This window comes from Escherichia sp. KTE114 (genome assembly GCF_000407765.1).
Taxonomy (GTDB): domain Bacteria; phylum Pseudomonadota; class Gammaproteobacteria; order Enterobacterales; family Enterobacteriaceae; genus Escherichia; species Escherichia ruysiae.
This window is the reverse complement of record NZ_KE136622.1, coordinates 29,248-73,815: the sequence shown is the minus strand read 5'-3', so window position 1 is coordinate 73,815 and position 44,568 is coordinate 29,248. Positions and strand designations below refer to the sequence as shown.

Below are 44,568 nucleotides of genomic sequence, written 5' to 3'. Positions count from 1 at the left end.
CAAGAGTCGAATTCTTTACTCCACTTTTCTGACATCGGATTTTCTCTCTGTATTTATGGGTAGTTATCGAACTGAATGTGCCAGTTTTTTCAGGAGACGGCAAAGTTGAGATGGTTGGTTCTGATTCAAAGCATGAGTTTCCCCGGTGTGACGGGCATGGCGGGAGGATTTTGAGAAACAACAGACGTAAAAAAACCGACTGGTGAGGTCGGCTTTTTTACTGTTCCGCTACAGAGTTGGTGGCTCTGGTCGGAAAAGAACTGTCTATAACTGACCTGTAGATAGTACGTCTGGAATTATATTTCTGCAAGTACTGGATAAGTGTATACTCGGCATGTCAGCTCTGAGGCATGTTCTGTCCGGCATATTGTTCAGCGGGAAGAACAGGTTACAAGTCCTGGCCAAAACATCAGGTGGTGCTGGTTTTGGTGCTCTGGTCGGAGAAGAACTGTCTATAACTGACACTATAGAAACCGTTGTGACAGGCAGTGTAAGAGCGAACAACGGGGTTCTTTCTCCAGTGATGGAGAAGCGGATGATTAATCTGTTAATCATCGTTCTCAGGGCAGTAGTTGCCGTTGCAAACGCGCTGATTGCTGTTCTGGAACTGATCCGGGAACTTATCGACTGATAAGCCTGGAAACGTAACTAAGGGCAGGGAGTTACCGCTTCCTGCCCTTTAACAAAAAGAGATCTCACGTTAAAAATTTGTACCCTTCTTTAACTTCCAGTGCCTGCTCCTTTGACTCAAACATCAGTCTTGTTTTCCCGGGAACGCCCCATGAAATGTATTCGACATCTATCCACCATTTTCCATATTCTTCATATGGCCCGGATATTACTTTTTTGACAAAGGCGTCTACCAGATTCATTATTTTTTCCTTTTTGTGTTGAAAATAATTAATGCCAGAGCACAGCGAAAATAATGAATGCGCTGGCTGTGATAATTGCGATTTTCTCCCATATGATATTTTTCTCATGGGGGATTCTACGGAGATTATTTCTTCGCATTGAGATACCGGTATTCATGTTTTATCTTGGACTTTTGTTTTGTTGTCTGTCTGGCAGGCTGTTCTGCGCCCGTTTGTGACAAGGTTAGCTTATGGGGTTAAATGGTCACGGACATCATGCGGACGGTTCCCTGTCACATGCCATCTGGTTTTTTCATTCAAGTTGAGAGATATTGCTAAGTTGAGTCGCTTGCGATAGTGGACTCCTGTTTGTAAGTGAGTGCCATTGTTTATTTCATGAAGAGGATTGATTATGAGCATGCCTCCTGCGATAGCTAATACTTTCTTGTTTGAAATGATGAAGAGTAAATCAAAAGACGTTACACTTGCTGCGATCTATGCATTAGGTGAAGGCCGGTGTCAGGCGGAGAACATTACTCGTGAATTACATAGATTGAGTCAAAGTGATGATATGGAAATAAAAATTGCTGCGATTAAAGCACTTGGTCGAATTTATCGGTAACGGCATAAGTTATCTGTTGTAATGAACAAAAGCCGGCTCATTTGAACCGGCTGTTATGGAGGGAGCTTATCTTAAAATACTTCGGCTACAGGCATGCCTGCAATCTGCTCCCACTCCTTACGCTTCTCCTGAATTAGGCGAGGAAAGTCGACAGGGTAATCATATCCTCTTTCTGCCATTGCATGCATTGTATCCGCCATCATTTTGGGATGGATGCATCCTGACGGAATTGAGACCATTGGTATATTTATGTATTTTGTATAAATCTCTAGTGTCTTGGCGTCGGTCACAGTGCGTGTGAAGTTGTCAATGTCAAAGCCGATAATATCCATTATATTTCCAGGGTAAGCACGAGCATACAGCATAGTGCCTTTTTTGGTATCCACGCCAAAATAGACGCCCTGAGTAAAAGACAGTCCCTCATATTCTTTGTCAGGTGAATAAAAACCGGTGTTTTTTATCTCCGCGACAATTTTTTTTATTTTGTCTTTTCTTGAGCTTGCTCGGGAATACATCAATATTGCAGGGGCAATTAGTAAAAACAGACAGACGCAAGTATAAATATAATCTTCTTGCGTCACATATCTTGAAGATGTAATGGAGAGCACTCCGAAAAGAATAAAAATGGATAACACTGGTATGCTTATGAAATATATAAATCTAAGGGCGTAATATAATGTCCACCAAGCAGGATATCTATTGATTGTTTTTACCATTTGCATAATAAACCCTCCATAAACACTCATCGATATTTTAATGCGATTGAGTGTTTATGGCAAGGTTGTTTTATTAAAATTATCCTTTTATTCCATCTTTATTATCATCCTTTGTGACATTTTTTAGTCTGTCCTCTCTAACTCCAGGGCTGTGTCTAATATTTCTATTAGAACCTGCAAAAATATCTTTTACTGATGAGGTGAGGTTGCCAAGAGTATTTACACCATCTCTACCACCCAAGAAATTGATAACATGGTCAGGAAGATATGCTTGTAAAGCAAATATTGCAGCTACAGACGTTGTACACATACGGGCGTAAATTAGCAGGAACCCGGCAAGGCTGAATATCCCTGTTAATGATTTTACCTGTACGTTAACTAGTGCTGCGCCAAACAGTGAGTTTAATATTGTGCCGACGGCAATGATGGCGACAGAGGCAAAAAAGAAACCGAATACCATGAGAGGTGGTCTTATCATGCTGTCAATTAAGTATATATATCCGTAAGCTGCTCGACTTCCTCTGTCCTCTGATGTTCCTAGATGTGTTGCTGCCCACAGAGGCCCGGCGGTGCATCCTATTAATACGCTTACTATCCAGTTCCCAATGCCTGTCATCCAGAAAATGAATGGTATAAATGGTAGGTAAATTGATAAGGAAAAACCCGCACAAAACAACAGGAACAACAAGAAATATATTGGGGGAGCTGCAGCATCCAGCAGAGCAACAAATCCTTTAGGTAATCCAGAGAACAAATTAACAGCCTTTCCGAAAATAGAGTTATCACCCATTGTCGCGAGAACTCTGACAGTTGTATATCCTGTCCAGAGAATTTCTGTTGTACCCAATGTATAATCGCCGATGTTTTTCATCTTAATTAATGGGTTAACTTGGTTGCTGGTTGTTCCTGTTCCTGACCATTCAGTAGCAGCTTGGTTTGTCCATTTTAATATGGTTGGCGCTATACTTTTCATGACCACACTTTGTGGGTCTGTGCTATTAGCTGCATTACTTTCATCTTGAGTTGTTATCGTTCCTATCGTTGGAGTATATGTGGAGTTCTGCAATTGAGTCTTGTATGCCCCCATAACAGCACTAAATAAATCAGTATCGCCAACTTCCCCAAGTGATGACATTGAAGTTACAGCTGGAGCTCGGTCTGCCAGCTCTGCCAGACGTTGGTTAGCAGTGGCAAAGGTCTGATACCACGCGCCAAGCGTCACCCATCCATAGGTTGTGAGATAAGACTTGAGAGCTTCTTTCCTGGATTGTTCTCCGTTATCAATAGGTAATGATTTTTGTACAGCACGTTCATACTCGTCGGCTGCTCTCTGAATCCGTGTCTCGATATCCGGCAATGTTCCGTTGCCAGAATTTCTTTTTTCCAGAAATGTTGTCACAAACTCACTGGCAGCGTTGTCCATGTCGCTAATCATATTATCCATGGCTGCACGTTGTGCTGAGATAACACCGCTGTATTCGTTTTTACTGAAGGGATTAAAGAATTTTCCAATCGTCGATTGATCTGTTGTTCCGTTTCCTTCTACTGACAGGCTGGCTGAACCACAGATACCGCTGCCATTGGATACCGTGACAGTGTAATTACCACTGGCGGTTTTAGCTGATTCTGTCATCAGTGAAGTCGAGGATTTGACCGTCTGATTAAAATCATTTAGTCCTGCGTTAACCGCATACTTACACAGTTCCATTTCAAAAATGCCACGCGCTGCTGTTCGTGTGGATGCCTGAACTGGCTGTACAGTCATTGAATAACCATTTGCGATATTATCAGCGGCAAGTTGCACCATCACATTGGCGGACCCAACCCCCATTATCGATGCGCCCCATAACATAATGAGCTGAGCGATACTCCAGCCATTTCCGGTTGGAACGATCATCAGAAAACCTGCAACGACACTCAGTGTGCCGACGATATCGCGTCCGGTGCTGAATACCTGTCCCTGATGCCCCGAACGCACAACATGACGGATACCAATGAACATAAACCAGACAACGGCAAGTACGGCGATGATACTGTTGAACGCCCCGAACATGCTTCCGATCAGAGTGGGGGCGCTGGTTGACAGTGGATTGGTGACTACATCACCGAATATCGTGACCAGCGCCTGACGGGACAGATCGTCAGGATTGGTTGCGGCAGACACAATATCCTGATAGGTCACTGAAGCCATTGCCGGCAGTGAGGATATAGCAAGGCCTGCACAGAGTGCGCGAAGTAAAATTTTCACAGTAACTCCGGAATAGAATTGCGTATGGGCAAAGGCCACACAGGATTTAATTAAGGGGGATGGCGACATGCCAGTGGTACTGGCATCTGGACGTGATCAGTATTGTTTACTGGTTACGGCAATTAATGTGGCATTGCGCCAGCCATTGCGGTCGTTCAGAAAATCACGGAAAGTCCCCTGCTCGGGTTCGCTGACTTTTCGTTCATGCAACTGCCAGAGGCGGTATGTAACAATCAGTGCTCTGGAAGCACAAAGAGCGACGCCTGACAGTATCAACACAAGAGTGCTGATGGCGCGTACCAGAGTCGTAAGAGGTAATGAAGAGGCGGCAAAGAGCATACCACTGAGAAACAAAGCGATGGCCAGCAGACTCCAGCAACAGAATCGCCATACTGTTCTGCGCCGGCGGAAACGACGATCCAGATCGTCTACTGACATATGGCTGGCCTGCAGAGCTTCTTCCCACGTGAGGTGGAGTTGCGCCTTTTTATTATTTACCTGACGAAATCTGTCCAGCCTGCGTTTTTGTTGTTCCAGCATATGCTGTACAGAATTCGTTATCAGGCGAGTCTCCATCAGAGGAACAAAAATGTTAATAATCCCCCGGGTGGCTATGCGGGTTATGGATGGTGATTTTTTGACGTTTTTCGTCTGGTCTGAATTTTCCGGTAACTTATTCATTTTTTCAGTCCTGTTCTGACGTCAGCTTTCAACGTGCGTTTGCCTGATTGATTGTTTTCTCAAGGCTACCGAGTTGTTTTTCATAATACTGGCGGGCGGTCAGAGCCAGTTGCTGTCCAGAGATGACATTACCCTGGCGGATCTGTTCTTTCAGGTCGTTCAGTTGCCAGTTCATTTGCGCAGTGATTCTTACCAGTTCACGGAGCAGGTTATCTCCCTGCATTTCCTGTAAATCCACCAGGTATGCTGTGTTGGCGTAGCGCCGGCCAGCCTCAAAAGCTTCAAACTCACGGGTACTCATATATCCCCGTGCTTTTGCTTCTGGTGAAGCCACCTGGTCGAAGTAAGCGGCCGCTGAGTCTGACTGCAGTGTTTCAGCCAGTGCTTTACGTGTGCTTTCATTAGGCGTGCTGTCAGCAATCAGCGTCAGTTGGGGATTCGACGCAGAATCAATGATGCCGTTGTATTCGTTCTGGAGTCCGACGTAGGTTCGCCCACTCTGGGTATTCACTTCTCCTTTACCCAGAGCACGACCGGCAGAGGGGCGGGAAGTGTTTTTCATGTAAGCCGTCGCTGCATCTATTTGCTTCTGATCCCATGTCAGTGCTGCAGGTGTGTCCGCTGTACCTGCGCCGTGGTAAATCGAGCGTACCTGACTGTCTCCACCTGGTATTTCGCCCACAGAAGGACAAACGGCGGTTCCTCCAAAACGTGCATATTCTGCTTCTGTACAGTAACTGGCGTGTATGGCCGCGCCATCATAAGCTTCCCGCACGGGAGAGTTTGCTGCGCTGGCCAGACGGTCGCGGATGCTACGGTTGCTCACACCGCCACCTTTACTGAGTTTTGAGGCTGCGGATGCTGAGGCACTTTTGCTTTCTGTTGCAATCCCTGATGCGGATTCACTGCAGATGGAGTCTGGCACGGTGAAGCTTTTCCGTGCCTCCTCGAGGCGCTGAGTTTCATTACTGAAAATCATCTGCTGACGTGTCGCCTGTCCGTTCTGGGCAATGACACTTGCCAGCTTTTCAGAGTTCTGATTGATAGCGGTACCCGTGGCTGTCTGGGTACTCAGTATGTTGCCAAGGACATCTTTGATGGCTTCCATTCTGGGGATGACCTGCTCTTCAACAGGCCGGCTGGCGACGACGGTGACTGAATAAGCATGAGCCTGGCATGCCGTTCCACTCAGGGTGGCTATAAGGGCTGCGAGTAATGTTTTTCTTTGCATTTTATTGTCTCCTGCTCGGGATGGAGCACAAGGTCAGGAAGGCTGTCGTATTTTCTGTTTTCAGGTAGTGGGGCCAGTGGGAAACACTGAAATCGCCTGGTGATATAACCTTTCCTGTTCCGGTTATCGATGATGCTGAAAGAACGACGTCTGACGCGCCGTAAGGTGGAAGGGTCAGTATCCATAACAGGCCAGTCACCGGCACTCAGTGCCGGCGTTCCGGGAACGGATGGCCATAACCAGGTATCATCGGACATCAGCGAAGCCAGCGGTGAAGGGAGTATCCACTGGATGACATGCTGAACGTCGAATGGTGCTTCATCCGGGACAGAAACCTGCCATATTGCCGTTGTTATCAGCTCATCTGTGCTGGACGGCAACAACAACCGCATGCCTGTAACCTTTCCCTGTGTTCTGGCATCCGAGGCGTATATCACTCTGGGATTGGGGGCCGGATGTAATCTGAAGACACGTGACGGCAGAGTGAATGAGAAACTGTCACCTTTTACCTCAAGTTTTTTAAGAAATACCTGCCCTCTGGCAGGTCTCCGGCAGCGTGGGGTGATATGAATTGTACACATCAGAGATTGTATCCCTGTTTTCGGATGAGCTCCGAGGCCAGTTCTTCAATAACATTGTCACTGTTATGTTGGCCCGCCCGGTGCTCAATTAATGACGTTGCAGAACCTCTGGGGAAGTTTTCGGCCAGAATCTTACGTGCCCGAACTGAACCTAACTTATTTGTCAGTGTTTTACGCAGGGCACTGTCTTTTGGCGATGAGTTCAGCGCCCATAGCTCCAGTGGACCGACGGTAAATTTGAGTATTCTCGCAAGCGTGCCACTTTTTACCCTGAATACTCCCAGAACAGGAACACCACTACCATCTGGTGCCGGGCCTTCCGGCATTTTCAGGAAGCGTTTCAGCATAAATTCAGGAACGTTGAAGTTATCCCTCAGTACGGGGATATCTTCGGGTTTGTAGCGCAGTAACCAGAGAGTATTTGCTGACTTAAGAACGCTTTCCGGGTAGTCCCTCAGATACTGCGTACTCAGAACAGTGCGGATAGCAAACTTGCGTTGCTCACGCTCCTGGGTATCCAGATTTTCCCAGATGAAGTCAATGCCCCGGGCGTTATGCAGTTCATCATAAACTTTTGTCTTAACCTCCTGATCAAGTTGGTTAATACGTTTAAGAGCGATTTCATGGTATTCCCGTGGAAGCTGCTTTAACACTTCATCCCTGTATTGTGGCAGGGTGAAGTCACCACCGGCGATCTGACCTGCAAGCAGGTACATGATGCCGGTTTTAAGCCTGCCTGCAGGCGTTTTGTCACCGGCAACATTATTCAGATCGACAGCGATGACCCGGGTTTCCGGGTTGATCATAAACCGGGTATACCCGGATATCATGGGGTAGTCGTTATGTCCCTGCTCCAGGGCGCGGCGGATGTAGTCCAGCAGAAGCTCGTTTGAACCATCACGCTGAACAGTACCGAAAACATCCCTGAGACTGGTATGGCCCAGCATCGAGGACACTTCGGGAAGCTGGGGCATTGCCTGATAATGTGCCCGCTGAGCCGCCATGATATACCCGGCATTGTGGAGCATATCCCGGACTTCAAACCAGGTTGATCTGGCCCACCAGGCTGCATCATGTTTTTCATACAGTCCCGAGTCCTGCAGTGCTGAATCCACCAGTTCTTCCGTTGAGGCGCGATAAAGTCGCGGATTATTTTCACCGTACTCTTTAAAAGCCAGCTCGATAAGCTGGTTGATAATTTGTCGGGTGTCTCCGGGGTTACAGGGTTGACCGGTACCGGTATCGACACAGAGAGCACACAGCACCGATGACATGAAATTCTTTTCCGGCGTAATAGGCTTTTTAGCGCCGTACATCACGTCAAAAAGGTTACGGGTGTAGTCCGGATCATTGCTCAGAATAATACCGACAGCTTCGTCTTTTCTTTCCTGAGGAAGACTGTCGCGAATAAGCTGAACCAGTCCCTGAGCACTGTATCCCTTATCGATATAGGCAATGAAGGGCAGGTTTTTCTGAGCAGATGATATCTGTATTTCCGACAACGTATTAATCAGAACTGATTTACCCAGTCCCGGATCGCCTGGTGCCAGTTCTGTATGTTTATTTTGTTGGGATGACGCCAGACCAACCTCAAATGCGGAACCGTCTTCTGTATGTAACATCAGATTCCCTTTGCCTCGCCAGACAGATCCTGCCCTGTTAAGCGGGAAAAGCGAGATGGCATGTGACAACGGGGGATACAGGGGAACCGGGCCGGAGCCTCCGGATGCCGCGAGAATGGTATTCACCCAGGCGCGTCGGGGATCGCCAAATGTTGTCGTGGTGCCACATACGCCCCAGCCTTCAATGGCCGATTTCAGAATGGCCTGGTTTCGTGTGCATATTTCACGTGTTTTTCCCCACGTGGAGGCCATGATGGTCATTATGCAGACAGGTTCTTTTTCATCCGTTGCCGCCAGGGTCATAACGGATTCATACATTGGACGAACGGCAGAAATGAAGCTGCTGTAAGTCAGAAGCGTTTTCTTCAGATTAAGAGCCTTCATCCCGCCGGGCATCAGATCCATTCTGATGCGCCAGGGGACTGCGCGGGGGACGGCACGGACCAGTTCGTTAAACGTCTGCAGATTTTGCGGAGGTAAAGTAATCGATACCATTCCGTGCCAGAGTCCACCCGCCTGAACCAGGTTGCCCTGTGTGGTCACCTGAGTGTTGAATAACTGCAAATGCAATGAAGGAGCATGTAGTACGGATTCATCGTCAGTCCAGCGATATCCCGCTGGCTGGGCATCTTCAGGCAGGTGGGGTTGCCAGTTACGCGGTGTGCTGTGCCGTTCTGTCTGACGACGTATTTCACGCCCGACCTCGTGTATATCCAGTAGCCGGAGAATCAGGCCATCAGATGAATGTCTCAGTGCCTGTTCCACATTATCAAGAAAAGCTTCGTGGCGGATTTTCAGTGCAGATAAGGTCCACTGCCAGGGGGACTGGGCAAAGCGTGCTTTCGGTACCCGTTCAGCCAGTCTTCTGACAAGCTCATCATGGGCGGTGCGATCGCTGTTGCTGATAAGGTCGGGTCCACTCCAGATCGCCAGCCAGCAACGCTCCCGGACCAGCCATGGGGACAGTGTTGTGACTTTCTCATCGACCACATCCTGTAACTGGATACCTGTATTAGCCAGTGAGCGCTTTTGTGGGGCGACCATGTCTTCGATTTCTTCTTTCCCCATGTCAGGATCACGCTCAAAAACGAAGCTGATTTTATGACCGCTGTTTTTATATGCCGTATTCAGGCTGTCACTCATGCTGGTGATCAGCGATTCCAGTGAACCTGGGCCAGTCTGGTCGGATGCTTCATCCATTTCCCTGAAAGCACCGCTGACTTCAAAGACAGAGAGATATTCTCCACGCTTTGTGGCTGCAATATAGGGCGAATTCAGCCATGGGCGACGTTCACGATCCTGTCTGTCCAGACCTATTACAGTACGTAAATCGCAATACTCAACAAAACTGCTTGCGACAGAGAAACGGGATAGCGTGTTCAGACAGTCTTCGATAGTGAAGATTAAACGGTTTATGTTCATAGGTGAGGGAACTCCGGACTTACAGGAGGGAGGTTTGTGCAGTTTGATTTTTTTAATGCCACCCCGCGCTGGAGTGGCATGAAGAAAAATCAATCAACGTATTCTTTTTTGATGAATGAATCTGGTGTCAGAATCAGGGCAATCCCGTTCATTTTTTCACGCAGGGGCGAACGACCGGAAGGTGGATAGCGACGAAAAACGTCAGCGAAATCGGCCGGGCGGAAACTGCGGAATTTATCCTCAACCGCCAGTCTGTTTTGCATCAGTGCAGAGAGCGCTTCCCGTCCCCGCCGGACCCGGAACTTATCATTACTGAAAACTTCCTGTAATGAACGACGGTTAAGGGCCACGACCGTGGATGGATGAAGGTCGGGTAGCCACACCATAACGCCCTGTGCTGCGGCATAACCATTCAGTGAATGCCAGGCGTGGCAGAAAGCACATAAGCTGTAAGGCGGGCCGTCTTCATGAAACAGTTCCTGCTCTTTCTCTGACAACGACTCTGTACTGGTGATTTCAGCTTTCTGTACATGGCGGAGTGAAAGACGTCTGGCAGACAGACGGGCCTGCTCAAGCGCCCGTTCAGCGGCTTTTACTGCCGTGTTGTACTTTTCCTTTTCGCCGGTTGCGACTGGTTCACCACGCTTTTTTAACTTATCCAGATGTTCTGTGGCCTTATTAAGACGAACTCGTGTGTCATTGATTGTGTCGGTAAGCTGTCTGAGTGGCCATGAGTCATCCAGTCTGAAACGGTGCCTGACGTTTTGCCGGCAGCAGATACATCGACCGGGCGTTGTTAATTCCGGTTCCGGTAACAGTGGCTCCTGTGTATGAACCACATCAATTTCTGGAAAGGGATACAACCACAAGTCTTTAATGCTGTGTTGCATGAGCAGGCTCCGTACTGGTGTAACGTTTCACGGCTTCCAGAATGATGTTTGCGATTTCATCGGAACAGCATTCTGCAAAAATGAATTCCTGATCGTCCCGACTGTCGTGGGCAATCACATTGCCGTTTTCTGTTCGTCGTAACGTTATGTGCTCCGGGCTCCAGGCAGACATATGTGCCTCCTTGTATTGCCGAACAGGAAGGGCACCGGATAAATGCCAGTGCCCTGGACAAGATTAGCCAATGGAAATTGTGGAAATCCCCAGCTGTTTCTGGCTGCGACTCATCATTTCAGGTCCGGCGACAAGTAGCGCCCCAATGACGATAGATACAATGCAACCAGCCAGTCCCATCCCCCCTTGTTTCCCAACTTTTTTCAGGCCAATCAGGCCCCCGAGAAACAGAATTACGCCGATGAACTGCGCAATAGTCAGTGATGATGACTGTGCTGTTTTGGCACCTTGTTCGACATTGCGAACCATATCGGCAAGATCTCCATCGGCAAGAACGGCTTTGGGCAGCAACATCATGGGAATGAGCAGCAGGAACTTAGTCAGTTTGCTCCGGCATGACATTACAAACAGTTGTGCGTGGATAAATGCGGCGTACAGACGGGCCGCTACGACACGAATACGTGACATAGTTTCTCCTTAAATGGATATATCAGTGGTTTATATGAAGGTGAAAAAAATCAGAAGACGATTCCAATGCTTGCCAGCAGGGCATTGAGGACACGATCGATAAAGACCAGCAGGACGCCGGCAATAAATTTGACGTTTCCCTTACTGACGGATTCACTGGCACTCAGTGCGGTATGTCCATCGAGTCCGGCCTTGCGCCAGATGGATATCCCGTTCATTACAAATCCAACACCGGCCAGCTTGGCCAGCGACAGAACTGCATTTGCTGCGCCAGCAGCAGCGCCAAACGTCTGAGGTTGTACATATGCAATCGGGCCAAATGAGTCAGCCCTGAATCCCATTTGTACGCCTCCGGCGTTAATCATTGCCGGGAGTGATACGAGCATGCAGCTGGTTAACATCCCCGCAATAAATTTTCCGGGAGACATTTTTACCGGACCGGCTGAACGGGCGCGGGCAAACAGGGTAATCATGCTGATCACCCCGATGAATTCTCCCCAGGTAAACAGGAAATCCATTCCGGCACTGAAAATACTGCTGGCAAAGTTCTCAATGGCGGTCAGGGCATCCATGTTCATCAGCGTAACGTCCCTGCACTGGTGATGATGGTCCGGGTCGTCGGATCAATCCGCTGGATCACCACATTGCCCAGAGTCTGACCTTCTCTGACAGCCCAGGTACTACCCTGCCAGCGAATCCAGGCCATGCCAGTTTCCATCGACATGATTTTCATTCCGTTAAGTACAGACGACGTTTTTTTCTTTGCTGGATGCGGTGTGGAAGAGGATTCGGTGACGCTTTTCTGTGTCATCATTCCGTTCAGGTGGCTCCGGATATCATCCAGCTGACGGCGCGTTTCCTGTGCGTATTCTTCATCCTTTTTTATAGCTTCGCCCAGCTTGTTAATGCTGTCGTGAAGCATATTCAGTGTTGCCTGAATTTTTTCATCGCGGTTATCCAGCTCTGTTTTTACATCCCGGGCAAGCTGGCTCATATCTTCTCCTGTCCGGACAGTCATGGTCTCAGTGGACTGAACGGAAGGTGATGATTCTTGTGTGGTTTGCCAGGTCTGTACGCCAGCATCCGCATCATTAAACGGAGGCATGCCTGTTTCCGATGGTGCTCTCAGGAACAGATACCATATGGCTGCGAGCAATACGACTGCACATAGCCCCCATGTTGCTACAGATATCCCCCAGACGGAACGTTTCCAGAAAGGGGCGGGTTTCTCTTCGGGTTCACCGAAGCTGCCGGTTTCATCTATTTCTGTTTCAGGTTTCATTATGGTGTCTCCGGTTGTTCATCATACCGACGTTGCATCACAGCTTTTCTTTGCTCCATGGCTGTCTGCATTCGTGCCTGCGAGCGTTGTTCCGTCTGTGATGTACGATTAACTGAAGGGGAAATGCCACTGGAAAGGGAAGATGACCTGGCGTCGTTTGTCATTACCGGGTCAACAAACAGAATTGATACGACTTCATGCTGATACACTTCTACCTGTTTATAGGGCTCACTTTCTGCCTGGCGGGTTAATATCTGACTTCCTCTTTCCGCCATACCACCGGCAATAACGCCCGCAACAGCTTCACCACTGGGCATTCCCACGCGTCCGGTAACCGTGCCATAGTTACCCTGAATAACCTGCGTGTTGGCATCTTTATAAAGTGTGCCAATACTGCCCACACCTCCTAACACTGACGGCAGAATGATATGTTTAAACCAGCGTGTATTCACATTGCTGGCCACGGATGACATCAGGTTGTCTTCCCGTTGAGCATATGCATTGACCTTAAGGTCCATGCCGTTCCAGCTCATCCGGTCGAAATGGATCTCCACGCCGTTACCCACCAGTTTGACTCCCGGACTGAACAGCGTTGCCCCTGCCCAGGGGCCAGCGGGAATGGTTGCGATAACCTTGGATGACGGGTTATCAGAATCCACTGCCGTATCAATATATGCTGGTATACGGGTCAGAGCAGGTATCAGTTGTATCCCTTTTTCTGCTACCGGCGTGGACAGGCTGGCATTCTGTAATGCGAATTGCTGCGTACCATTCTGCCCTGTTGTTTCTGCCGGAGATTTATTCCACATAGCCGTTGCTATGGTTGGTGTACTACCGGCAGGATGCTGATCTTTTATTCTTACAATCAGCTTTTGCAGCCGCTCCATACGTTTTTCACTGGCTGCTCGATCCTCCTGTGGTGTGCCGGAAGCCTGGCGATGAGCATAGTTTTCCGGTTTTGCTGCAGGCTGTTGTTGCTTTTCTGGAGTGTCCGGAATATCAAGCCCCTGTGGAAGACTGGCAATGAACGTCTGATTATTGCGGGCTGCAGCTGCGGCCCCTCGTTCATTATCAGCTCTTAACAGTTCACGATAGTGAGGCGTTTCGGTAACGCTGCGCGTTCCGCCGCTTGCTGCACTGTTAATGTTCACGGCTGACTGCATATCGCTGTTACTCCCTGATATTTTGGAAAACGCGATATAGCCGACGCCAAATAAGATGATGCTGCCCAGTCCAAGCAGGGCAGCCAGTTTCTTTCCGGATTTACCGGCATCCTGTTCAGCACTCATGATTACTCCAGTTCTGGTGTCACGTGAACGGACTGGCCATTCACAGAGAAAGTCAGTAGTGGGGTGACGGGAAGTTTCCAGAGATGAGTTCCGTCGGCAGAGGACAAGGTCTGTTCAAATTCATCGCGCAACATCGCCCGGGAACGAACCAGTAGGTCATCGCCGTGTTGCCAGATCGTTGTATCCGGGACATTACCTGTGAATTTCAGCCTCTTAACTGAAGGGTCCCGGGGAGGAATACCATCCAGAAATGCCTGTAATGTTGCATCATGCAGGGCGATTTTATCCGTCGGGATGGAGACAACCGGGCTGGTTGGTCCCTGCCGTGGTATTCGCAGATCCAGACGACTGTCCATTTCCTGACTGGATGACGGCGTATCTGTTTCGCCACTGGTTACGTTCAGGATGACCGGTACCGACAGATCTTTCAGGTAGACAGAAATGTTTCCGGATGCCCATGGCCGCAATGGTGTGATTGTCACCATGTTCTCGTTGTACTGCACATCAAAGAGTTTTGGTGCCGCGTTATAAGGAGGATCGGATTGTGGCCATGGTGAACCGTTGATATCGGTAAATGTCACTACGCTCAGGTTGTTCATGGCTGTGCGAACAAGAGGAAGGCTGGCACCGGGGGACAGATTAACTGTCAGAGAGCTGATACGGGGTACAACACTGGTGATGGGCGCATTGATGGCCCGCTCGTTATCCGCCATGAGACTGCGTAGTGAGCGAATCTCATCGGCGGAGAGCTCAGAATCAAGTCTTGCCGCATCCTGTACCAGCGGGCTGGCCTGCCCGGGGGCAGGCAGCTCACCTTTTACCAGTGTTGCCGGAACACCTCCGGTGTTTTGGGAGGCGTTCTGAACGTGATCGCTGGCAGAATTTGTCGTTTGTGGTGTGCGTGCGTTCTGCCATCCTGCGTTATCTGCAGACGTGGCGGCGCTGCACACCAGGAGCAGTGTGCTCAGTAAATAACGTGATTGCATATTACTTATCTCAGGAGTTCGGTCCGGCGTTACGGGAGATCATCTGCCGGATTTCCATACCGGATGGTTTCAGTCTGGGGTCAACACGCTGGATGGTGATTTCGAAAACAAAAGACTGTTCTGGCTTGCTGGTTGTCTGGCCGACCAGACGCATACGGACAGGATACTGAAATGTCCAGAACCATACGCCGTCGGACATTTGTCCCTGTCGTACCAGAACGCCAGCGCCTGTCGTGGCGGTCAGATTCATCTTCTCTTTCTTGATCGTCTCCAGAATGTTAGATGCCTGTAATGCATTCACATATCCGGCAAAACCTTCGTCAGAAAAACGCGGAGACAGAGAGGAAATCTGTGAACGATAGTGCACAAAATCCAGGTTGAATGCGGTCGCCAGTGCCTGGCTGCCAAAGGCCATTGCGTCATTCTGACTCCATGCTGGCTGATTTGTTGGTGCCAGCCTGACCAGACGACCATTGTCTGTAGCGAAATATTCGCGCTCCACATTCGTTGAGTGCCAGTACTGAATGGCGTTACCAGTAATACTGATAAGAAGACATGTGCCCGTACATAAAAGCGCTTTTATCAGCGCAGGGACATTATTTGCCCGCTGTTCTGACTGCTTCATAGCCCTGATTGTGCTCTTCAGTATTTCCGGGTCAGGTGCCGGATGTGATGGCGAGGATGGCTCGGTATTTTCGGTCATAGGTTGTAGTCCTTCCAGGGATCAATATTCCCCGGCAGCTTTTCATTCACCTTGTCCACGACCGCGTCGCAGACCTGGTTTTCCAGCTGCGACAGAATGTCGTCAAGGCTGGGGAACTGGGGGAGGTTTATGCTGATTTTTTTGATTCGTGACAGACAGGACTGCAGGGATGAGGAAACATCGTTTTCACGTTGTGACCATGCATCCGCAGCTGCACGTGCTCGCTCATATCCTGTATTACTACCGGCCTGTGCCGCGCTACCCGCACGACAGGTTGCAGCACTTGCCGTGGATGAAATCAGGATAAGGCCGAGCACGGCAACCAGAGACTTATGCATGTTCATATGGCTTCCTTACCGGCTCATCGGCCGGGGCTGTGGGAGAGATCCTGATGCAGAGTTTTTTCCTGCCTGTCCTCCGGCTTTTGGCTGTTGGACCACTGCTGCCATGACTGCTCGAAGCCCAGGTTCCGGTACAACGCATCAGGTTGTTTTTCCGGCGTGTAGACAGCAGCAAAAAGCGGTTCTTCCCGGGTTTTCAGATGAAACTGCATAAGCTCCGGTGCGGGGCGATTCGTGCTGTCAGCATCGTGGTTTACCGCTTCACCATAACCTGCAAAGCGTAAACCTTTGTCGGTCAGCGCATTGATAACCAGCTGACTGTTGTCGGCTGATGGGGTGGCCAGTGCCGGATACAATGTGCCGTTCAGCCGGACCACACCCTGCAGATGTTCATCGGCACTCTGGACAAGTAGCAGGTTGAGTTCACGCGTATCCTTATCCACTGATCCCAGAACAGGTGTCAGCTTGTCAGGGGCTGCGCTGGTTATTTCTGTTACCTGATTTGCGTTCTGTGGCGCGGAGACCGGATGTCGGTCTTCACCGATAAACAGATGTGAGCCGACGTTTTCTGGCATACGTAACGTTTTCATCTCTTCGGGCCACCCCTGGCTGATTTGCGCAGCCACTTTCATAAAGGTTTCGACCGGAATCGCCTGAATACGCTGACCTTTATCCGGATTATCATGTGATACCGAGATCCCGTTGGTAACTGACTCCATGGACCACTTATTCCGGAAACGTGCTTTTTGCTCTCCCGGGAGGATGAATTGTTCGCGGTTCTGAAGTGTCAGTGTCACCACGTCACCTTTCTGATGGTTTTTGACCAGACTTTCCAGTTGCTCCCCCCAGTAGAGTTTGCTGCCACTGCGGTTTTTAAGCTCAACAAAGAAACTCTCTCCTTTGCCGGGTGCATATTCAGCACGACCAAAATTGTGCAGTACGGCAGTCACGCTCTCTCCCGGGCGAAGTTTTCCTGGTGGTTCTTCACCTTGTGCCGCATCTGCCGTTTTGCCAGGTTCAGCCGGTGATGATGCAGGGACGGTGCTGACGGTTGATGCTTCAGGGGCTATTGGGGACGCCGGGGATTGTGTGGCTTCTTTTTCCTGAACAGGGTCTGGGACTGCTGGTTGTTCAGGGGTATTCCGGTTAAGTTCCGGTGTTGGCTTATGGGTGACAACAGCATCCTTACTGACAGCCATTTCCTTGCGTAATTTTTCTAGTTCAGCCCGTTGATCTGGCAATTTCATCCGGACATCGATGTTGTGCTCGATAATCAACTGCATTGCTTTTTGCTTAAAGGCATCACTGCCCGTCAGCTCTATGACGCCCCCATAAAATTTGGTGGCCACAGCAAGTGCGGCCAGAACGCTGCGATCGTCATTGCTGGCACCGTTGACCATTTCCAGCCGGTTTACCCGGTCAATGAAGGCAGGTTTGCCATCCAGTTTGTACAGGACGGTTCTGTCTGCTCGTTTTTCCCAGTCGAGCTCTTTAAGAATTTCGTCCATGTTGAGCGATATCGGTGCATCAGAACGTTCCGGGGCGTAGACAATACTGTCAGGTATCGGTGGAGTCGTCGTGGTTTCCGCTGAGGGCGTGGGATCACTGTTCTCATGTGCCTGTGAATCCGTTTTTTTACGCGTAAAAAAGCCACGCGCTTTGTCGAGAAACGATGAAGTATTATCAGAAGGTGATGTGCTCTGAACAGGTTGCTGTGGAGTGGGTTCATCCCGGACAGCCGGTTCTGCAGTATCTGTTGTGGCCTGAAGTTTTGACTCATCTGCCTGAACGTGGTCTGTGTCCGGTTGCGACGGCATATCACTGTTTTCCTGCAGATGCTCAGGATTTTCATTGTTCATCAGCTCCTGATATGCGCTGTAGTTTTCGTATTCTTCGGGGCCATCTGACTCAGGAAGGAACGGCTCTGGCTGAAGGGGAATGTCTTCAGTTACATGGTTGACCGCCTCTTCCCGGGGAGTATCCGGGGATATTCCGGTGCTTTGTTTGTCATCAGGCTCCGTCATCACGGTCATTTCCTCTTTGACTGCATCAGGGGAAGGTGATGGCTCGGCTGATTCATTCATGGTTTCAGATGAGGGACTGTCTTCAGGGGATGCGGGGGCGGCAGCAGGGGCCGGTATTTCAGGTGAAGTGCCGGATTCCTGTTGTGACTCGTTTTTTTCCGGTTGTGACAGTTCGGCTTCAAATTCACGCCAGTCTTTATCTGTGGCCACCGAGACAACTTTTTCCGGAGGTTCCGCCGGATGAGCGGGTTCATCAGGGGCAGATGCCGTTGTACTTTCCGGGGACGCCGGTGATTCTGCAGGGGAGTCCTGAACTACAGAGCTTTCCGTTTGCGCCTGAACGTTATCAGCGTGCCGCTCATCTTTGCCGTTATTTTCAGTGGCGTGACTGGTAAATGACTGTGTTTCATCAGCAATGTTACTGCTGGAAGCAGCTGGTTGTTCCTGCTGCGTGGCGGACGGCAGAGAAGGTCCCTGGTCATGGCTGTGCCCTGTATCGGGTGATGTTTCAGGATATTCTGTCGGAGTCATGGTTTTTTCCTCAGTGTGGACCGGTGTAAAAACGAGGTTGCCGATCACCAGTGCCTCGCGGATTTCCGGGGTGTTACTGTTGGGGGTGGAAACCCCGATGTGTTCTAACTGGGCGTTGATGACATGCTGAAAAGCGGCCCGTCCCCGGCTTGCGTCCAGGTCATTGAAATCGGTCAGCCCCTGCGCTTTTTCGGCATCGGTGAACGCAGGAAAGATGACCGTTCCTCCTGTCAGTTCTGCGGCTTTTGTTGCACTGACGATACCTTTGTTAACCCGGATTGCATGATCGTTGTCGGCACAGAAGATAAAGGGGCTTTGCGTCCACTTTTGCCGGGCATTTTCGGCAACGGCAATCATGTTGCCTCCATCCACCGTCATCAGTACCGGAAGGCCCGTGGCTTCGTGCAGGGAGGCCGCAGTGGCATAGCCCTCGGCAAACAGTACCGGCTGACCGTTGCGCGGTGTGCCCAGCGCAAACCAGTTACCGGTTTTCTCTGAATCTTTCAGGATGCGGGCATCCTTCCCCCCGGTGACCGGAATACGCTGGTAAGAGCGTATCGCGCCGTTACGGTTACTGAAGGGAATAACCAGTTCATTTTTGTTGTTTACCCGCACCCCCGGTGCAGCCTGAATGCCTTTCCGGGTCAGGTATTCATGTGCTGTGGCCTGCGGCCATTTGTTGACATAGCGGCGGGCATACGCGGCCTGTCGGTTGTACTGTGCTTTCAGTTCCCGCTCCGCGTCCTCCCTGCGTTGCATTGAATGCGCTTTCAGGTGGAGTCTTGCGCGGGGATCTGTCTGTTCTCCGCCGGAGAAGGTCCAGGTGATCGGCGAATCATCCGCGCTGCGATAATCCCTGTACCAGCCGGCAGGTCTGCCGTCCAGGAATCCGCGATATGCGCCACTTTTTTGTCCTTTTTTGTCATCGGCGGTCGGGACACGGTGGATTTTCCCGTCCATGACCGGCAGTTCTTTCAGAACCAGTCCGGCATTCTCCAGAACCTGGGCAAACTCGGTGACCGGATCACTGCCGTTCATGGAGACGTCCTGTGGCCGGGGCAGCCAGCGGTCCAGCCTGGACAGGTCCGCCCCCGGGCGGGCGAACCAGAGTTTGTGCTCCTTGTCCCAGATGACGGGCGTGTGCCCGTTCATCGGGGGATGTGCTTTTTTGAGATCTTCTATTTCATCTGCAGGCACGGCAAGCCAGGTGCGGTAGCGGGATACAGACGGCATGAGTGCTTCTCCTGAAAAAAGACGGAAAAAAACCACCGCCGGAAGCCGGGGGTGGCTGGGGGGATAGAAAATCGGGGGAGAAATGTTTGTCAGGGTTTCCAGTCTGTACCCTTATTCCAGCGATCCTGCCAGTGTTCAAGATATTGTGCGGCTACATCCGGCATATTCTTGAGCACAACGACATTCTCTGAATTCTTGCGTGCAGCAGCACGAGAGAAGTTATAGGAGCCAGTTTCAACCGTGTTTCCGTCAACAATGATGACTTTGTCGTGATGGATGGGGAAGGCATCTACAGTCCGGAGAGGAATGTCCAGCAGGTTGATATATTTCATCGCTTCCTGACTTGCCCGGTTCGTATTCCCCTTGTCATCAACAACAATACGGACGTCCACTCCGCGTTTTTTCGCTTTTGCCAGCGCATGCATTACATCCGGGTCGGTGAAGGAATATGCCATCATCCTGATGGAGCTTTCCGCACTGTTGATTGTGTCAAGCACCAGAGCGGATGCGCTTCCTTCAGGAGAAAAGCCGACCTTCACGGATGGCGTGTCGATCATTGCAAACGATGGTGTCGTGAACAGTAACGGGCATGCCAGTAGCGATACCCGGAGCAGAGTAACGATAGTTTTTTTACCTGACATAAAGACTCCAGAATTTAATCGAGGCCAGTCCAGTCTCGTGGTGATTCCGTATGGTGGCGATACCACCATGGACGACCGGAGGCGATGGCCCCTCTCAGAATGCTGAAAATGCGTGTACAGATAGTCCTGACAGTCCAGCCTGAACGGTCGAGAATAACGAAAAATAAAATGATGCCGGTGCAAATCCAGAAGGTTGTTTTGGAGGGAAAGGGGCATATAAACAGATAAATCATGGTGAACGGCAGAGGTACGCCCTGGATGTTGACTGGCGGTGTTGCATATCGCCAGAAACCTTCTCTTTTCATGACCGTAACTCCCCTGGCGGGATAAAAAGAATCGCTTCTCTTCGGTCAACTTCATTCCGGATATACATTTCCAGAATCTGGTCCCGGATACGGCGCTTCTCCTGCCGGATTATGGCATCAATGTGATGCCCCCACTCTGCATGCGGCATTCCGGAAAGATTGTCGCGAAGCTCATCGTTAATGACGATATATTCCCGGACGGCTTTACGACCACCGTCATTTGTTCTGACCAGAACCTGAACCAGAATGAACTGCAACAGTGACAGGACAGCCCAGGCCATCGAATCCCTGATGACAGGGGGAAACAGCCCAAGAAGACGTGCCAGCGTTTCACCAGGAGATTTCGTATGCATGGTGCTCAGGCAGTAATGCCCGGTGTTGCCTGCCTGTACCGCTGCGTCGGCGGTTTCGTTATCCCTGATCTCACCAACACCGATAATTTCGGGATTACGTCGTACAGCAGAACGCAGTCCGGCAGCAAAACTGACCACATCACGCCCGATTTCTGCCTGATGCGGTGGGAGCAGATCGTTTTCATTTCCCAGGATATATTCCACCGGGTCTTCATATGTCACGATTTTGGCGTCGGGGAAATTGTCCATAATGTAACGGTACAGTGCTGAACACAGCGTTGATTTTCCTGACCCGGTTTCACCACATACAAATCCCAGACCGCTTTTGCAGACCATTGCTTCAAGCAGGTCTGGTTCAATGTTCATGGAGAGAATGTCCGGTATTTCTGTCGGGATGACACGCATGGTTATTGAGATTGCTTTCTCCTCCGCACCAGATGTGCCCTGAATGAGGTGAGAGCGTAACCGGATGCGTTCTCCGCGTTTAAGACCATAGCGCCCGGATGCATCCCCGTTAATCTGTATCGTCCTGTCAACCGGATTGCCTGCCAGAACGCGGGGAATGACTTCCCGACCGAACAGTTCATCAATCAGGGAGGACATGAGTGTGGTTGGTAACGTTGCACTGGAACAACGCACCCGTCGGCCAAAGCGACTGACAGATACAGGTGACCCGCCGGTCAGATCCACATCACTGACTTTATGTGCGGCACACCAGACAAAGAAATGCCGTAGTTCATCTGCAGTGAAACGCTGAAACGGAAAAAGACCAAACTCATCAGGAATATTCATCGGGAGCCTCCTTCAGTGCCTATAAGCGGACGCCAGTGAGATTTCTGAAGATTGAATTCCGCATGATTTTTAAGGCGACGAACACGATCTCCAGTAACCAGTTTTTTCCCGTCACCTGTAACGGTTTGCATTTGATCAGAAACATCCGGACGGGTGATCATGCCCTGACGCCAGAGAAGTGAGTACAGCATCATGCCCCGGTAATCACGGGTGAGGGTTTTCTGGTTGGCTTCAAGCGTCAGGTCGGCGTTTTGTCTTCCTTCCTGCCATCCCTGCCGTAATGCGGTTTCCCACACTTTTCGTTGCACGCTGTCTTCTGGAACGACGCTGCCTTCTGTACCCGGAGTGGCTGTTGTTGAAAGCCCCCGGAGAAGCCAGTCACGCCAGCCCGGTGGATTGCTGACAAAGCGTTCAGGGCGAATGATGGTCCAGACCCGGGAAGAGGTCCGGATTTGATCTGGCGTGATATGAGCTACGTCCTGTGCTTCATCAATAACCGGTGGTAGCCAGCCTTCCGGGCTAATCAGTGGCCGGAAATCGTATAAGGCATTAAGTGTGCTTTCCCGGGCGTTGAGTGCCTGAATTAGCTCCCATGAACGCTGAGCCTTGCCACCACGAAATCCAAGCGTTTTACCTGCGTCGGTCAGCATTTTCCAGCGTGTTTCTGACAGACTATCCGGCTTTTCACTTCGTGGTTTAAGCCATGCATTAATGTCAGGTGGTGGCGTATTGACACCACCTGGCGAGATGGTAGGGGAAGAAGAACAACCAGTAAGCAGTATTACTGGCAAAATGAGAGAGGTGAGTGCTTTCATTTTTTCCGGTTCTCCGGCTGCATGAAGCTGACCTGTAACAAGCCCGGATATTGATGGATTGTTGCTCTCCAGGCTGTCTGGGCTTCAATAAGTCTCAACGTATTGGAAAACGTCATATCCCGGACGTGAAGGTTGACTGGTAACGGCAGGCGGACACCATTGTAGTTAAACTGCATCCCCCTGACTCTGGCCAGTTCGTTCAGTAATTCAATTGCATCACCTTCCCAGTCAAAGGAAAGGCGATCGCTGTTAGCTGTCAGAAGATGAGACCCCGTTGAAACCGGAAGTTGGCCGGAAAACACACCTTTGTCCCATAATGTGTACTGAGTGTGCCGGGTAACCGCCACATCAGAGGCAGCACCGTAGTTACGCGGAACAGGAGTATGCTGAGAAGGGGAGTTGCAGCCAGCCAGAAAAAGGGCGGCAAGACACCCCGCAGGTATAATACGGTTCATAATAATTCCTGAGCAGTTAAATCAGAATGGTATATACCGGTGCTCCGGTACAGACAGGATGATGTTTGTTTCCGGCTATACTTGCGTTACCGGAAATAAATGCCAGTGTGGCCAGGTAAATAGCCTCATAGTTTACTGAAGATGATTATTCCTGATACTGGCTGGTTGATGTGTCGTCAGACATAAAACGAATATGAGCGTAATCTTTAACGCTCCGCGCCGAATCGATCCATGATGGATGACTCGACGATTTATGAATCGAACGTACCGGCGCTTGTCCCTGAAACAGTTCCCGGCCCTCGTCCGGATAACCTGCAATTCAGACAGGCACATGTGCCCGTACACTCTTGTATCTTACTGAGTATATCAGAATTTATGTAAATTCAAATATCCTCTATGCCTCTTTGTTGTATTTTCCGTCAAGTATGAGCCGGGTACCATCGTAATGCATGATCAGGGCATCAAGGTACGCCGGTTTGAATTTCTTGCCGAGCCTATCTCTGGCCAGAAATGATAAACAATGATTATGTGTCATTATTACTATGTTCCTTTTATGAGATTCTCTTGCGATTGATTCAAGCGTCTTATAAAAATCATTATTGCAGTCTGATAAACTGTCCATAACGACGGGTTCTTTACCGGAGAAGAATTTTGCAGTTTGTATGGTTCTTACCGCATTGCTGGAGTAAATATCATATTCACTGAAGATTGTTGCGAACTTAATACCTTCCTGCTGTGCTTTCTCTGTACCGGTAATAGTGATTCCGCTTTTATCCGAATAGCATGGCATATCTGAACGGTCGCAACGTTCTCCATGGCGGAAAAGGAAAATAACGGTGTTATCAGCATTAATTTCTTTTGCCTGTTCCAGGGTGATATCGGGAAGCGAGCTTTTTGCTTTTGTCACTGCCGCTACCAGGAAAACAGAAAATAAAAGAATGAATGCTGTTTTTGAATAAGAAGAACGTGGTTTCATCATGTTATTTAAACTGAATATAAAAATACCCCCGGGTTTAGTGCCGGGGGCGGGGACAGTAATCAGAAAGTGAACTGAAGTTGTGCCATTGCACCGTAATCGTGGTCAGTTCCTACCAGGCCGGAAACATCGATATGTACGACGTCAAATGGAGAGATACCAACGCCAGCGGTGAAGGCGCTTCCGGAGTTTGATGCCATGTTCTGACGATAACCGGCACGCAATTGCGCCCATTTCCATGCGTTAAATTCAGCACCAACACTTGCAAACTGACGTTTGCTGTCAGAAGTGAAGCCACTGGCAGGAGTCAGATCAACGTCAAGAGCAGTGGTAAACAGGTCATTATGCCAGGATACACCGGCGGTTGCCTGCGGACGAACTTTGAAGGTTTCTTTAAAGCCATTGACGACTTTAGTATCAATACTGCGTGGAATGATGTTCTGGGCAACAAGACCGACAGTCCAGTTGTCATTCAGGTCTGTATAAGCACCAATATCGGCGTTGAATCCGTTTTTCGTGTTGTGGTACTTGTCACCGTCAAAATCGTCTTTGTCGTAATCACGAACCGTTACGTTGTAGTTAAACAGGTCCACACGCTGATATTTTGGTGTGACGCCAAGAGACCATTTTTGTCCGGCCGTTTCCAGTTCTTTGGCAAATGAAATTCCGACGTCGGTAATTACAGCTGCACGCCCGAATGCGCGTGAGGTCAGGGCATTCTTATCGACGTCGGTAATTGTTCCATTGGCAACTTTGTCCAGATAATCCAGGTCTGCATCGTTTACTTTTCCGTTTACGCTGACAGTTCCGTAAGACTTGACCATAAGGGCAAACGGCAGAGTGTCATTTGCCATGGCTGCTACAGCTGATACACCTACCTGAGCATCTGCATTGATATTGCGGAATTCCTGCAGACGATGTTTAAGATTTGCCGCTGCCTGTTGTACGCCATGCTGGTTATCTACAGCACTGTCAAACAAATCCCAGTCATCTTTAACATCATCAGCTTTATTTGATACATCATCAGGATCAGCAACTTGTGCCCCAACAGACGGCAGAAGAAGGCTGAAATCATCATTGCTGTTGTGCTTTGTCAGTAAAGCCGGGTTTGCCAGAGGTGCCACACCATAATGGGAAGATGCTACCCCGGTACCACCCATTGCATCGTTACGCGCTTCAAAATATGACGTCGCTGCTGCAGCGTTAAAGGAAAATAATACAGCAGATGCAATGATGGTGCGGGTAATATGATTTTTCTTCATCATTTAATTTCCTGTTTATCAGAATTTAGACAAAACAACGCTATGACACGGATGTGCCGTAATTTTTACTTTGGTACTATCTGGTATTTACCAGGGTAATAAAGACGTATTAAATAAGCTAACAGGTAGTATTTGCCCTGTAATAAGGTTCCCGGCAAGGCCAGGTCTCAACGTGACGCGTCGCAAAGACATTGTTGTATTCTGCCTGGTTGTATATTCAGTTAACCATTTTCTTTTTTCATCGTTCAGAAGTGTTGGTGATAATGATAGTGCCGGATATATTATAGAGCCATTTATTTCTTTTTTCTGTCTCAATATTACCCCGCAATATTCTCTTTTCGTGTTTCCTGCGAAGGGGAAACTATGCCAGAAAATAACTTCAGTGTTGCTGCTATCACTAATAAGCATTCTGAAATTATCAGCAGTATCTGGCCATTCACCGGACAACGCTATCGGATAGTTTTCATGGCCATTCAGCCAGTCCGGATTGAGATTAAAACATTCAGCAAGATGTTCGAGAGCGTCAGCTGAAAGATAGTCTGCAAGTCTGGCCGGGTCCTGTATAACCGTGGAGCGGATATTCCATGGCGACAGCAATGTTGCCAGTAATGGCGCATTTATATCATGCGACAGCATGATGTATTCAATTCTGCTTATTATGTTTCCTGTGGTGTTATCCGCAGGCATAAACATATTATGAAGAGCATCCTCAAGCAGGATTCGGGTTAAATCAGCGGTGGATATGGCTAATTGTTCGCTCATTATCCCCAGAACTTCTCTTACCCCTTGGGGGTAACGGACCTGCAGAGGTGTCGGGTTTATCTGACGACCGTTGATGAGTTTTTCGCCGATTGCTTTTTTGTCCAGCGAGAGCATCATTCGGGCCGCAATACCGGTCGTATTCAGTCTCATTGTTCCTCCGACTGAAAAAGTCTTTTCAGCTCATGTGGTTATTGTATCTTCGGTGTTTTTTCTGGTGAAACGAATAATTTCGATCATGCAGATCGAATGTGTTTGGCGAGTTGTTGCAACTCGCCTTTCTGTATGTGTTTTGAATGATGTTTACAGCGGGGTGCTGCCCGGGTTCAGAGGGCAAATCATAATGTAGTCAGGGTCGTTAACAGGTAACGCTCCGGGAGATGGGACACGTTCGCCTTTCTGTGCTGCAATGGCCAGTGTACGCAACAAAACCTCACTGGCGCGGTGAACTGCTTCCTCTTTCGTTGTGGCAGTGACGTGAAGGTTATCAAAATCACCGATCTCAATACGATGCGCTTTCTGCCCATTTTCTTCATTGATGGTCGTGATATGGGCAGGATACGGCACAAACCATGCTGCCACTTTTTGTGTCTGCCGCCGGCGGGCATCAAGTTTACTGACCAGTTGCCATGCACGAAGATGAGTATACCGTTTCAGCATATTCATGGAACGATGTCCTGATATTGCAGCAATCTCCATTACATTCAGGCTACCCAGTTCGAAGAAGCGGCTTATTGCTTCATGCCGTAGATCGTGAAAATGCAGGTCCTCGATGCGAAGTCGTTGTGTGGCTATTCTCCAGGCATTTTTAAAGCCGGATGCGGTGTAATCAAAAACATTGCCGTGGAGATTAACGGGCATCATCTGAAGAAAGTTACGGGCACGTCTGGACAGAGGAACATCCCGTGAGTGACCGTTTTTGGTTTCAGGTAAATGAGCCACACCGTGGCGCAAATCAATGTGCTCCCAACGTAAGGCCAGTATTTCGCCCTGCCGCATGGCTGTCTCAAGGGCAAGATGGAAAATGACATACAACATCAGATTTTTTTCGCGGAAATAGCGAGAAAGGCGACGTTCTTCTGAAGACGTTAGCCGGCGATCTCGTCCCGAGGATACTTTCGGCTTGCGAACCAGTTCAACCGGGTTAGTACGACAGGTTCCCCATTCAACACGAGCAATATTGAACAGAGATGACAGAAGGGCGAGTTCAAGACGTACAGTATTACCTGTAATGGGTTTACCCGTTCGGGGGTTGATTTCTGCTAAACGAACGTCTCTGTATGTAGCAATATCAACGGTTGTTATTTCGTCCATATTCCGAAGGGCAATGGGATATCGTTTGATAACATTGCTCCGGTAAAACTCCTGTTGATGCCCTTTCTTGTGAACAGAAACTGTTTTCAGGTACTTATCCAGTGCGCGTGACAGGGACATTTTACGGATGCGTGGAGACGGCATGCTAACCTCAAAAGAGGCAAAAAATAATGCCAACAATCATTCTCTGCAAGCGTGCCAATCCGGTACCTGGGGCGCTCCTAAAATTCAATTCACAACGCAGACCTACAACATAGCTAAAAACACTCGTAATTTAAGGCTCGGGGTCCATGCATATTGCTCATGGACTTACCTGAATGGCTCACCCTTTGGTGGTTTTCAACAGGTATATTCCGACCAAAACAACGTTTGGTATGTGAGTAATTATGCTTGGGGAAATTATGAGTCTGGTGGGACCATATCAGTCACATGCCTCAATCTTCCTGGTGCTGGAGCTTAATTAAAGGGGCAACAGTAGGCATCGACATGTTCCTCATCAACACCATCACCAATACCGTACATGCGTGTTCCAGTCATAATGTATCCAGTCGGACATTGAATCGGCTTGTAATAGATCGAACCACCACTCTTACCGCCGATAAAGTGATTCATTGCTACGGATGATTTGTACCAATTACATGCTGAGTAATTAATTTTATTACCCCCTGACCACCGACCGGATTGGCACTGGCCTACGTGCCAATCCGGTACGTGGGGGACAATAGGTGGAAAACTCAAAGTTACTCAGCTTTCCACCACAGGTTATCTGGGGCAATTCGACTTCTGTGCCATTGCCAGAATGGGCAACGCAGAGGATGCCCACTACTGCCAGGTAGTTGAGAGCCCAGCAGGTTCACGCAAATGGTACAAATACGAGCATAAGACAGGTTGTATTGCGTCGTGTGTAACGCTCAATTAAGTTTGATATCCAAATACTGAAAATACCCCGGCACCACATGATGTATTTTCTGTTGGATAGGATGTTATCTGATAGGAAGTACCTGCAGGTACAGCAAAGCTGATAAAGGCTGTTTTTCCATATGCAGGGTTATTGCTGGCATTCACGCTAATTAGCGTCCCACCAACATATCCCTGCAGTCGGGATGTATTTGCACATGCACCTCCGGCAGATCCTCCATTACCTCCAGATGCATAAATAAACAATGTACTGCCCCCTGAATTCCGCCCTGAGAATGAACCTCTATGTGAACCTAAGTTTGTGTAAGAACCATTGAGCGAACCAGAAGTCTTCCACGTACCGGATTGGCACGAAAGTATTGCCCCTGTATTATCGCGGCCTACAAGGCCGTTAGGCGAACATGATGCGCCAGCAACGGCAGTTCTTTCCAGTTGTAAGTATTCACCAGTATAAAGGCGACCATCAGCCCGAACAGTACCGCCTTTCACCTGACCGCCGGTATAGATGCCCTTGTTGTTTACACTTCGAACCCATGATCCATCGGACATATAAAATCCGCCACCGTGAGTTTCATTGAGCCAGCCTTTACTGTTACGAGTAATTAACCAACCATTATTACTTCTGATATCACCGCCAGCGGTGACATTTACGTCAAAGTTTCCGCTATTGCCTTTTACCTGACCGCTGAAAGTGCCATTTACACCATTCACATTGCCGCTGAAATTACCTGTCTGGGCATTTACTGCCCCAACGTTATTCAGGTTATTTGATCCCATATCAATGGCCGTGTGCATTTTGTTTAAGTCAGGGCGACCATTGACCTGGAATCTGTAAAGACGATCAGTGTCCTCAGCTGCACCACTAAGTTCATCTGTCGATAACAATACGGCAATATGCCCGTTACCGCTTTTGGCACCATAATTACTTAAAGCTACTGACCAGGAACGTAATGCACCTGTGGCTGTTTTGCCGTCCTGGATATATCCACCAAGACCAGTGGTAATATCCTTAGCCATCTGGATAAGTGCTTTCACTGGATAAGGTGTGCCACCACTGGATACAACCATTGCCTGTAGTAATTCCGGGTTTTGGGCGTTTCGAACCACATATGCCTGTAACCGCTGCCCCTCGCTGTTTGTCTCAGTAAACCCGCTGGACAAAAAGCCGGTATTTTTCAGCATGGTTGTCGTGATAACGGCAGGAGTTGTTGTGGTACTACTGCCCTGGAGAGTCGTGTAGTTTTTCCCTATATAAGAGCGGGCCGCACTGGTCCAGTTGCTGACAAGACGTGCTTCAGTTTGCCATCCTTTTGTTTGAATATAGTCCTGCCATATGCCCGCTCCCCAGGCAATCAGGAGCATAACAATCAGTAAAGCCGCGCCAGTTTCCAGCGATGCCCAGCCTCGGTCATATTTTTTCATCAGATTACCCATAGTGGTTGATAAAGATTATCCAGCAGCAAAAGGACATGGCCAAAACATAGCCATGGACCCAGAGGGCCTTCTTTATGCCCTTTTATGCACCATGTTGAATGCCATAAGACAAATCCTCCTGTGCCCAGCAACACACACCATATGGCGTTATATAACCCTGACCATGCGGTAATACCTGCAATAAGCCACAGGTCTCCAGTGCCAATATTAAGACGATGGCGGTTAACTAATTTATGAAGGCAGAATAAGACAATTGCAGCAGTGGCAAATTCTGTTGTACGGAACCACCATATATCAGTCGTGATTTGTGATAGCATTCCTGCAATTAAAAAACGCCGGGTGAATGTTCCTGGTAATAAACCTGTCAGTGCATCCGTTACCGCCATTTGCAGTATGAACGAAAGAATAAGGACAGCATGAATACGGTAGAGCAGTGGTGATGATGATAAAATAATTAACGCCACAGCTATACTGTATAGCCATATTCCTGACAGAACAGCAGGGTGTGTCTTATACCAGAGATGTCCCGTATCAGATAAAAAATAACGAACTCTGAATAGCAGAGTTCGTCCAATAATGGAAAATGTGAACATCAATGGCAGTATATAAATAGGGGATAGACTTATGCCTACGATTGTCTGCATTGCCTGCCTCCCTGTCCGGGAAGACATATCCCTTTCATGTCACGATAAATTCTCCATATTTTATTGGCATATTGCTCTCTTGTTTCATGTCTGTCCTTACGGAATCCGGCATTGTATGACCCAAGGCAATTCCAGCTGACGCCACATATCTGAAAATGTCTTGCCAGTATCCAGCTTCCTATATGGATATTAAGGCATGGTTTGGTGATTAAATCCTCAGACTTTTTTATTACGCCCATATTTATCAGCTTTGGAATATGGGTTGAGTTTATTTGCATCAACCCATAATCCGTGCTACTGGCTTTACCTGTTTTTTTGTCCTTATTTATATTAATTGCGCCCGGCCTCAACGAAGATTCCCCGGCAGAAATAGCCTTCAATAATAATGGTTCAATTTGATAGCGCGCGCCGGCAGCGGCAAAGCAATTGTCCCACTTGTTGGTCCAGATCTGTTTGGGGGCTACGTATGAAGCTCGGGCGGGTGGAATAAGAGAAAAAAGCAGGATTAATGAAATAAGTCTGAGGGGTACTGTACCCCCTGACATTAAAACTCCTTAACCATTGATGGTGAAGATAAGTTTGTTTGTACCAGTGCTGCCATTATCTGCCTTGCATTGCGTACTGGCTTCTTCAGTAGTGACTTTTCCATCACTGTGAGCAGTACTGTTCAGGGTAATGCCGTTAGTTAAACCAGTTTTACTGATCCGTGTGGCAATCTGGATACAGGCATCCTGTGGGACTTTATCATAGGTAACGGTAAAACCGTTGTTGAACCCTGATGTTGAAGCCGGGGCAACAGTTACAGCACCGCCCCATGCGTTATAGAGCGTTGCTGTACCAGATGTTTTGTCGCCCTGTACTGTCATCCCAGAGGGAACGGCCCCCATCTGAATGAGGGCACCTGTCATTTTGGCACTGCTGGTAAATGTATATCCATCGCTACCTTTTAGCAGGCTCTGGGCACTTGTGATAATTGTTTGTATATTTGCGGTTTCAGTTGCCACATTGGTTCTTGTACGTAACGCATACAAACTACCCAGGACAACGACTATAACAAAAAGAACAACGAGCGCTATTGTTCCCTGCTCCAAAATTCCCCATCCTTTATCATGAGGCTCATTCTTCTTATTATTTCCAGTTAAAGTGGCATTAATATTTTCTACTAACATAAATATCCTCGTTTTGTTTAAAAGTTACCCATGCTGTTGTCACTAATAGACTGAATATCCATAATGGCAAAAACCAGTAACATGAGAGACATGACAAGAAATATCAGCATAATTAAACGAATCACGTTTGCCCGTTTCTTTACACGTTGAAGTGTTTGACTAAGCCATCGTTGACCATAATTGCTGATTAGCTCTGTTGCGCCATCTCCCTGTAATAAAGACAGGAAGTTGGCTGCTTCCCTAGATGGGAACTGATAACCGCACTGACGCAAAGCCAGTCCAAGATGATCCCCCTGGCGGACGCGGTAAATAATGCTGTCAAGACGTGTGCTTAACCATGGTGATGCAAACTCCTGAAGAATGTTTAGTGAGTTGAGCGTCGTCATTTTGGCTTTCAGAAGTGCAGCCATATTCAGGAGAAATGTTGCTCCCTGTATATCCTGATAAATACTCCATGGCATTATCTTGTCGGCAAAAGTACGAACACTGTCAGGGCTTTTCCAGTTTGGCAGAGACCATGATATTAAACCTGTGATCACTGCAAAAAGAACGGCACATATAGCGCCGTAATTATCGACAAAAACAGATAATCCATAAAGAAAACCAAGAGCACCACTCCATGAATCGGGGGAGCTTATTTTGCTCAGTTCAGGTATTAGCTGTGTATTCAGAACATATAATGTCCCCGTCATCATGATTAACAATCCCACCGGATAAATAGCCATTTGCCATATAGCCTGATGGATTTGTTCTTTTGCATCTGTAAGAGTGGTGGCGAATTGCAGTGCATCCACAATTGAACCACTTCTTATCCCGGCGCTGATTACTGCGGCCTCTTCCTGAGGAACCCATAAACTAAGAGTATATTCCAGAGAGTTTTCGCCACTGTTTTCACGAAGAGACTCAATGCAGTCTGTGGCCAGTTCAGCAAAGGGATGCCATTTTCGTCCAAAGTCTGTCCAGGCATCCCGCATCTGTTCCAGTGCGGTCTTTAATGGCTGTTTATTTTCCAGCAGAAAACGCAGGGCTTCGTAAAACTGCACCCTGTAGGGGGCGCTGAACGTTTTTCTGACAATGAAACGCCTCAGCCGTTGACTGAAATTCATTTCACGCATGTTGTTCTCCTGTTAGACATCATCGATGCTGAGGCGCTCGTCTTCGTCCAGAGGGATGATTCTGTCGGCTTCAAGAGGGTCTACCAGACCTTCATTGATACGGCGAAGAAGATGCTCTACACGACTGATGCCTTTCATGTTTTCCAGCCAGTATTTACGTGCTGCAACTTTGCCGCGTGTTTTCAGAATCTGAAATAAGCGGTTATCAGGTTCTATCACCTCAGCAATTACAGTCCTGCCGGTGAGGCCTTTACCTATTTCACCGCGCTTTCTGCCGTTAATGATTACGTCGTGATTACATTCAGAGCATCCGTGAGGATTTCGGAACCAGATATTATCTGTACTGCAGAGTGAATCTTTATTGCAGTGCCGCTCAAGGTAATCACGCTCGTCGTCTCTAAGTTCAGGTGCTCGCGTTTCCCATGGAATACGGCAGGAGGGACACAGAGTTGGTACAAGGCGCTGGCTGATCATCCCAATCAGTAATTGCGCATCGCAAATAAGATCGGCATTCATACCCATCGTAATCATTCGCTCCGGTATACCCAGAGCTGAGTTTGTATGTAATGTCGTCAGAACTATGTGCCCGGTCTGTGCCGCGTAGGTGGTTGACATCATCGAGATAAGATCGCGCATTTCCCCTTCCATGATGGCATCAGGGTCAAGTCGCATTGCCGATGAAATAGCCCGACTCCATGCCAGTTTGACGGCATCTTCGTCGGATTTGTCGCAGATAATCGGAGTCTGTGTTGCTCCCAGTATCTGTCCTTCCAGCGGATCTTCGATTGTTAGCAGGTGTCGCCCCTGATTATCGTCAAGATATACACGGCAGGCGCTGCGTAACGTTGTCGATTTACCGGAACCGGTTGGACCTGACAGGACTATTTTTCCTTCCGGGCGGCGCAGCATTATGTTCAGCAACCGGATTTGTTCCGGGATAAAGCCCAGTTGTTTAAACGTGGGAACTTTATCTCCGTCATCGGGTATCAGGCGCATAACTGCAATCAGACCGTCTCCCGTAGGTCTGTGACTGTAGCGTGCACCAAATATTCCTATTTTTCGCATTAATTGTGGGGACAGGCGCGCATCCTGTTCCCTTTGAGGGAAGAAACTGGTTTCAGTGACATCAGCCATTGACAGAATGGCTGTTGCGCAAAGTGAATAGCCCAGTGCTGGTTGATCTTCATCTACAGTCTGCAGTTCACCGAATATTCTCATGCGAACTTTGAAAATAGACTCAGAAATTAAAAAATGAATATCTGAAGCACCAAGTTTTCTGGCCGTTTCAAAATAAGATAGAACTTTCTTCTCACTTTCACTGACATCAGCAAGATCTTTCAGATGAATAATTCGTTCTTTCGGGCCTCTGTTTTTTTCATCCTGACCTGCTTCCTGTAACTCCGACAACGAGACTACTTTTGGGTTGATACCCGGATATAATTTTAGCAGTTCCTGGAGATTACTTTGTACGTCAGGCCTTGTCCGCTGGTTTGTTTCTATAAGAATTTCATGGGTGTCTCCCCGGGATATAAAAAGGAGAGCATCCTTCAGATTATATTTATCCATATCACGTTACTCAGAAAGTAAGGGTAGTGCCATCACTTAACGTGACGCCAGACAATGAGATCGACTTCACCGTGACGGATGTACCTGGAAGTTGGCTGCCAGTGGTGACGCTTGTCTGACGTCCATCAGCCATGCGAAGAACGGCATGAAGACGTTTATCTTTGCCGTTTATTTCCATAATGATGGGCAATTCTTTTCTGTTTTTCGGTGCCGTTTGCTCTGAAACTGATGGCAAGGGGGCGGTCACACCAGAGAAACCTGAAACAGTTTCAGATGATGAAGTAACATCTGATTCTTCAAGTTGTTTCTGTAACTGTGCACCCTGAACTTTTGCCTGTAAAAGAATATTCCGGTTTTGTTGTGCTTCAAGTTCTCCTATTGTGACAAGAGGTTGTGTTGTGGCAAATGAAAAACCAGAGAAGAAAAATATGGAAGGAATAATGAGTAATTTACTTGGACGCATATATATGACCTTCTGAGGAATAACTGAAAGTACCGCCGTTTAATTCAAAATGGATATTGCTCAGACGGACGCCGGTATCCTGAAGTAAAGGGAAAAACTCATCAGGATTTACAGGAGTTGATAAACTGAACTGATATTCTTTCCATTTCTGAACAGGGGCTGGTTCACCATCGTTGCCTGGTAATGGCTCCGGTATGGCTATTTCATTAATGGCCGGTGTTAACTGTTTTTTCTGAAACCACGTGAACACCCGCATCAGTTGTTCTGAGGGGGCCGGGACAGCCTCATCCCTGCCGGGCAGGGACGGCAGTGGACGGGTTACAGAAACCTGGCGTGCACCATCTTTAAGGTTAAAGTCAGGAATAACACCAAAGATTTCTTTACTTCTTGCCAGAAAACCCTCAATGGTTCCTCCAGGCTGTCGTTCGTAAATCAGTGTGAATGTCTCAGGAGTACATGTTCCGCCGGTAAGTTTCCAGCCTTCCAGTGCGACCGGTGACGGTTTTCGAAGGTCCGCGCAGGCTTTCAGAAAATCACTGATTACAGGTTGTGATGCCCATGGATGCGGGAGTTCTGGCGGTGGATCGGGCTTTTTAAACTGCAATCTTGCCCGAGCAGCTATCTCCTCGGGCGTCGGTACGACATCCGGCTCTGGCTGAGTCATCCAGAATACAGTGCCTGCGCCGGCTGCTACTAAAAACAGTACGGCAGGCAGTGTGAATTTGCTGCGATTGCCGACAGTAAGTTTGCAACGGCGGAGATCTGCTGATGATAACCGGGTAATAATACTTTCCCAGTTATCAGGATGTTCCAGAGGAGATACGACCTGCCATTTTTCGGGGGGCTCTTCGTTCATCGTCAGAAAAAGACTGACCTTTTGAGCAACATCAGCATCATTTCCTGACAGATCAGCCATAACGGCAGGCTGGCCATTAATGGAGGCAAGGAATAAAAGCTCCTTATCGCTGTACCGGAAGACGCCGTATCCATTTCTCACCCATGAGCAGAAAGCCAGAGCAAGGGAAAAATAATGATTGCGCTCCGGCCTGGCCAGTATTCCTGTGCCGGTAATGCGGCTGTTCTTCCCACGGGAACCTCTGCTGCCTACAGTCACTTTCAGAGTGGTAAGCCGTCTGGATTTTACATGGGGCTTGTGTTTCTGATGAGAAGGGACTCGCTGTTTTTTTACGACAGGACTCCATTTAAGACAGGCTGCCCACACGCGATGATTTACTTTAGGATCTGCGAGAAGCACAACCGGGTTGATATCTTCATCAGCCATTGTTGCCTCCTGACGGGAAAGTCGGGGTAATGATGATTACAAGCGTGCTGCGTTCATTTTTCCCGGTTTGTGAACCACCAAATAATGGATTTGCTGGCGTAAACGTACCGGCTTTACTTGTCGTCGTATTGTTCTGATCGAAACCAGTAACGACAAGTGATTGCCCTTCTTTCAGATTGACCTTCTGGCTCAGTGAACGCAGTTTGGTATACGGCATTTCGATGTAACTGTTTCCGTCTTTTGACGTAAAGCTACGGATTGTTGGGGGATCTGACAGATTAAAATTCATCTGCAACTGGAGATTGCCCGTTTTCTGAATTAAAGGCAGCAGGGTCATATTGAATCCGGTGGTGATCATGCCCGGCGTTAATGTTGTTGTTGCTCCTACATCCGTAGTCGTTGTTGTTGCTGACTGGGCGACGTAAACCGTCTGATCTGCCATCTGGATAGGTACCGGCGTCAGGTTTGTGACAGTGCTTTCTTGTGAAGTCACAACACTGACATCGCCCTGTTCACTCAGCGCTTTAATCAGAAGACTGGAACCGCTGAATTTGGCGGCATTCCCTGTTGCCGTATCCAGAATTGATACGCCTGCAGATGTAGCGCCTGTAAAATCTCCGCTTGCATTGTTCAACGTTGCTCCGGCGGAATGTAGCGATTTATAAACAAGGTTCCAGTCCAGACCGAACTGTTCGTTTCTGGTATTGCTGACGCTCAGAACCTGTACGTTCAGGGCTACCTGGCGGTTCATAATACTGTTTTGTTCGTCCACATATCGTGCGACGGCTTCCTGGACAGCTGGAGTATCAGTGACAGTCAGCGTTGAGCTCGATGCAGATAACCAGTAACGGCCTTTTTCTGGTGTCAGCATTGCTTCAATAGTTTTCCGGATGTCTTCATACAGATCGTATTCCTGACCAACGGTTGTGCTCTGAGAGGACGTTGCATCACCGGATGCTGAGTTATCCTGGCCTCCTGTTGCCCCCATTGTGCTTGTTGAGCCAGAGCTGACACTGGAACTGCTGCTGGTTTTGGTGTTCAGCATATGAAGTGGATACGTTCTGGTTTCAGTCAGATAGAATACAATCCGACCATTATCCATGCGCCAGTACAGACCACTCCGGCTGGCCATCAGATCCAGAAGACCATTGATATCTCCCTGCCACATGAGGTTATTCAGCGTTAATGGCTGAGTGGAGGTAGTCATTGTTGTGCTGCCCAGGCTGCTTAACGGTAGACGCCCATTTTCATCTGGTGCTGGTAGTGTTCCTGTCATCTGGCGGGTAGCGCCTCCTTCAAGAGTTGAATTGGCTGCGTCAGGCGTGATGATCACAGGGATGCCGCATACGGCAGTAATACGTTGCCCCAGTTCCTGCAGAGTGATCTCTCCTTTTCTTGCCTGCGTGATGTAGCAGGCCGGAGCTGTTTGTTTTTTCTCTCTTGATACCTGAGCGACCGGAACAGGGTTTATCCATTGATTATCGAGCCAGGTAAGAGCCTGCGATTTACGGGCCGAAAGGGCTGATACCTTTTCCCGTGCATGTGCTGAGTCTTCCTGTGCTTTTTTCTGCATTTTGTTGATTTCGCTGAAAGTACATCCGGAGATGGAAAGAGCGACGGCGATCATGCAGGGGAGCACCGCCAGCTTCATTGAACGCTGGTGTGATTTTTTCATGAATATATCCAGATTAGTTAACGTAGACGACAGAACCAGCAGTAATGCCTGCCGGGGGTGTCAGACCGGTTGCAGTTCCTGATAGCCAGGTGAGTTGCCCGTTTTGGAAGATCCCTATTAGTGCAGAACCACGACTTTTTGAACGCAAAGTTTCAACAAGACCTGGTTGTTCAGGCATCCATACCCACAGACGCCCCTGTTGTAACTGATGTTTAATTCGGGAGTCCGGAGTGACAGGGAGAGCCAGTTTATCTGAGGAAATTACTCCGTCCTGCTGGCCTGATACGTATCTGATATCATTGATTCTGTTAGCAATCATTAGTATCTGACTTGCCCATACAGACGCACTTGCATATTGCTGGGCGTTTGTGGTTTCAGACATCTTCTGATTCTGGTAGCTACCAGTGATAATCAGAATGGTCAGGCCGACGGCCATGACCAGCCATCCCATTAGCGACCATCCCTTGTATCAGAAACTGTAATGATGCACTGCATGCGAGAAGCCTGTGCGTATAAAGGTTTTTGCGCAGTCCGATATAACTCAAATACCTGCTCCATGGCTGATTCAAATGATCCCCGGAACATTAAAGGCGCATCCAGACGGTAATCGGTTACAGAAAGTGGCCATATGACCATCCAGTGCGTTGATGCCATGCTTTCGCATTTTGTTTCTTCTGCCCACTTGATAATGTTCTCTCTTAATGTGGTGCCTGCCGGCGCACGCCACTCTTTACCCTGAGATACCGGTTTAACAGGCGTTCCGGTCATGAGCGGGATAGACTTGACTGTGGAGCCGGTTGGAGTCGGGGTGGCGGCGGGCGTTGACGAAGATACGCTGTTTCCCCTGAATGGATTTCGTGGTTTGTTTTGGCTATTTGCTGTCGTTGGAGATTCAGGGTAAGTGGATGTGGTTACCATGGCTGCTGGCGAGATAGTGGTTGCCGTGTCCTGTGCCGGTGCAGCAGCTGATGTTGTGACGGTCAACGTTTTATTATTCCAGTCCAGATGGCCCCAGAGGTGTTGTTCTTCCAGCAACCGGTTCAGAGAACGGGTCCACTGATCATTGGCAGACCATGAAACCAGTTTGGTATTCAGCTTGGGCGTGGCTGCATTCTCTTGTCTGAATTTCCATCCTTCCGGTAGTAATGTTTTTATCCACTGACTGACGGTCCGGTTACGGGCCGTCGGCGATAGTGTTACAGGGGCGCTACCAGGCTTGCCTGTAATGATTAACCGGGAGAAATTCTGACTTATTGTTGGTGAAGGTAACGGTCGGGATTCGCTAACAGGCTGTGCTGTTTTTACTGTCTCTGGCACGCTGACTCTCGGGGGGGGAGTTATTTTAGGTGGAGAAAGACGTTGTTGCGTAAGTGCCAGAACGCCAGCACTTTCACTGATTTGTCCGTCAACAAAAACCAGAGCAGGCGTATCTGATGGTGCCACGTTATTGCTGCCGGAAATTCCGGCACAGCCGGACAATAATGACGGCAGTATAAGTGTCAGACAGTTTTTTTTCATAACGGAGACTCCGTGTTCGTATATACGTGTTTGTTAATTGGTGTGAGGCGGCTGGAGAGGACGAATGACGACTGTCATTCCGTCCGAATGCAAATGCGGGAAAGACCACTGAAATAAGAGATATATAAAAGGAATTGATAATTTTTCGTACAGACTTGTTTTCCGTGGGTATGTAATAACTGAAAAACTCAAATCATAAGATTCCAGTCTCTTTATAAGTTTATTTATTCTTGCTGGAGTAAAGAGATGTGAATGCATGACAATGATTTCATCATTATTAATTGCTTTTGATATCAGAGAAAGCAATACATCCCAGTGTTTCCTCATTGACTTCGGGCAACGTGTGTCAGCATAGGGGCTAAGATGTATAGTTGATTTCTTGCTTCCCTTTTTCTTCTTCACAAAGAATGTGAAGTCGTATTTAGATGCAGACCTTACAATAAGAAGTACACATCTGAAAAGTAGTGGGAAAATGCAAATCACAACCACCACACAGAAATATAACATATAAGGCAATGATAAGTTGTCAGTGTATGGATAACGTAAGTATTGCCATGGGGTAGTGATGTACAGACAAAGCGTACACCAAAGCAACCATAGATATAATGGTACGTTATTATTTTTCATATTAGTTGACTTTTAATACTGTTTTCTATCACCACATTTTTATGTGTCTCATTTGGCACTTCGTACTGTTGGAAATATTGTTGGCGGCGGATGCGTGTCTGTTCACTGCTTTCTATTAACACCGCCATGGCGATTGCAAAGTATATGCAAATCAGGAAAATCCAGAACGCGTTTGGTATCTTCCAAAAAAGTGTGGACAGTTTGTTATGTGGTGAAACTAAAATCGGAGAAAGGATTCCACAGACAATCACAATCGCGATGGTTAATTTAACTAGAAAGAACATGGTAAACATCGTTAATCTCCATGATAAAAGGGAGAGAGGTAATAAAGATGGCAACAAACGGCTAAATTAAAATCGTTAAAAGGTGTACACAGACAATCGCAATCGCGATGGTTAATTTAACTAAAAAGAACACGGCCCCCACCTGTTTTGACGAGGTCTTTTGTTTTTGTTGTGTTTACGACAGCCAGTCCTGTAGATGCTGATGGCGGGAGCTGCTGCCCTTGTGCCAGCGGCAGTGGCTGCCGGGAGCACGCTCCAGTCGGAACAGAAATCGGTTGTCGCGTAGTACCACCACGAGACAGTTATCCGGCGTGCAGAAACGTCGGGCAAGCTCATCGGGGTCTGTCGGTGTTTTCGTTGAAAACAGCCTGCGTTTGCAGTGTGCGTCGACGACCAGTATTTGCAGTCGTCCGGGATGTTGCTGTGGCATCAAAGACTCCTTCCGGAACGGGAAAAGAAGCAGCTGTACCGTCATAACTGCACGTACCGGTTGCGAAAAAACGGCACAAGCGAGTAGTGACAGAAAGAATGTCGGAAACGGCAGGAAGGGCGGTACAGGCTGCGAAGACGGGAAACGGGTTGTGTTGGGAATTAACGCACGTGAGGTGTGATGAGAACGACGCGCTTTTCGCCAGCTCCGTCTCCGGTGAATCCATTCACGACAAGGGACTGTTCCGGTCTGAGAGAAATGCTTTGTTCAACAGTCTGTTTTCGTTTCTGGTCTGTGGTCGAGAGTCGCAGAGTGATATTTCCGGGCGCACCGTGAATATCCGGTGATACCTGCATTCTGACACCGGGAGAGACATCTGCAGTGAAGGTATCCGGACCTACGGACGTTACCAGTGATTCAACACAGGGCGTATTCTGTATCATCCCGTGGAGCGTTTCAGGTGTCAGCGTCAGGCTGTCATTAAAAAATGCACTGCGTGAAATACTCCCCTGAGCACCGGCAAACAGGTCCGGATGGCGCTCATTAAGAAGGCTTCCGTATTTTTCCGCCAGGCAGATTGGGTTGCTGGCCGTTGTGTCTGTTCGCACGGTATCGACCGTGAATGTCACCTGCGGGTGATGTTCCCTGTGGCCTGTGCAGCCGGACAGCAGTGCGGCGGCTATCGTCATCCAGAGTAGTGGTTGTTTTTTCATGCTGTTAATTTCCTCTCAGGGTAAAAAGAAAGACTCGCACCGTCATGTCGATGGGGGCCGCTTGCGAAAAAATGGCACAAGCGAGTAGTGACAGAAAGAATGTCGGAAACGGCAGGAAGGGCGGTACAGGCTGCGAAGACTGGAAACGGGGTATGCCGGGGATTACACATCCTCAGTGTAATGTGATAGTCGTCTGCTCCTGTGTTGCACCCCAGACATCTTCTGGCAGGCTGGGCAGCCCGATAAATAGGGTGTGAAAGAGGGTTTCTCTGCGTTCGATCCCGAATTGATGTTCGTATCCTCTCACCACCTGAAATCCTTCGTCGGAGAATATTAACTCTGCCGTTTCCAGAAGCTGCATAGTTTTGCGGTGTAGTGGAGTGATCAGCTGCAACGTAACTGGTGCCCTCATATCGCCTGTCGGTAGAAAACACTCTTCGGTGCGACTTAGTTGTAGCAGATGACGTTTCCCGGAACAGGCCCGTTCAATGGATTCATTGAACACCCTCTCAGGCCATGGGCAGACATATGTGCGCCAGCCTGCTTTCTGTAATTTACCCAGTGCAGCCCGAAAACGAAACAACGGACATTCCCCGACAGTGGCAGAGCTGAGAAAGAGCGTATTCAGCGTTCCGATGATGGGAATATTGCGATCTTTTTCGGTCAATGCTTTTAACGCCATGATTTCGCCAGGGAGACTACGGAATTCAGGATGTCTGCTGGCACCAGAAAGCCATTCAAGCAGGTAATGCCGTAATCCGGTTTCACTGGTTATATTGTGGTTTTCCTGTGCCGTTTTCAGGGCATTCAGTGCACACCAGAGCAACTGGCGCACGGGATGTTCTGTCGTGGTCATGCGAATGTCCTACTGTGAGATGAAAAGAAGACCGGTATCCGCTCTCTCCGCCACACGTGATGGCACGGGCCGGCCTTTGATAAAACGAATCAATACTCTGGGGTGAAGCCTTTTATTTCTTTCGCCATTAAGAAATACACGATTCCATCAAAAGACAGGGGGAGTCCATGGTGGGGATGGCTTCGTGCAGGCTTCACTCCAGAATATTCTCTGAATTGAAAAAAGCCCGGCCCGAAGGCCGGGAAATACTGGCTATGGGATGTTTACAAGGCGCTCCATAAAGCCGTGATGTTCGGCATTTGATACCAGTTCCAGGAGCAGGGATATCCTCGACTCAGGCTGGAGAGTATTTTCCATTCTGAGGAGATACTGATATTGTGCTTTTGTCAGCCATATGCTGGAAGCCGCATTCAGCTCTTCCCTGGCTCCCGGATTTAGCACAGGGTCCGGGTAAATCTTCATTAATCCATCAACAATATCTTTATTGACGGGTTTTATTTCACCGCCAAACTTCACGAAATCAATGAAGGCGCTATGGCGACGTAATGCCGATACTGGTTGAATGTCAAAATTAGCCAGAATAAAAAAGTACCCTGGAAAAATAGCGAATATTCTTTCACGGTAACAGCGCCTGGAGTCTGCCCGTCTTATCTTTCTTGTTATTAATGGAGTCCATGGTACGACGTTTTGCTCATTCAGCCATGAGAATAAAGATTCTCTGTTTTTGCCGGCTGTATTATATTGCGCAAGATACCAGTTCCGGTTATTCAGGTGTTCTATATTCACGAAGTTCAACGCTCCGCGCAAAACCGATCCATGATGGACGATTTTGCGATGTCAGGCGAATATGCTAAATCATATGTCTGAAGCAGTGTCCAGCCCATATCTGGATAAACTGCAGTTCTGACAGGCATATAACCAGCAGACTCTAGTACGTTCTGTATCGGTGATTTGGCGAACTCACAGATAAAGAACGGCTAAGCACTAATATCAGCAATACAGTGGCACAGTATTGTGATACGCGAAATAAAACATCAGCACGTCAGTTCAGAGTAAGATCGCCATATATCGGGCATGAGCCAGATACAAATAACTGGGACACCGTCTGAAGTGATTTGCTTTATTAAAGTAACTTGTGCTTGGTGTTTATGTTTATCAATTTGGGATCGCCTGTAAAGTGCAAAATGCAATTTCCATGAAAGTGTCCCCTTTAATGGGGACACCTGTTCACATTTTTTCGTTTTCTTTAGCTGTATTGCTAATCATGAAAACGAAAGTTCGCATCAGCACAGCAGAGCGAAGTGCATCATATCCTTCCAGATTTAAATTCTTCAGGCTTCGCTTCAGGTAGGTTCGTACCGTTTCGGGAGAAAGCCGACAGTTCTGAGCAATGGCGTCGTAAGGAACACCCATTGCGTAAAAAACGCAGACTTTAAGCTGGTTTGTTGATAGCTCGGGAAACATGCCTTCCAACAGAGTGATGGCCGGGAGTTTCTGTATCAGTTGAGGTGACATAGCAAAGGTCTCCGATGACAACTAAAAACGCTATCACCGAGTTCCTACGCTCATTGGTGATAGCCCAGACGGGGGTAGGAATACCGGCGTCATCGGAAACCGGCCAGGCTAATGCCTGCCCCGCCTGAGCTACCATAGATGACGACAAGAAATACAAGTTCCTGTCTTTATGGTATGGCAAAAAACGACGCCAAATGAAGAAATTAACTTCTGCGCCGACGATGACTACGCGGGTTCCTACGCCCGATCACAGTTTTGCCTGTGACCAGTAAAGGGTACTTAGTATAACGCACCGAGTCAACTAACAGCTTAAAAAACATACAAAAAAGCGTCAAAACTTAACGCTCCGCGCCGAAGCGATCCAGGCATGATGCTTCTGCTTTGTGGCGTTCGAACATGCTGGTCCATATGCACGAAACGGTGTCTGACCCTCGTCCAGACAATCCGCAGTTCTGACGAACATATGAACAAATATGCTCTTGTAGAGGCTGTTGTTACACAATTGGCGGGTTGTGTAACAAATGGTTTTATCATCTAAGAATTATTCTATTTACGATCGAATGATCTACAAAATGATTTTTTAAAGGTTATTTAGATCGTTTAATTGCATTAAAACAGAATATTATTCTGTTAGGTAGATCGGTTGTAAGATAAATGATCGTGAGTAGGACAAAAGTCGATCTTTTAATCCAAAAGAAAGATCTAAAGCAGAAAAATCTGCTTTTAAAAATAGATTTTATTTTTTTGACGCAGGTCAAGATTAACTTATTAGAGGTATCAGTGAGGAGGCACTG

47 protein-coding genes and 1 pseudogene are annotated in these 44,568 nt (G+C 48.3%); 3 read left to right on the top strand and 45 right to left on the bottom strand.

The window, feature by feature from the left end:
• Nucleotides 1–535 precede the first annotated feature (535 nt).
• Nucleotides 536–631 carry a DinQ-like type I toxin DqlB gene (gene dqlB, locus WC5_RS25725; protein WP_000609148.1) on the top strand — a complete coding sequence of 32 codons (96 nt, stop codon included), beginning with the start codon at nucleotides 536–538 and terminating at the stop codon, nucleotides 629–631.
• A 64-nt stretch (nucleotides 632–695) separates the two neighbouring features.
• On the opposite strand, the gene WC5_RS25495 is transcribed toward dqlB, so the two are convergent.
• Nucleotides 696–872 (bottom strand): hypothetical protein, encoded by a 177-nt coding sequence (locus WC5_RS25495; protein ID WP_001054900.1) that lies wholly within the window; start codon nucleotides 870–872, stop codon nucleotides 696–698.
• 391 nt (nucleotides 873–1,263) lie between these two features.
• Between WC5_RS25495 and WC5_RS21100 the strand changes: the two genes are divergently transcribed.
• Nucleotides 1,264–1,473 carry a HEAT repeat domain-containing protein gene (locus WC5_RS21100; protein ID WP_000062603.1) on the top strand — a complete coding sequence of 70 codons (210 nt, stop codon included), beginning with the start codon at nucleotides 1,264–1,266 and terminating at the stop codon, nucleotides 1,471–1,473.
• Between the two features lie 71 nt (nucleotides 1,474–1,544).
• Here the strand turns inward: WC5_RS21100 and excA are convergent, their stop codons facing one another.
• The 25 genes from excA to WC5_RS21220 all read right to left on the bottom strand — a co-directional run bounded on the left by excA (nucleotide 1,545) and on the right by WC5_RS21220 (nucleotide 27,709).
• Nucleotides 1,545–2,195, bottom strand: a complete 651-nt coding sequence (gene excA, locus WC5_RS21105; RefSeq protein WP_001178506.1) for a plasmid IncI1-type surface exclusion protein ExcA — start codon at nucleotides 2,193–2,195, stop codon at nucleotides 1,545–1,547.
• Between the two features lie 73 nt (nucleotides 2,196–2,268).
• Nucleotides 2,269–4,437 carry a DotA/TraY family protein gene (locus WC5_RS21110; RefSeq protein WP_000698357.1) on the bottom strand — a complete coding sequence of 723 codons (2,169 nt, stop codon included), beginning with the start codon at nucleotides 4,435–4,437 and terminating at the stop codon, nucleotides 2,269–2,271.
• A 96-nt stretch (nucleotides 4,438–4,533) separates the two neighbouring features.
• A complete protein-coding gene (traX, locus tag WC5_RS21115; protein ID WP_001037987.1) occupies nucleotides 4,534–5,118 on the bottom strand; it encodes an IncI1-type conjugal transfer protein TraX in 585 nt (194 codons plus the stop codon).
• A 28-nt stretch (nucleotides 5,119–5,146) separates the two neighbouring features.
• Complete coding sequence (traW, locus tag WC5_RS21120) at nucleotides 5,147–6,349, bottom strand: IncI1-type conjugal transfer protein TraW (RefSeq protein ID WP_001189160.1); 1,203 nt, start codon at nucleotides 6,347–6,349, stop codon at nucleotides 5,147–5,149.
• Nucleotides 6,316–6,930, bottom strand: a complete 615-nt coding sequence (gene traV / locus WC5_RS21125) for an IncI1-type conjugal transfer protein TraV (RefSeq protein ID WP_000337398.1) — start codon at nucleotides 6,928–6,930, stop codon at nucleotides 6,316–6,318. Before traV ends, traW begins: the two co-directional genes overlap by 34 nt.
• Nucleotides 6,930–9,974: an IncI1-type conjugal transfer protein TraU gene (gene traU / locus WC5_RS21130; protein WP_001024783.1), complete on the bottom strand. Its 3,045-nt coding sequence runs from the start codon at nucleotides 9,972–9,974 to the stop codon at nucleotides 6,930–6,932. Before traU ends, traV begins: the two co-directional genes overlap by 1 nt.
• 89 nt (nucleotides 9,975–10,063) lie before the next feature.
• Nucleotides 10,064–10,864, bottom strand: coding sequence for an IncI1-type conjugal transfer protein TraT (gene traT, locus WC5_RS21135; protein ID WP_016231302.1), 801 nt, complete (start codon nucleotides 10,862–10,864; stop codon nucleotides 10,064–10,066).
• Complete coding sequence (gene traS, locus WC5_RS21140; protein ID WP_001277255.1) at nucleotides 10,848–11,036, bottom strand: putative conjugal transfer protein TraS; 189 nt, start codon at nucleotides 11,034–11,036, stop codon at nucleotides 10,848–10,850. The genes traT and traS overlap by 17 nt, the downstream gene beginning before the upstream one ends.
• Nucleotides 11,037–11,099: 63 nt before the next feature.
• Nucleotides 11,100–11,504 (bottom strand): IncI1-type conjugal transfer protein TraR, encoded by a 405-nt coding sequence (traR, locus tag WC5_RS21145; protein ID WP_000086959.1) that lies wholly within the window; start codon nucleotides 11,502–11,504, stop codon nucleotides 11,100–11,102.
• A 50-nt stretch (nucleotides 11,505–11,554) separates the two neighbouring features.
• Complete coding sequence (gene traQ, locus WC5_RS21150) at nucleotides 11,555–12,082, bottom strand: conjugal transfer protein TraQ (protein ID WP_001055569.1); 528 nt, start codon at nucleotides 12,080–12,082, stop codon at nucleotides 11,555–11,557.
• A complete protein-coding gene (gene traP, locus WC5_RS21155; RefSeq protein ID WP_000801919.1) occupies nucleotides 12,082–12,786 on the bottom strand; it encodes an IncI1-type conjugal transfer protein TraP in 705 nt (234 codons plus the stop codon). The genes traQ and traP overlap by 1 nt, the downstream gene beginning before the upstream one ends.
• Entirely contained in the window at nucleotides 12,786–14,075 is a 1,290-nt protein-coding gene (gene traO, locus WC5_RS21160; protein WP_001272000.1) for a conjugal transfer protein TraO, read from the bottom strand. Before traO ends, traP begins: the two co-directional genes overlap by 1 nt.
• A gap of 2 nt (nucleotides 14,076–14,077) precedes the next feature.
• The gene (gene traN / locus WC5_RS21165) at nucleotides 14,078–15,061 is read right to left on the bottom strand and encodes an IncI1-type conjugal transfer protein TraN (RefSeq protein WP_016231301.1); all 984 of its coding nucleotides are present in this window, start codon (nucleotides 15,059–15,061) and stop codon (nucleotides 14,078–14,080) included.
• Between the two features lie 10 nt (nucleotides 15,062–15,071).
• Nucleotides 15,072–15,764 carry a DotI/IcmL family type IV secretion protein gene (locus WC5_RS21170; protein WP_000138550.1) on the bottom strand — a complete coding sequence of 231 codons (693 nt, stop codon included), beginning with the start codon at nucleotides 15,762–15,764 and terminating at the stop codon, nucleotides 15,072–15,074.
• On the bottom strand, nucleotides 15,761–16,108 hold the full coding sequence (locus tag WC5_RS21175) for a conjugal transfer protein (RefSeq protein WP_001055900.1): 348 nt from the start codon (nucleotides 16,106–16,108) through the stop codon (nucleotides 15,761–15,763). Before WC5_RS21175 ends, WC5_RS21170 begins: the two co-directional genes overlap by 4 nt.
• 17 nt (nucleotides 16,109–16,125) lie before the next feature.
• A complete protein-coding gene (locus WC5_RS21180; protein WP_016231300.1) occupies nucleotides 16,126–19,893 on the bottom strand; it encodes an LPD7 domain-containing protein in 3,768 nt (1,255 codons plus the stop codon).
• Nucleotides 19,894–19,982: 89 nt separating this feature from the next.
• Entirely contained in the window at nucleotides 19,983–20,534 is a 552-nt protein-coding gene (locus tag WC5_RS21185; RefSeq protein ID WP_000014583.1) for a phospholipase D family nuclease, read from the bottom strand.
• Between the two features lie 14 nt (nucleotides 20,535–20,548).
• The gene (locus tag WC5_RS23125) at nucleotides 20,549–20,839 is read right to left on the bottom strand and encodes a hypothetical protein (RefSeq protein ID WP_001299214.1); all 291 of its coding nucleotides are present in this window, start codon (nucleotides 20,837–20,839) and stop codon (nucleotides 20,549–20,551) included.
• The gene (gene traJ / locus WC5_RS21190; protein ID WP_001024972.1) at nucleotides 20,836–21,984 is read right to left on the bottom strand and encodes a plasmid transfer ATPase TraJ; all 1,149 of its coding nucleotides are present in this window, start codon (nucleotides 21,982–21,984) and stop codon (nucleotides 20,836–20,838) included. Before traJ ends, WC5_RS23125 begins: the two co-directional genes overlap by 4 nt.
• Entirely contained in the window at nucleotides 21,981–22,799 is an 819-nt protein-coding gene (gene traI, locus WC5_RS21195; RefSeq protein ID WP_000646097.1) for an IncI1-type conjugal transfer lipoprotein TraI, read from the bottom strand. The genes traJ and traI overlap by 4 nt, the downstream gene beginning before the upstream one ends.
• On the bottom strand, nucleotides 22,796–23,254 hold the full coding sequence (traH, locus tag WC5_RS21200; RefSeq protein ID WP_001079808.1) for an IncI1-type conjugal transfer lipoprotein TraH: 459 nt from the start codon (nucleotides 23,252–23,254) through the stop codon (nucleotides 22,796–22,798). Before traH ends, traI begins: the two co-directional genes overlap by 4 nt.
• Nucleotides 23,255–23,648: 394 nt before the next feature.
• Complete coding sequence (locus WC5_RS21205) at nucleotides 23,649–24,233, bottom strand: histidine phosphatase family protein (protein ID WP_016231299.1); 585 nt, start codon at nucleotides 24,231–24,233, stop codon at nucleotides 23,649–23,651.
• Nucleotides 24,234–24,292: 59 nt separating this feature from the next.
• Entirely contained in the window at nucleotides 24,293–25,495 is a 1,203-nt protein-coding gene (locus WC5_RS21210; RefSeq protein WP_000976353.1) for a conjugal transfer protein TraF, read from the bottom strand.
• An 84-nt stretch (nucleotides 25,496–25,579) separates the two neighbouring features.
• On the bottom strand, nucleotides 25,580–26,404 hold the full coding sequence (traE, locus tag WC5_RS21215) for a conjugal transfer protein TraE (RefSeq protein ID WP_001238938.1): 825 nt from the start codon (nucleotides 26,402–26,404) through the stop codon (nucleotides 25,580–25,582).
• A gap of 150 nt (nucleotides 26,405–26,554) precedes the next feature.
• Nucleotides 26,555–27,709 (bottom strand): tyrosine-type recombinase/integrase, encoded by a 1,155-nt coding sequence (locus WC5_RS21220; protein WP_001139958.1) that lies wholly within the window; start codon nucleotides 27,707–27,709, stop codon nucleotides 26,555–26,557.
• Between the two features lie 550 nt (nucleotides 27,710–28,259).
• Between WC5_RS21220 and WC5_RS25975 the strand changes: the two are divergent.
• A pseudogene (locus tag WC5_RS25975) lies at nucleotides 28,260–28,484 on the top strand (hypothetical protein); the annotation flags it as partial.
• Here WC5_RS25975 and WC5_RS21225 read toward each other — a convergent pair.
• The 19 genes from WC5_RS21225 to WC5_RS26065 all read right to left on the bottom strand — a co-directional run bounded on the left by WC5_RS21225 (nucleotide 28,481) and on the right by WC5_RS26065 (nucleotide 43,955).
• Complete coding sequence (locus WC5_RS21225) at nucleotides 28,481–29,905, bottom strand: shufflon system plasmid conjugative transfer pilus tip adhesin PilV (RefSeq protein WP_001389385.1); 1,425 nt, start codon at nucleotides 29,903–29,905, stop codon at nucleotides 28,481–28,483. The pseudogene WC5_RS25975 and the gene WC5_RS21225 sit on opposite strands and share 4 nt — an antisense overlap.
• On the bottom strand, nucleotides 29,905–30,561 hold the full coding sequence (locus WC5_RS21230; protein WP_016231298.1) for a prepilin peptidase: 657 nt from the start codon (nucleotides 30,559–30,561) through the stop codon (nucleotides 29,905–29,907). The genes WC5_RS21225 and WC5_RS21230 overlap by 1 nt, the downstream gene beginning before the upstream one ends.
• Nucleotides 30,546–31,106: a lytic transglycosylase domain-containing protein gene (locus tag WC5_RS21235; protein WP_000014116.1), complete on the bottom strand. Its 561-nt coding sequence runs from the start codon at nucleotides 31,104–31,106 to the stop codon at nucleotides 30,546–30,548. Before WC5_RS21235 ends, WC5_RS21230 begins: the two co-directional genes overlap by 16 nt.
• A 9-nt stretch (nucleotides 31,107–31,115) precedes the next feature.
• Complete coding sequence (locus tag WC5_RS21240) at nucleotides 31,116–31,730, bottom strand: type 4 pilus major pilin (protein ID WP_001542527.1); 615 nt, start codon at nucleotides 31,728–31,730, stop codon at nucleotides 31,116–31,118.
• Nucleotides 31,731–31,747: 17 nt separating this feature from the next.
• Nucleotides 31,748–32,845, bottom strand: coding sequence for a type II secretion system F family protein (locus WC5_RS21245; RefSeq protein ID WP_001492931.1), 1,098 nt, complete (start codon nucleotides 32,843–32,845; stop codon nucleotides 31,748–31,750).
• A 12-nt stretch (nucleotides 32,846–32,857) separates the two neighbouring features.
• Nucleotides 32,858–34,411, bottom strand: a complete 1,554-nt coding sequence (locus WC5_RS21250; RefSeq protein WP_001492932.1) for a GspE/PulE family protein — start codon at nucleotides 34,409–34,411, stop codon at nucleotides 32,858–32,860.
• Between the two features lie 10 nt (nucleotides 34,412–34,421).
• Nucleotides 34,422–34,874: a type IV pilus biogenesis protein PilP gene (pilP, locus tag WC5_RS21255; protein WP_001247870.1), complete on the bottom strand. Its 453-nt coding sequence runs from the start codon at nucleotides 34,872–34,874 to the stop codon at nucleotides 34,422–34,424.
• Nucleotides 34,861–36,156: a type 4b pilus protein PilO2 gene (gene pilO2 / locus WC5_RS21260; protein ID WP_000752775.1), complete on the bottom strand. Its 1,296-nt coding sequence runs from the start codon at nucleotides 36,154–36,156 to the stop codon at nucleotides 34,861–34,863. Before pilO2 ends, pilP begins: the two co-directional genes overlap by 14 nt.
• Nucleotides 36,149–37,831 (bottom strand): PilN family type IVB pilus formation outer membrane protein, encoded by a 1,683-nt coding sequence (gene pilN / locus WC5_RS21265; protein WP_000748143.1) that lies wholly within the window; start codon nucleotides 37,829–37,831, stop codon nucleotides 36,149–36,151. The genes pilO2 and pilN overlap by 8 nt, the downstream gene beginning before the upstream one ends.
• A gap of 13 nt (nucleotides 37,832–37,844) precedes the next feature.
• Nucleotides 37,845–38,282 (bottom strand): type IV pilus biogenesis protein PilM, encoded by a 438-nt coding sequence (gene pilM, locus WC5_RS21270; protein ID WP_000539807.1) that lies wholly within the window; start codon nucleotides 38,280–38,282, stop codon nucleotides 37,845–37,847.
• On the bottom strand, nucleotides 38,282–39,349 hold the full coding sequence (gene pilL, locus WC5_RS21275; protein ID WP_001302629.1) for a type IV pilus biogenesis lipoprotein PilL: 1,068 nt from the start codon (nucleotides 39,347–39,349) through the stop codon (nucleotides 38,282–38,284). The genes pilM and pilL overlap by 1 nt, the downstream gene beginning before the upstream one ends.
• Nucleotides 39,350–39,382: 33 nt before the next feature.
• Nucleotides 39,383–39,976, bottom strand: coding sequence for a hypothetical protein (locus WC5_RS25970; protein WP_001324593.1), 594 nt, complete (start codon nucleotides 39,974–39,976; stop codon nucleotides 39,383–39,385).
• Nucleotides 39,973–40,269, bottom strand: coding sequence for a hypothetical protein (locus WC5_RS21280; RefSeq protein WP_000494780.1), 297 nt, complete (start codon nucleotides 40,267–40,269; stop codon nucleotides 39,973–39,975). Before WC5_RS21280 ends, WC5_RS25970 begins: the two co-directional genes overlap by 4 nt.
• Before the next feature lie 166 nt (nucleotides 40,270–40,435).
• Complete coding sequence (locus WC5_RS21285; protein ID WP_001136187.1) at nucleotides 40,436–40,690, bottom strand: PilI type IV pilus biogenesis protein; 255 nt, start codon at nucleotides 40,688–40,690, stop codon at nucleotides 40,436–40,438.
• Between the two features lie 161 nt (nucleotides 40,691–40,851).
• The gene (locus WC5_RS21290) at nucleotides 40,852–41,403 is read right to left on the bottom strand and encodes a hypothetical protein (RefSeq protein ID WP_000744644.1); all 552 of its coding nucleotides are present in this window, start codon (nucleotides 41,401–41,403) and stop codon (nucleotides 40,852–40,854) included.
• A gap of 172 nt (nucleotides 41,404–41,575) precedes the next feature.
• On the bottom strand, nucleotides 41,576–42,259 hold the full coding sequence (locus WC5_RS21295) for a conjugal transfer protein TraC (RefSeq protein ID WP_000213859.1): 684 nt from the start codon (nucleotides 42,257–42,259) through the stop codon (nucleotides 41,576–41,578).
• A gap of 252 nt (nucleotides 42,260–42,511) precedes the next feature.
• Nucleotides 42,512–43,045 carry a transcription termination/antitermination NusG family protein gene (locus tag WC5_RS21300; protein ID WP_001306770.1) on the bottom strand — a complete coding sequence of 178 codons (534 nt, stop codon included), beginning with the start codon at nucleotides 43,043–43,045 and terminating at the stop codon, nucleotides 42,512–42,514.
• Between the two features lie 441 nt (nucleotides 43,046–43,486).
• Nucleotides 43,487–43,774, bottom strand: a complete 288-nt coding sequence (locus WC5_RS21305; RefSeq protein ID WP_000074849.1) for a helix-turn-helix transcriptional regulator — start codon at nucleotides 43,772–43,774, stop codon at nucleotides 43,487–43,489.
• On the bottom strand, nucleotides 43,692–43,955 hold the full coding sequence (locus WC5_RS26065; protein WP_001324596.1) for an ash family protein: 264 nt from the start codon (nucleotides 43,953–43,955) through the stop codon (nucleotides 43,692–43,694). Before WC5_RS26065 ends, WC5_RS21305 begins: the two co-directional genes overlap by 83 nt.
• Between the last annotated feature and the right edge of the window lie 613 nt (nucleotides 43,956–44,568).

What these genes read in the sequence shown, in the direction of transcription:
- dqlB (WP_000609148.1), top strand. Translation starts at nt 536, where the DNA reads ATGATTAATCTGTTAATCATCGTTCTCAGGGCAGTAGTTGCCGTTGCA.
- WC5_RS25495 (WP_001054900.1), bottom strand. Translation starts at nt 872, where the DNA reads ATGAATCTGGTAGACGCCTTTGTCAAAAAAGTAATATCCGGGCCATAT.
- WC5_RS21100 (WP_000062603.1), top strand. Translation starts at nt 1,264, where the DNA reads ATGAGCATGCCTCCTGCGATAGCTAATACTTTCTTGTTTGAAATGATG.
- excA (WP_001178506.1), bottom strand. Translation starts at nt 2,195, where the DNA reads ATGCAAATGGTAAAAACAATCAATAGATATCCTGCTTGGTGGACATTA.
- traX (WP_001037987.1), bottom strand. Translation starts at nt 5,118, where the DNA reads ATGAATAAGTTACCGGAAAATTCAGACCAGACGAAAAACGTCAAAAAA.
- traW (WP_001189160.1), bottom strand. Translation starts at nt 6,349, where the DNA reads ATGCAAAGAAAAACATTACTCGCAGCCCTTATAGCCACCCTGAGTGGA.
- traV (WP_000337398.1), bottom strand. Translation starts at nt 6,930, where the DNA reads ATGTGTACAATTCATATCACCCCACGCTGCCGGAGACCTGCCAGAGGG.
- traU (WP_001024783.1), bottom strand. Translation starts at nt 9,974, where the DNA reads ATGAACATAAACCGTTTAATCTTCACTATCGAAGACTGTCTGAACACG.
- traT (WP_016231302.1), bottom strand. Translation starts at nt 10,864, where the DNA reads ATGCAACACAGCATTAAAGACTTGTGGTTGTATCCCTTTCCAGAAATT.
- traS (WP_001277255.1), bottom strand. Translation starts at nt 11,036, where the DNA reads ATGTCTGCCTGGAGCCCGGAGCACATAACGTTACGACGAACAGAAAAC.
- traR (WP_000086959.1), bottom strand. Translation starts at nt 11,504, where the DNA reads ATGTCACGTATTCGTGTCGTAGCGGCCCGTCTGTACGCCGCATTTATC.
- traQ (WP_001055569.1), bottom strand. Translation starts at nt 12,082, where the DNA reads ATGAACATGGATGCCCTGACCGCCATTGAGAACTTTGCCAGCAGTATT.
- traP (WP_000801919.1), bottom strand. Translation starts at nt 12,786, where the DNA reads ATGAAACCTGAAACAGAAATAGATGAAACCGGCAGCTTCGGTGAACCC.
- traO (WP_001272000.1), bottom strand. Translation starts at nt 14,075, where the DNA reads ATGAGTGCTGAACAGGATGCCGGTAAATCCGGAAAGAAACTGGCTGCC.
- traN (WP_016231301.1), bottom strand. Translation starts at nt 15,061, where the DNA reads ATGCAATCACGTTATTTACTGAGCACACTGCTCCTGGTGTGCAGCGCC.
- WC5_RS21170 (WP_000138550.1), bottom strand. Translation starts at nt 15,764, where the DNA reads ATGACCGAAAATACCGAGCCATCCTCGCCATCACATCCGGCACCTGAC.
- WC5_RS21175 (WP_001055900.1), bottom strand. Translation starts at nt 16,108, where the DNA reads ATGAACATGCATAAGTCTCTGGTTGCCGTGCTCGGCCTTATCCTGATT.
- WC5_RS21180 (WP_016231300.1), bottom strand. Translation starts at nt 19,893, where the DNA reads ATGCCGTCTGTATCCCGCTACCGCACCTGGCTTGCCGTGCCTGCAGAT.
- WC5_RS21185 (WP_000014583.1), bottom strand. Translation starts at nt 20,534, where the DNA reads ATGTCAGGTAAAAAAACTATCGTTACTCTGCTCCGGGTATCGCTACTG.
- WC5_RS23125 (WP_001299214.1), bottom strand. Translation starts at nt 20,839, where the DNA reads ATGAAAAGAGAAGGTTTCTGGCGATATGCAACACCGCCAGTCAACATC.
- traJ (WP_001024972.1), bottom strand. Translation starts at nt 21,984, where the DNA reads ATGAATATTCCTGATGAGTTTGGTCTTTTTCCGTTTCAGCGTTTCACT.
- traI (WP_000646097.1), bottom strand. Translation starts at nt 22,799, where the DNA reads ATGAAAGCACTCACCTCTCTCATTTTGCCAGTAATACTGCTTACTGGT.
- traH (WP_001079808.1), bottom strand. Translation starts at nt 23,254, where the DNA reads ATGAACCGTATTATACCTGCGGGGTGTCTTGCCGCCCTTTTTCTGGCT.
- WC5_RS21205 (WP_016231299.1), bottom strand. Translation starts at nt 24,233, where the DNA reads ATGATGAAACCACGTTCTTCTTATTCAAAAACAGCATTCATTCTTTTA.
- WC5_RS21210 (WP_000976353.1), bottom strand. Translation starts at nt 25,495, where the DNA reads ATGATGAAGAAAAATCATATTACCCGCACCATCATTGCATCTGCTGTA.
- traE (WP_001238938.1), bottom strand. Translation starts at nt 26,404, where the DNA reads ATGAGACTGAATACGACCGGTATTGCGGCCCGAATGATGCTCTCGCTG.
- WC5_RS21220 (WP_001139958.1), bottom strand. Translation starts at nt 27,709, where the DNA reads ATGCCGTCTCCACGCATCCGTAAAATGTCCCTGTCACGCGCACTGGAT.
- WC5_RS21225 (WP_001389385.1), bottom strand. Translation starts at nt 29,905, where the DNA reads ATGAAAAAATATGACCGAGGCTGGGCATCGCTGGAAACTGGCGCGGCT.
- WC5_RS21230 (WP_016231298.1), bottom strand. Translation starts at nt 30,561, where the DNA reads ATGCAGACAATCGTAGGCATAAGTCTATCCCCTATTTATATACTGCCA.
- WC5_RS21235 (WP_000014116.1), bottom strand. Translation starts at nt 31,106, where the DNA reads ATGTCAGGGGGTACAGTACCCCTCAGACTTATTTCATTAATCCTGCTT.
- WC5_RS21240 (WP_001542527.1), bottom strand. Translation starts at nt 31,730, where the DNA reads ATGTTAGTAGAAAATATTAATGCCACTTTAACTGGAAATAATAAGAAG.
- WC5_RS21245 (WP_001492931.1), bottom strand. Translation starts at nt 32,845, where the DNA reads ATGCGTGAAATGAATTTCAGTCAACGGCTGAGGCGTTTCATTGTCAGA.
- WC5_RS21250 (WP_001492932.1), bottom strand. Translation starts at nt 34,411, where the DNA reads ATGGATAAATATAATCTGAAGGATGCTCTCCTTTTTATATCCCGGGGA.
- pilP (WP_001247870.1), bottom strand. Translation starts at nt 34,874, where the DNA reads ATGCGTCCAAGTAAATTACTCATTATTCCTTCCATATTTTTCTTCTCT.
- pilO2 (WP_000752775.1), bottom strand. Translation starts at nt 36,156, where the DNA reads ATGGCTGATGAAGATATCAACCCGGTTGTGCTTCTCGCAGATCCTAAA.
- pilN (WP_000748143.1), bottom strand. Translation starts at nt 37,831, where the DNA reads ATGAAAAAATCACACCAGCGTTCAATGAAGCTGGCGGTGCTCCCCTGC.
- pilM (WP_000539807.1), bottom strand. Translation starts at nt 38,282, where the DNA reads ATGGGATGGCTGGTCATGGCCGTCGGCCTGACCATTCTGATTATCACT.
- pilL (WP_001302629.1), bottom strand. Translation starts at nt 39,349, where the DNA reads ATGAAAAAAAACTGTCTGACACTTATACTGCCGTCATTATTGTCCGGC.
- WC5_RS25970 (WP_001324593.1), bottom strand. Translation starts at nt 39,976, where the DNA reads ATGAAAAATAATAACGTACCATTATATCTATGGTTGCTTTGGTGTACG.
- WC5_RS21280 (WP_000494780.1), bottom strand. Translation starts at nt 40,269, where the DNA reads ATGTTTACCATGTTCTTTCTAGTTAAATTAACCATCGCGATTGTGATT.
- WC5_RS21285 (WP_001136187.1), bottom strand. Translation starts at nt 40,690, where the DNA reads ATGCCACAGCAACATCCCGGACGACTGCAAATACTGGTCGTCGACGCA.
- WC5_RS21290 (WP_000744644.1), bottom strand. Translation starts at nt 41,403, where the DNA reads ATGAAAAAACAACCACTACTCTGGATGACGATAGCCGCCGCACTGCTG.
- WC5_RS21295 (WP_000213859.1), bottom strand. Translation starts at nt 42,259, where the DNA reads ATGACCACGACAGAACATCCCGTGCGCCAGTTGCTCTGGTGTGCACTG.
- WC5_RS21305 (WP_000074849.1), bottom strand. Translation starts at nt 43,774, where the DNA reads ATGTCACCTCAACTGATACAGAAACTCCCGGCCATCACTCTGTTGGAA.